This is a genomic window from Acidovorax sp. GW460-11-11-14-LB4 (assembly GCF_059423685.1).
Map to the genome: position 1 here is coordinate 1 of NZ_JBWKYJ010000018.1, position 55,564 is coordinate 55,564.

Annotated in this window: 54 protein-coding genes and 1 riboswitch (1 of these 55 cut by a window edge); of the genes, 12 read left to right on the top strand and 42 right to left on the bottom strand. The window is 66.4% G+C overall.

Going from position 1 to position 55,564, the window contains the following annotated elements; genetic code table 11:
- Window positions 1-609: 3'-5' exonuclease (locus tag AC07X4_RS09225; protein WP_494739905.1), on the top strand; the 609-nt coding region annotated here is incomplete at its 5' end.
- A gap of 169 nt (window positions 610-778) precedes the next feature.
- Here the strand turns inward: AC07X4_RS09225 and AC07X4_RS09230 are convergent.
- On the bottom strand, window positions 779-2,842 hold the full coding sequence (locus tag AC07X4_RS09230; RefSeq protein ID WP_494739935.1) for an oxidoreductase: 2,064 nt from the start codon (window positions 2,840-2,842) through the stop codon (window positions 779-781).
- Window positions 2,843-2,942: 100 nt separating this feature from the next.
- Here AC07X4_RS09230 and AC07X4_RS09235 point away from each other — a divergent pair, with 100 nt between their 5' ends.
- On the top strand, window positions 2,943-3,575 hold the full coding sequence (locus AC07X4_RS09235) for a TetR/AcrR family transcriptional regulator (RefSeq protein ID WP_494739906.1): 633 nt from the start codon (window positions 2,943-2,945) through the stop codon (window positions 3,573-3,575).
- Window positions 3,576-3,584: 9 nt separating this feature from the next.
- On the opposite strand, the gene AC07X4_RS09240 is transcribed toward AC07X4_RS09235, so the two are convergent.
- The gene (locus tag AC07X4_RS09240) at window positions 3,585-3,812 is read right to left on the bottom strand and encodes a SlyX family protein (RefSeq protein ID WP_008906148.1); all 228 of its coding nucleotides are present in this window, start codon (window positions 3,810-3,812) and stop codon (window positions 3,585-3,587) included.
- Between the two features lie 7 nt (window positions 3,813-3,819).
- Window positions 3,820-5,010 carry an aminotransferase-like domain-containing protein gene (locus AC07X4_RS09245; RefSeq protein WP_494739907.1) on the bottom strand — a complete coding sequence of 397 codons (1,191 nt, stop codon included), beginning with the start codon at window positions 5,008-5,010 and terminating at the stop codon, window positions 3,820-3,822.
- Window positions 5,011-5,135: 125 nt separating this feature from the next.
- Here AC07X4_RS09245 and AC07X4_RS09250 point away from each other — a divergent pair, with 125 nt between their 5' ends.
- On the top strand, window positions 5,136-5,615 hold the full coding sequence (locus AC07X4_RS09250; RefSeq protein WP_099730632.1) for an AraC family transcriptional regulator: 480 nt from the start codon (window positions 5,136-5,138) through the stop codon (window positions 5,613-5,615).
- A gap of 51 nt (window positions 5,616-5,666) precedes the next feature.
- Here AC07X4_RS09250 and AC07X4_RS09255 read toward each other — a convergent pair whose 3' ends face one another.
- Entirely contained in the window at window positions 5,667-6,644 is a 978-nt protein-coding gene (locus AC07X4_RS09255; RefSeq protein ID WP_494739908.1) for a Bug family tripartite tricarboxylate transporter substrate binding protein, read from the bottom strand.
- 89 nt (window positions 6,645-6,733) lie between these two features.
- Window positions 6,734-8,206 carry an amidase gene (locus AC07X4_RS09260; RefSeq protein ID WP_494739909.1) on the bottom strand — a complete coding sequence of 491 codons (1,473 nt, stop codon included), beginning with the start codon at window positions 8,204-8,206 and terminating at the stop codon, window positions 6,734-6,736.
- Between the two features lie 123 nt (window positions 8,207-8,329).
- Here AC07X4_RS09260 and AC07X4_RS09265 point away from each other — a divergent pair, with 123 nt between their 5' ends.
- Together AC07X4_RS09265 and nth are read left to right on the top strand one after the other, a co-directional pair.
- Window positions 8,330-9,295: a LysR family transcriptional regulator gene (locus AC07X4_RS09265; protein WP_494739910.1), complete on the top strand. Its 966-nt coding sequence runs from the start codon at window positions 8,330-8,332 to the stop codon at window positions 9,293-9,295.
- A gap of 2 nt (window positions 9,296-9,297) precedes the next feature.
- Window positions 9,298-9,936 (top strand): endonuclease III, encoded by a 639-nt coding sequence (gene nth / locus AC07X4_RS09270; protein ID WP_108627047.1) that lies wholly within the window; start codon window positions 9,298-9,300, stop codon window positions 9,934-9,936.
- Between the two features lie 137 nt (window positions 9,937-10,073).
- On the opposite strand, the gene AC07X4_RS09275 is transcribed toward nth, so the two are convergent.
- The 6 genes from AC07X4_RS09275 to AC07X4_RS09300 all read right to left on the bottom strand — a co-directional run bounded on the left by AC07X4_RS09275 (window position 10,074) and on the right by AC07X4_RS09300 (window position 16,055).
- The gene (locus AC07X4_RS09275) at window positions 10,074-10,820 is read right to left on the bottom strand and encodes an aspartate/glutamate racemase family protein (RefSeq protein ID WP_288851425.1); all 747 of its coding nucleotides are present in this window, start codon (window positions 10,818-10,820) and stop codon (window positions 10,074-10,076) included.
- Window positions 10,821-10,842: 22 nt separating this feature from the next.
- Entirely contained in the window at window positions 10,843-11,607 is a 765-nt protein-coding gene (locus AC07X4_RS09280; RefSeq protein WP_494739911.1) for a GntR family transcriptional regulator, read from the bottom strand.
- 13 nt (window positions 11,608-11,620) lie between these two features.
- Complete coding sequence (locus tag AC07X4_RS09285; protein ID WP_146871346.1) at window positions 11,621-12,508, bottom strand: ABC transporter permease; 888 nt, start codon at window positions 12,506-12,508, stop codon at window positions 11,621-11,623.
- A gap of 1 nt (window position 12,509) precedes the next feature.
- Window positions 12,510-13,421: an ABC transporter permease gene (locus AC07X4_RS09290; protein WP_228894621.1), complete on the bottom strand. Its 912-nt coding sequence runs from the start codon at window positions 13,419-13,421 to the stop codon at window positions 12,510-12,512.
- Between the two features lie 185 nt (window positions 13,422-13,606).
- Window positions 13,607-14,899 carry an ABC transporter substrate-binding protein gene (locus AC07X4_RS09295; protein ID WP_494739912.1) on the bottom strand — a complete coding sequence of 431 codons (1,293 nt, stop codon included), beginning with the start codon at window positions 14,897-14,899 and terminating at the stop codon, window positions 13,607-13,609.
- A gap of 61 nt (window positions 14,900-14,960) precedes the next feature.
- Window positions 14,961-16,055 (bottom strand): ABC transporter ATP-binding protein, encoded by a 1,095-nt coding sequence (locus AC07X4_RS09300; protein ID WP_494739913.1) that lies wholly within the window; start codon window positions 16,053-16,055, stop codon window positions 14,961-14,963.
- Between the two features lie 249 nt (window positions 16,056-16,304).
- On the opposite strand from AC07X4_RS09300, the gene AC07X4_RS09305 reads away from it, so the two are divergent.
- The gene (locus AC07X4_RS09305) at window positions 16,305-17,438 is read left to right on the top strand and encodes a GGDEF domain-containing protein (protein ID WP_233584229.1); all 1,134 of its coding nucleotides are present in this window, start codon (window positions 16,305-16,307) and stop codon (window positions 17,436-17,438) included.
- Between the two features lie 21 nt (window positions 17,439-17,459).
- Here AC07X4_RS09305 and cobT read toward each other — a convergent pair whose 3' ends face one another.
- Window positions 17,460-18,524 (bottom strand): nicotinate-nucleotide--dimethylbenzimidazole phosphoribosyltransferase, encoded by a 1,065-nt coding sequence (gene cobT / locus AC07X4_RS09310; RefSeq protein WP_494739914.1) that lies wholly within the window; start codon window positions 18,522-18,524, stop codon window positions 17,460-17,462.
- Between cobT and AC07X4_RS09315 the strand changes: the two genes are divergently transcribed.
- Complete coding sequence (locus AC07X4_RS09315; RefSeq protein WP_494739915.1) at window positions 18,523-19,311, top strand: class I SAM-dependent methyltransferase; 789 nt, start codon at window positions 18,523-18,525, stop codon at window positions 19,309-19,311. The genes cobT and AC07X4_RS09315 overlap by 2 nt on opposite strands.
- 31 nt (window positions 19,312-19,342) lie before the next feature.
- Here the strand turns inward: AC07X4_RS09315 and AC07X4_RS09320 are convergent, their stop codons facing one another.
- The 15 genes from AC07X4_RS09320 to AC07X4_RS09390 all read right to left on the bottom strand — a co-directional run bounded on the left by AC07X4_RS09320 (window position 19,343) and on the right by AC07X4_RS09390 (window position 36,460).
- Window positions 19,343-20,797, bottom strand: a complete 1,455-nt coding sequence (locus tag AC07X4_RS09320) for a cobyric acid synthase (protein ID WP_494739936.1) — start codon at window positions 20,795-20,797, stop codon at window positions 19,343-19,345.
- Between the two features lie 35 nt (window positions 20,798-20,832).
- The gene (locus tag AC07X4_RS09325; RefSeq protein ID WP_116747423.1) at window positions 20,833-21,225 is read right to left on the bottom strand and encodes a DUF3037 domain-containing protein; all 393 of its coding nucleotides are present in this window, start codon (window positions 21,223-21,225) and stop codon (window positions 20,833-20,835) included.
- Window positions 21,212-22,006 (bottom strand): HipA family kinase, encoded by a 795-nt coding sequence (locus tag AC07X4_RS09330; protein ID WP_494739916.1) that lies wholly within the window; start codon window positions 22,004-22,006, stop codon window positions 21,212-21,214. The genes AC07X4_RS09325 and AC07X4_RS09330 overlap by 14 nt, the downstream gene beginning before the upstream one ends.
- Window positions 22,003-23,082, bottom strand: coding sequence for an aminotransferase class I/II-fold pyridoxal phosphate-dependent enzyme (locus tag AC07X4_RS09335; RefSeq protein ID WP_494739917.1), 1,080 nt, complete (start codon window positions 23,080-23,082; stop codon window positions 22,003-22,005). The genes AC07X4_RS09330 and AC07X4_RS09335 overlap by 4 nt, the downstream gene beginning before the upstream one ends.
- Window positions 23,079-24,020: an adenosylcobinamide-phosphate synthase CbiB gene (cbiB, locus tag AC07X4_RS09340; protein ID WP_494739937.1), complete on the bottom strand. Its 942-nt coding sequence runs from the start codon at window positions 24,018-24,020 to the stop codon at window positions 23,079-23,081. The genes AC07X4_RS09335 and cbiB overlap by 4 nt, the downstream gene beginning before the upstream one ends.
- A gap of 69 nt (window positions 24,021-24,089) precedes the next feature.
- Window positions 24,090-24,659, bottom strand: a complete 570-nt coding sequence (gene cobO, locus AC07X4_RS09345) for a cob(I)yrinic acid a,c-diamide adenosyltransferase (RefSeq protein WP_056747164.1) — start codon at window positions 24,657-24,659, stop codon at window positions 24,090-24,092.
- A gap of 29 nt (window positions 24,660-24,688) precedes the next feature.
- Window positions 24,689-28,891, bottom strand: a complete 4,203-nt coding sequence (gene cobN, locus AC07X4_RS09350) for a cobaltochelatase subunit CobN (RefSeq protein ID WP_494739918.1) — start codon at window positions 28,889-28,891, stop codon at window positions 24,689-24,691.
- Complete coding sequence (locus tag AC07X4_RS09355; protein ID WP_494739919.1) at window positions 28,888-29,274, bottom strand: DUF2149 domain-containing protein; 387 nt, start codon at window positions 29,272-29,274, stop codon at window positions 28,888-28,890. Before AC07X4_RS09355 ends, cobN begins: the two co-directional genes overlap by 4 nt.
- Entirely contained in the window at window positions 29,271-29,738 is a 468-nt protein-coding gene (locus AC07X4_RS09360; protein WP_008906167.1) for a hypothetical protein, read from the bottom strand. The genes AC07X4_RS09355 and AC07X4_RS09360 overlap by 4 nt, the downstream gene beginning before the upstream one ends.
- A gap of 29 nt (window positions 29,739-29,767) precedes the next feature.
- The gene (locus AC07X4_RS09365; RefSeq protein WP_494739920.1) at window positions 29,768-30,562 is read right to left on the bottom strand and encodes an ABC transporter ATP-binding protein; all 795 of its coding nucleotides are present in this window, start codon (window positions 30,560-30,562) and stop codon (window positions 29,768-29,770) included.
- Window positions 30,559-31,593 (bottom strand): FecCD family ABC transporter permease, encoded by a 1,035-nt coding sequence (locus AC07X4_RS09370; RefSeq protein WP_121942570.1) that lies wholly within the window; start codon window positions 31,591-31,593, stop codon window positions 30,559-30,561. Before AC07X4_RS09370 ends, AC07X4_RS09365 begins: the two co-directional genes overlap by 4 nt.
- Window positions 31,590-32,492 (bottom strand): ABC transporter substrate-binding protein, encoded by a 903-nt coding sequence (locus AC07X4_RS09375; protein WP_116747430.1) that lies wholly within the window; start codon window positions 32,490-32,492, stop codon window positions 31,590-31,592. Before AC07X4_RS09375 ends, AC07X4_RS09370 begins: the two co-directional genes overlap by 4 nt.
- Window positions 32,492-33,079: a bifunctional adenosylcobinamide kinase/adenosylcobinamide-phosphate guanylyltransferase gene (locus AC07X4_RS09380; protein ID WP_494739921.1), complete on the bottom strand. Its 588-nt coding sequence runs from the start codon at window positions 33,077-33,079 to the stop codon at window positions 32,492-32,494. The genes AC07X4_RS09375 and AC07X4_RS09380 overlap by 1 nt, the downstream gene beginning before the upstream one ends.
- Complete coding sequence (locus AC07X4_RS09385; protein ID WP_494739922.1) at window positions 33,076-34,434, bottom strand: cobyrinic acid a,c-diamide synthase CobB; 1,359 nt, start codon at window positions 34,432-34,434, stop codon at window positions 33,076-33,078. Before AC07X4_RS09385 ends, AC07X4_RS09380 begins: the two co-directional genes overlap by 4 nt.
- 142 nt (window positions 34,435-34,576) lie before the next feature.
- Window positions 34,577-36,460 (bottom strand): TonB-dependent receptor domain-containing protein, encoded by a 1,884-nt coding sequence (locus tag AC07X4_RS09390; RefSeq protein WP_099730646.1) that lies wholly within the window; start codon window positions 36,458-36,460, stop codon window positions 34,577-34,579.
- Window positions 36,461-36,542: 82 nt separating this feature from the next.
- Window positions 36,543-36,781: riboswitch (cobalamin riboswitch) on the bottom strand.
- Between the two features lie 157 nt (window positions 36,782-36,938).
- Here AC07X4_RS09390 and AC07X4_RS09395 point away from each other — a divergent pair.
- The 3 genes from AC07X4_RS09395 (at window position 36,939) to AC07X4_RS09405 (ending at window position 38,739) form a co-directional block, all read left to right on the top strand.
- Window positions 36,939-37,163: a hypothetical protein gene (locus AC07X4_RS09395; protein WP_015014799.1), complete on the top strand. Its 225-nt coding sequence runs from the start codon at window positions 36,939-36,941 to the stop codon at window positions 37,161-37,163.
- Window positions 37,160-37,531 carry a cell division protein ZapA gene (locus AC07X4_RS09400; RefSeq protein WP_056064363.1) on the top strand — a complete coding sequence of 124 codons (372 nt, stop codon included), beginning with the start codon at window positions 37,160-37,162 and terminating at the stop codon, window positions 37,529-37,531. Before AC07X4_RS09395 ends, AC07X4_RS09400 begins: the two co-directional genes overlap by 4 nt.
- 392 nt (window positions 37,532-37,923) lie before the next feature.
- Complete coding sequence (locus tag AC07X4_RS09405; RefSeq protein ID WP_494739923.1) at window positions 37,924-38,739, top strand: sulfite exporter TauE/SafE family protein; 816 nt, start codon at window positions 37,924-37,926, stop codon at window positions 38,737-38,739.
- A gap of 68 nt (window positions 38,740-38,807) precedes the next feature.
- Here AC07X4_RS09405 and AC07X4_RS09410 read toward each other — a convergent pair whose 3' ends face one another.
- The 4 genes from AC07X4_RS09410 to hemN all read right to left on the bottom strand — a co-directional run bounded on the left by AC07X4_RS09410 (window position 38,808) and on the right by hemN (window position 44,888).
- Window positions 38,808-41,252, bottom strand: coding sequence for a putative bifunctional diguanylate cyclase/phosphodiesterase (locus AC07X4_RS09410; protein WP_494739924.1), 2,445 nt, complete (start codon window positions 41,250-41,252; stop codon window positions 38,808-38,810).
- A complete protein-coding gene (locus AC07X4_RS09415) occupies window positions 41,249-42,553 on the bottom strand; it encodes a cyclic di-GMP phosphodiesterase (RefSeq protein WP_494739925.1) in 1,305 nt (434 codons plus the stop codon). Before AC07X4_RS09415 ends, AC07X4_RS09410 begins: the two co-directional genes overlap by 4 nt.
- A gap of 221 nt (window positions 42,554-42,774) precedes the next feature.
- On the bottom strand, window positions 42,775-43,500 hold the full coding sequence (locus tag AC07X4_RS09420) for a sulfite exporter TauE/SafE family protein (RefSeq protein ID WP_192421562.1): 726 nt from the start codon (window positions 43,498-43,500) through the stop codon (window positions 42,775-42,777).
- A gap of 5 nt (window positions 43,501-43,505) precedes the next feature.
- A complete protein-coding gene (gene hemN / locus AC07X4_RS09425) occupies window positions 43,506-44,888 on the bottom strand; it encodes an oxygen-independent coproporphyrinogen III oxidase (RefSeq protein WP_056064378.1) in 1,383 nt (460 codons plus the stop codon).
- A 189-nt stretch (window positions 44,889-45,077) separates the two neighbouring features.
- Here hemN and fnr point away from each other — a divergent pair, with 189 nt between their 5' ends.
- Window positions 45,078-45,800, top strand: coding sequence for a fumarate/nitrate reduction transcriptional regulator Fnr (gene fnr, locus AC07X4_RS09430; RefSeq protein WP_015014806.1), 723 nt, complete (start codon window positions 45,078-45,080; stop codon window positions 45,798-45,800).
- Between the two features lie 110 nt (window positions 45,801-45,910).
- On the opposite strand, the gene AC07X4_RS09435 is transcribed toward fnr, so the two are convergent.
- The 9 genes from AC07X4_RS09435 to AC07X4_RS09475 form a co-directional block, all read right to left on the bottom strand.
- A complete protein-coding gene (locus tag AC07X4_RS09435) occupies window positions 45,911-46,204 on the bottom strand; it encodes a hypothetical protein (RefSeq protein ID WP_056064380.1) in 294 nt (97 codons plus the stop codon).
- Between the two features lie 57 nt (window positions 46,205-46,261).
- On the bottom strand, window positions 46,262-46,540 hold the full coding sequence (locus AC07X4_RS09440; protein ID WP_494739926.1) for a FixH family protein: 279 nt from the start codon (window positions 46,538-46,540) through the stop codon (window positions 46,262-46,264).
- Window positions 46,541-46,604: 64 nt separating this feature from the next.
- Entirely contained in the window at window positions 46,605-48,050 is a 1,446-nt protein-coding gene (gene ccoG, locus AC07X4_RS09445) for a cytochrome c oxidase accessory protein CcoG (protein WP_494739927.1), read from the bottom strand.
- Between the two features lie 81 nt (window positions 48,051-48,131).
- Complete coding sequence (gene ccoP, locus AC07X4_RS09450) at window positions 48,132-49,046, bottom strand: cytochrome-c oxidase, cbb3-type subunit III (RefSeq protein ID WP_056064389.1); 915 nt, start codon at window positions 49,044-49,046, stop codon at window positions 48,132-48,134.
- Between the two features lie 24 nt (window positions 49,047-49,070).
- Window positions 49,071-49,208, bottom strand: coding sequence for a CcoQ/FixQ family Cbb3-type cytochrome c oxidase assembly chaperone (locus tag AC07X4_RS09455; RefSeq protein ID WP_015014811.1), 138 nt, complete (start codon window positions 49,206-49,208; stop codon window positions 49,071-49,073).
- Between the two features lie 16 nt (window positions 49,209-49,224).
- Window positions 49,225-49,857, bottom strand: coding sequence for a cytochrome-c oxidase, cbb3-type subunit II (gene ccoO, locus AC07X4_RS09460; RefSeq protein WP_056747154.1), 633 nt, complete (start codon window positions 49,855-49,857; stop codon window positions 49,225-49,227).
- Between the two features lie 18 nt (window positions 49,858-49,875).
- Entirely contained in the window at window positions 49,876-51,315 is a 1,440-nt protein-coding gene (ccoN, locus tag AC07X4_RS09465; RefSeq protein ID WP_056747153.1) for a cytochrome-c oxidase, cbb3-type subunit I, read from the bottom strand.
- Between the two features lie 64 nt (window positions 51,316-51,379).
- Window positions 51,380-51,517, bottom strand: coding sequence for a cbb3-type cytochrome oxidase assembly protein CcoS (gene ccoS, locus AC07X4_RS09470; protein ID WP_010460651.1), 138 nt, complete (start codon window positions 51,515-51,517; stop codon window positions 51,380-51,382).
- Window positions 51,517-54,024: a heavy metal translocating P-type ATPase gene (locus AC07X4_RS09475; RefSeq protein WP_494739938.1), complete on the bottom strand. Its 2,508-nt coding sequence runs from the start codon at window positions 54,022-54,024 to the stop codon at window positions 51,517-51,519. The genes ccoS and AC07X4_RS09475 overlap by 1 nt, the downstream gene beginning before the upstream one ends.
- A gap of 108 nt (window positions 54,025-54,132) precedes the next feature.
- On the opposite strand from AC07X4_RS09475, the gene AC07X4_RS09480 reads away from it, so the two are divergent.
- Window positions 54,133-54,576 (top strand): universal stress protein, encoded by a 444-nt coding sequence (locus tag AC07X4_RS09480; protein WP_056747152.1) that lies wholly within the window; start codon window positions 54,133-54,135, stop codon window positions 54,574-54,576.
- Window positions 54,577-54,698: 122 nt separating this feature from the next.
- On the opposite strand, the gene AC07X4_RS09485 is transcribed toward AC07X4_RS09480, so the two are convergent.
- Both AC07X4_RS09485 and AC07X4_RS09490 read right to left on the bottom strand, forming a co-directional pair.
- Window positions 54,699-55,412 (bottom strand): ABC transporter ATP-binding protein, encoded by a 714-nt coding sequence (locus AC07X4_RS09485; RefSeq protein WP_494739928.1) that lies wholly within the window; start codon window positions 55,410-55,412, stop codon window positions 54,699-54,701.
- A protein-coding gene (locus tag AC07X4_RS09490) for an ABC transporter ATP-binding protein (RefSeq protein ID WP_494739929.1) crosses the window boundary here: on the bottom strand, window positions 55,409-55,564 show its end. The gene runs 615 nt beyond the window's last position; only the last 156 of its 771 coding nucleotides appear in the window; its start codon lies beyond the right edge, outside the window — the gene reads right to left on this strand; it ends in the stop codon at window positions 55,409-55,411. The genes AC07X4_RS09485 and AC07X4_RS09490 overlap by 4 nt, the downstream gene beginning before the upstream one ends.

Sequence of the window (55,564 nt, forward strand, 5' to 3'; positions counted from 1 at the left end):
CCGTCGGCGCGCACCACCCAGCGCCCCACGCCAGACAAAGACCAGATCGCGCTGCTGGAACCCTTTGAACGCCTGGGCATGGACCGCATTGCGCTGGTCACCACGCCTGCACAAGCCGACCAGGCTTGCCAGGCGCTGGCCAGCGCCAGTGCCTGGGGTTTTGACACCGAATCCAAGCCCACCTTTGTGCGTGATGAGCCGTCGGACGGGCCGCACATCGTGCAACTGGCTACGCTGGAGCGGGCCTGGGTGTTCCAGCTGCACGACCCCGGCTGCCGAGCGCGCGTGTCCGAGCTGCTGGCCCTGCAGGGTGTGACCAAGGCGGGCTTTGGGCTGGGTGACGACACCAAGCGCATCCAGCACAAGCTGGGCGTGCAACCAGCCGATGTGCTGGAGCTGAACACCGTGTTCCGCCAACGCGGCTACCGCAAGGACATGGGCGTGAAAGGGGCTGTGGCGGTGCTGTTCAACCGGCGCTTCATCAAGTCCAAAAAAGCCGCCACCTCCAACTGGGCCAACGCCCGGCTGAGCGAGGCCCAGCTGGTCTACGCGGCCAACGACGCGTGGGCAGCGCTGCGGGTGTTCAACGCCCTGAATCTGTCCGCCTGAGGGATAAGGACGGCACAGCCGCCGTGACCCATCACGGCAGTCGCCATCCTGTATTCACTATCAAAAATATAGCTACCCAAGCATATTCCACTAGCGCTACCAGCCAAAAAGACCTCAACAACACGCCTGACAGGCCCTGTGAGCCCCTGCAGGCGATGTACGCGCCGACCTACAGCCGGGCCGCCAGCCGCGCCGCCTGGTCGATGGCGCGCTTGGCGTCCAGCTCGCCGGCCTCCAGCGCACCACCGATGAGGTGGGGCTTGCGGCCCTGGGCCTCCAGGTCCTGCGCCAGGCTGCGCAACGGCACCTGGCCCGCGCACAGGACCACGGTGTCGCACGGGATCCAGGTCGGGTCTTCGCGCTTTTCGCCGTACGAGACCAGCAGCCCTTCGTCGGCAATGCGCTCGTAGTTCACGCCACCCACCATCTCCACCGCTTTCATCTTCAGCACCGTGCGGTGGATCCAGCCCGTGGTCTTGCCCAGGCCGCCGCCCAGCTTGCCCTTCTTGCGCTGCAGCAGCGTCACCTGCCGAGCAGGGGGCGTCACGCGCGGGCCGCTGGCGGCCAGGCCACCGCGCGCCTCGGCCGGGTCGGTGATGCCCCATTCGGCCTTCCACGCGGCCAAATCGAGCGTGGTGGAGGGGTGCTCACCATGCGTGAGGAACTCGGCCACATCAAAGCCGATGCCGCCCGCGCCGATGATGGCCACGCGCTCACCCACCGGCTTGCCGTGGCGCAGCACGTCGATGTAGCTCAGCACCTTGGGGTGGTCCTGGCCGGGGATCTTCGGGTCGCGCGGCTCCACACCGGTAGCGACGATGACCTCGTCAAAGCCCGCCAGGTCGGCGGCCAACACGCGCTCGTTCAGGTGCAGTTGCACGCCTGTGTCCTCCACGCGTGTGGCCAGGTAGCGCAGCATTTCGTGGAACTCTTCCTTGCCCGGAATCACCTTGGCCATGTTGAGCTGGCCGCCGATGGCGGGCGCCGCGTCAAACAGGTGGACCTCGTGGCCACGCTCGGCAGCCACCGTGGCGGCGGTGAGGCCTGCAGGCCCCGCGCCCACCACGGCGATGCGCTTGCGCGATGCGGGCGTGGCAATCGGGCGATAGACCAGCTCCGTCTCATGGCAAGCACGCGGGTTGACGAGGCAGCTGCTGGTCTTGTTCTGGAACACATGGTCCAGGCAGGCCTGGTTGCAGGCAATGCAGGTGTTGATGCGGTCGGCCCGGCCTTGCGCAGCCTTCTTCACAAACGCCGCATCGGCCAGCAGGGGCCGCGCCATGGACACCATGTCGGCGCAGCCATCGGCCAGCACCTGCTCGGCCACCTCGGGCGTGTTGATGCGGTTGGATGTGACCAGCGGCGTGGTGATGCCTGCCGCCGCAAACTCGGCCTTCATCTTTTGCGTGACCCAGGCAAACGCTGCGCGCGGCACGCTGGTGGCAATGGTGGGCACCCGCGCCTCGTGCCAGCCAATGCCGGTGTTGACGATGTTCGCCCCGCCCGTGGCCACGGCCTTGCCCAGGGTGACGATCTCGTCCCACGCGCTGCCGCCGGGCACCAGGTCGATCATCGACAGGCGGTAAATGATGATGAAGTCCGGCCCCACGGCCTCGCGCATGCGGGCCAGAATCTCTACCGGCAGCCGCATGCGGTGGCTGTAGTCGCCGCCCCAGGCATCGCGCCGCAGGTTGGTGGCTTGCGACAGAAACTGGTTGATGAAATAGCCCTCCGAGCCCATCACCTCCACGCCGTCGTAGCCCGCCTCGCGCGCCTTCACTGCACAGCGCACGAAGGCACGGATCTGGCGCTCCACCCCGCTCGCCGACAGCGCGAACGGCGTGAACGGCGAAATCGGCGACTGCAGCCGCGACGGCGCCACCGCCAGCGGGTGGTAGGCATAGCGGCCCGTGTGCAGGATTTGCAGGGCGATCTTGCCGCCCGCCTCGTGCACGGCCTCGGTCACCACGCGGTGGCGCTTGGCCGCGCCCGAGGTCGCCAGCGTGCCCGCAAACGGTTTGGCCCAGCCCGCGATGTTGGGAGCGAACCCGCCCGTCACGATCAGGCCCACATCTCCCTCGGCCCGCTCGCGGAAGTACGCCGCCATGCGAGACAGGTCGCGCCCGTCCTCCAGCCCGGTGTGCATGGAGCCCATGAGCACACGGTTCTTGAGGGTGGTGAAGCCCAGATCGAGCGGGGCAAGCAGGTGCGGGTACAACGCGGCACCAGGCATGGAGGCAGCGGCGGCAGGAGCGGCCATGGGAGGAGAGGAATGCATGGAAGGATCGTGAACTAGAAGTATTTTCTAGAACTTTATTCTAGAATCCCGTTCCATGGCAAGCCGCAATTCCCCGCCCCCCACCTCATCCCCTGCCGACGCAACCACCGACCGCCGCCAGGACATCCTGAACGCCGCCCTGGCCTGCGCGGCCGAAGGCGGCGTGGATGCAGTCACCATCGACGGAGTGCGGGCGCGCTGCGGGGCCAGCGTGGGCAGCATCTATCACCACTTTGGCAACCGCGACGGCATCGTGGCAGCGCTGTTCTTCGAGATCTTTCACGACCAGTCGCGCAGCGTGCAGGCGCACCTCGATGCCGCCCAGGGCGTGGAAGCGGGCGTGTTGGCCCTGGTCACGGGCTACCTGGACTGGGTGGTGGCGCAGCCCGAACGGGCGCGGTTCATGTTCCAGGCGCGCAGCGCAGTGGCAGCGGGCCCGCGCACGCCCGACCTGGCCGAGGCCGCACGGCGCCGCAACCAGGCGCTGGTGGCCTGGTTCGAGCCGCACCACCGATCCGGCGCGCTGCGCGACCTGCCATGCGAGCTGATGCCATCGCTGGTGATGGGGCCGGTGCAGAGCTATTGCAGGGCCTGGCTGTCGGGCAACGCAGCCCAGGGCGGCCTGCCGTCACCCACCACCTACCGCACAGAACTGGCGGACGCAGCCTGGCGGTCCGTGAAAGCCTAGATCTCTAGATCAGTAATGCGGCGGCAGCTCGTCGCGCAGGTTCCGCGGGCCGTTCGAGCCGCCTTCGGGCGCCTGCTGGCGCAGCTGGATGACCTCGTGCGTCAACCGATCGATCAGTTGCTGCTGCTGATAGATGGTCATGTTCAGCTGGTCCAGCAGGTCTTCGGTAAAGCTGGCCTTGATCTCCAGGCTTTCGAGGCGCTGGAGAACGTTGGCGAGATCGTTGGTGTCGGACATGGAGGCGTCAGATCGCCTGGCCCAGGCGCGCTACGCCTTCGCGGATCTTGTCCACATCGGCCGTGGCAAACGACAGGCGGAAGGTGGCGTGGTCCGGGTTGGCGCAGAAGAACGGCGTGCCGGGCACAAAGGCCACACCCTTTTCAATCGCACGCTTGGCCAGCACGTTGCCATCGGCCACCTTGCCGCCTGCCCCCGTGAGGCGCGCCCACACAAACAAGCCCCCCTGGGGCTGCACAAATTCGATGGCGTCGCCCAGCTCCTTGCGCAGCGCATCGCCCATGGCCTGGGCGCGCTCGGCATACACCTTGCGCACATGGGCCAGGGTGCCAGGCATGCGGCCGGCCTTGAGGTACTGCGCGGCCGTGGCCTGCGCAAAGGTGCTGGTGTGTGCATCGCTGAACTGCTTGCACATGGTGGCCTTGCCCAGCAGCTCGGCCGGGGCAATCATCCAGCCCACGCGCAGGCCGGGCGACAGCACTTTGCTCAAGCTGCCGCAGTGCACCAGCAGATCGCGGCTGCCGGGCACGGTGGCCGACAGGTTGAGCAGGCTGGGCGGTGGCGCATCGCCAAAGTACAGGTCGCCGTAGGGGTCGTCCTCGACGATCAGCGTGTTGTGCTTCACCGCCATCTCCAGCACGGCCTTGCGGCGCTCCAGGCTCAACATGGCGCCGCTGGGGTTGCCGAAGGTGGGGATCAGGTAAACGAATTTCGGCTTGTGTTCTGCAATGAGCTTTTCCAGCTCGTCGGTCTTCACGCCGTTGCCATCGATGGGCGCGCTGATGAGTTCGGCGCCGTACAGGCGAAAGCACTGGATGGTGGCGAGGAAGGTCGGGCCTTCCACAATCACCTTGTCGCCGGGGCTGATGAGGGTCCTGCCCAGCAGATCCAGCGCCTGCTGGCTGCCGGTGGTGACGATGAGGTTGTCGGCCGCCAAATCCTTGGCGCCCTTGCTGGTCATGAAGGCGGCCAGTTGCTCGCGCAGCGGGTTGTAGCCCTCGGTGGCGCCATATTGCAATGCTGCGCCGGGCTCTTCGGCCAGGGCGGCGTTGCTGGCTGCGCGGATGCCTTCCACGTCAAACATCGCGCTGTCCGGAAAGCCACCCGCAAAGCTGATGATGCCGGGCTTGCCCAGCAGCTTGAAAAGCTCGCGGATGGCGGAGGTTTCTACGTTGTTCAGGCGGTCGGCAAATTGCATGGCGTGGACAGAAGTGGTTGGCAACAAACTCTGCATTGTCGCCAATTGCGACGCAGGATTCATGCGGTGTCTTTCCAGGAGGCTCTAAACTGGGTTTTCCCTCCATCGCCACTGCCCTGCCCGCCATGACCCTGACCCTCCGCACCCTGCCCCGCATGCGCCTTGCCACCATGCGCCACACCGGCGCCTACGGCCACCCGGGCCTGACCGAGTTGTGGGAGCGTTTTGGCAGCTGGTGTGCCGCCCACCGGCTGGATGATCCGCGCCCCAAGTTCTATGGCTTCAGCCACGACGACCCGGGCTGCACGCCGCCCGAGCAGTGCCGCTATGACGCAGCGGTGCAGATTGGCGTGGGCCTGCGCACCGGGCCCGATGTGCAGGTGATGGACTACGAAGGCGGCGACTACGCCTGCATGCACTTTGTGGGCACGGGGCCCGAGATTGCCGCCGCCTGGGCGCAGATGGGCACGCCGGGCCAGATCCCCGACGGCTGGGAATGGGAGCCCCGCGCTGCGCTGGAGATCTACGACGAGGACTTTGCGGTGGACCCGGCCACGGGGCGCTTTCCGTGCTGGCTGTGTATTCCGGTCAAGCGGACGCGCTGAATCCCATGGGGTTGCGCTGACGGGCCGGGTAGCCCTTTTCAGCGCGGACCGTCAATCCACCCGGATATCCGCCCGTGCCGCCACGGCACGCATCAGTGGCAGCTCGCGCTCAATGCGCGCGCGCAGCGCGTCGCCATTGCCACCCAGCGGCGTCAGGCCGATGTCCACCATCTTCTTCTTGAACTCCGCCGAGGCCATGGTCTCGGCCAGGGCCTTTTCCAGCTTTTTCTGCACGGGTGCGGGCAGCCCTGCGGGCCCCACAAAGGCAAACCAGGAACCCATGTCAAAGCCGGGGTAGCCGCTTTCGGCCACCGTGGGCACGTTGGGCTGCAAGGCCAGGCGCTGCGGGCTGAGCGCCGCAATCGCCTTGATCTTTCCGGACTTGATGAGCGGGGTGGATGCCACCACGGTGTCCACCGCCAGTTGCACCTGCCCGCCCATCAGCGCCGTGAGACTGGGCGAGCTGCCGTTGAAAGGCACATGCATCATCGGAAAACCTGCGGTGGTCTTGAGCATCTCGGCGCCAAAGTGCACCGACGAGCCCGTGCCATAGGAGCCGTACGAGAACTTGTCCGGCGCGGCCTTGGCCTGGGCCACGATGTCCTTGAGCGACTGCCCCGGGGTGTCGTTGTGGGCCACCAGCAGCAGCCCCATGTCGGCCACCAGGGCCAGGGGCGTGAAGCTCTTGATGGGGTCGTACGGCAGGTTGGTGCGGATGGCCGGGTTCATGGTGAGCGTGGTGTTGGACCCGAGCAGCAGCGTGTACCCGTCAGCGGGCGCCTTGGCCACCATGGACGCCGCCACCACGGTGCCCGCGCCGGGCCGGTTCTCGACCACCATGGGCTGCCCCAGACGCGCCCCCAGGGCTGTGGCCAGCAGCCGTCCCAGGATGTCGGTCGCGCCGCCTGGGGCAAAAGGCACGACCAGCTTGATGGGTCGGTCGGGGTAAGTCTGTGCCTGCGCCAGGCCGGGCGCGCCCAGCACCAGGGCGCTGAGCAGAAGACTCGATACGAAGCGGGAACGCAGCATGGTGAAGCTCTCCAGAAAGCACGTTGACAAAAGCGGGGGGTAGCGGGGGTTCACGGTGGGAGACGGAATGGCGAGCAGCGAGGCCCACGTCACCCCAGCAAAGGGCTGCGCTGGCGCGCGTACCCACTGGCCTGGTCGTAGGCATGGCCAATCTGCAGCACGGCGGCGTCAGACTGTGCCGGGCCGATGATCTGCAGCCCCGCAGGCAGGCCGCCGGGGCCAAAACCTGCAGGGGCTGCCAGCGCGGGCAGGCCGGCCATGGTGGCGGGCACCACGGTCTCCATCCAGCGGTGGTAGGTATCCATGGTGCGGCCACCGACCTCGTGGGGCCAGTCCAGCCCGGCATCGAACGGAAAGACCTGGGCAGCGGGCAACACCAGAAAATCGAATTGTTCGAACAGGCCGCGCAGCACCTGGTACCACGCGCTGCGCACGCGGGCCGCGTCGTACACCTGCAGGGCCGTCAGGCGCATGCCACGCTCGATCTCCCACACTGCCTCGGACTTCAGCAGTGCATGCGTGGCCGGGTTGCGATACAGGGCCGCATTGGCCCCTGCCACGCTGAAGCTGCGCAGGTCGATCCAGGCGTTCCACAGCTGCTTCAGGTCGAACGCGGGCACCACGGCCTCCACCGTGCAGCCCACGGTGCGAAAGTGCTCCAGCGCCTGCTCGCAGGTGGCCAGCACGCCAGGCTCGGTGGGCAAATGGCCGCCCAGATCACCCAGCCAGCCGATGCGGGCACCGCGCCAGTCGCGCTCCAGCGGCTGGCCCAACAGGGCCACGTCCTCATGGCGCCGCGTGAGCGGCAGGCGCGCATCAAAACCCGCCTGCACCGACAGCAGCAGCGCCAGGTCCGGGATGTTGCGTGCCATGGGCCCGGCCACGCTGAACTGCTGGAAGAACACTTCCTCCGTCGGCCCATGCGGCACCAGGCCGAACGAGGTGCGCAGGCCGTATATGTTGTTGAACGCCGCTGGCGTGCGCAGCGATCCCATCATGTCCGAGCCATCGGCCAAGGGCAGCATGTGCAGCGCCACCGCCACCGCTGCGCCGCCACTGCTGCCCCCCGCCGACACAGCCGGGTTGTGGGCGTTGCGCGTGGTGCCATACACCGGGTTGTAGGTGTGGCCGCCCAGGCCAAACTCCGGAGAGTTGGTGCGGCCGATGAACAGTGCACCGCCTGCGCGCATCCGCTCGAACACCACCGCATCCGTGGCCGAGACCTGTCCCGCAAAGATGGGCGAGCCCCGCGTGGTGACCATGCCTGCGGCGGACATGATGTCCTTGGGCGCCTGCGGAAACCCATGCAGCGGGCCCAGGCTCTCGCCGCGCGCCAGTTGCGCATCGCGCTCTGACGCCTGCGTGCGCAGGGCGTTGCGGTCCACCATCGCTACCAGTGCGTTCACCACGGGGTTGAGCCGGTCCACCTGGGCCAAGTAGGCGTCCAACACCTCGGTGCAGGAGACCTCCCGTGCATGGATGGCGCGCGACAGTTCGGTGGCCGTGTAGTCCACGATGTGGCTGGAGGTACCAGCCGGGGTGACGCTGTTTGCAGAAGGCATGGGGGCTGGGGTCGGTGAATGTGTCATTGGTGAGTCAGCATAAGCAGCCCGCTGCGTTTCGACAATCAACGATTTCTGGGGTTATCTTTGCGTTTTACGCAATCCACATCCCGAAAGGCCCCCATGCTTTCCAGCCGCTTGCAGGACACGGCGCTGCGCTACTTTCTGGAGGTGGTGCGCAGCGGCTCGGTCAGCGAGGCCGCCGCGCGCCTCAATGTGTCGCCCTCGGCCGTGAGCCGCCAAGTCGCCGCCCTCGAAGACCTGCTGGGCGTGCCGCTGTTTGACCGGCGCCCACGCGGCATGGCGCCCAGCGCGGCGGGCGAGCTGCTGGCCGCCCATGCGCGGCGCGGCGCGCTGGAGGCCGACCGCGTGGTCTCCGACATCCAGGCGCTGCAGGGCCTGCGCACGGGGCTGGTGCGCATCTGCAGCTCTGCGGGTTTTGCCATCGAGTTCCTGCCCCGCGTGATGGCGCAGTTCCGCCTGCAGTACCCCGGCATCCAGTTCCACCTGCGCGTGGCCAGCCCCGCAGCTGTGACCGTGGCGGTGCTCAACGGCGATGCAGACATTGGCCTGACCTACAGCCGCTCGGCCGAGCGGGACATCACCGTGCAGCACCGCCAGGCCGCGCCCGTCATCGCCATCATGCGGCCTGACCACGCGCTCGCACGCGCCCACTCCGTCACGCTGGCGCAGATGCACGCCTACCCCATCGCCCTGCCCGAGCGCGACAACACCGTGCGCCAGCTGTTCGACATCGGCTGCAGCCAGCGGGGCCTAGTCTTCGAGCCCGCCCTGGTGTGCAACCACTTCGAGACGCTGATGCACTTTGTGCTGCATGGCGGGGGCCTGTCCATCTCGGGCGAGGTGACGGTGCGCGACCGGGTGCAGCGCGGCGAGCTGCACGCCGCCCAGATCCGAGAGCCCGGCATGAGCGCCCGCGCTGCCGAGCTGCAGACCCTGAGCGGCCGCACCCTGCCCGCTGCCGTGCGCATGTTCCTGGAGTTTTTGCAGGCGCAGCTGCGGGACAATGCGCCACCGGCCACGCCCGCCAAAAAAAGCAAGCCCTCCGCCCCACCCCGCCAACGATGATGATGAAAACCGCCCAGATCGAGCCCTTCTTCGCCACCCTCAAGGCGGCCAACCCCCTGCCCAACACGGAGCTGGAATACACCACCCCCTTCGAGCTGCTGGCCGCCGTGCTGCTGTCGGCCCAGGCCACCGACGTGGGCGTGAACAAGGCCACGCGCAAGCTGTTCCCGGTGGCGGGCACGCCCCAGGCCATCCTGGACCTGGGTCTGGAAGGGCTGGAGGGTTACATCAAGACCATCGGCCTGTACCGCACCAAGGCCAAGAACCTGATGGAGACCTGCCGCATCCTGGTGGAGCAGCACGGCAGTGTGGTGCCCCGCACGCGCGAAGCGCTGGAGGCCCTGCCCGGCGTGGGCCGCAAAACGGCGAACGTGGTGCTGAACGTGGCCTTTGGCCAGCCCACCATGGCGGTGGACACGCACATCTTTCGGGTGAGCAACCGCACCGGTCTGGCGCCAGGCAAAAACCCGCTGGCGGTGGAGCTGCAGCTGATGAAGCGCGTGCCTGCGGCCTACGCAGTGGACTCGCACCACTGGCTCATCCTGCTGGGCCGCTATGTGTGCCAGGCGCGCAAGCCGCGCTGCTGGGAATGTGTGGTGAGCGAGTATTGCGACTACCGGCCGAAGACGCTGGCGCCCTAACGCGCTGAAAGCACAGCGCTTCAAATTTCATAGCAACCAGCGCATATTCTTCTAGCGCATCCAGCCAAAAACACTCAAAACCTGCGCTCTGGCAGAGATTTCGAGCCCTTGCGCAACCGCCAGCCCAAAAGGCCGGGTCAGACAACGCAACGGGTGCCCAGGGCCGCCATCTCTTGCGACACCCCCACCCAGGCCACATCAAACCCAGCCACCTTGCGCTCCGGCGGCACGGGGTGCGCGCGCAGCGCCCAGGTGGCACCGGCCACCACGCTGTCGATCACGGGCACCGACACCTGCGGCTGCACGGCGGCAGCCATGCCTGCCAGCCCCGCCCCACCCAAAATGACGGCCTGCACCCCCATCTGCCGCACCACGTCCCTGCAGGCCTGGGCCAGCAATGCGCGGGCCGCCTCGGGGTCTGCGGCCAGTTGGGCACCGGTGGGCGCCACGGTGTGGATGCCTGCCAGTGCGTGGGCGTGGCCCAGCGCCTGGGCCAGCCGCTGCAGCATGGGGCCCCAGCGCTCGCCACCGGTGACGATGGCAAAGCGGCCATGGCGCGCAGCCTCGATGAATGACGCTTCGGCCAGGCCAGTGACAGGCACCGGACTGCTCTCGCGCAGCGCCATCAGGCCGGGGTCGCCAAAGCAGCCGATCAGCACCGCGTCGGGCGCGGTCTGCGGCTGTGCGATCTCATGCGCCCACACATCGAGCGCGGCGTGGGCCGCCACGGCGTAGCTCGCCTCGCACGCGATGTACGGTGCGCCAAAGCGGGCCGTGGCCGTGCGCACCGCCACATGCGAACCTGCAGCCCCCTGCACATGCCGCTGCAGCAAGGCACTGACATGGGCCGACATGTTGGGGTTGATGACGAGCAGTTGACGCATGGGCAAGCGTGTGAAAAAACCGTCAGAGCCCGCCCAGCAACCGCGCCAGATCAGGCGCCTCTGCCGCAGGCGGCGTGAACTCCAGCTGCGACTCGATCCGCGCCAGGTGGGCCAGCATCAGCCGGGGCGCCTCGCGCGCATCGCGCAGGCGAATGGCGTCGATCAGCGCGCGGTGCTCGCGGCAGCCGCAGGCCGTGGCCTCTTCGCGGGTTTGGGCGTGGCTGGGGCTGTACGTCATCAGGATGAGCGAGGTGCGCGACACCAGCTCGCGCAGGATGCGCCCGAGCGTCTGGTGCCCTACTGCCTGCGCGATGTGCAGGTGAAAGTCGCCCGACAGGCGGATGGCGCGGCGCATGTCGCCGCTGGCGCGGGCGGCCTCTTCGTCATCGATGCAGGTGCGCAGCGCGGCAATGTCGGCGTCGGTGGCGTTGGCGATGAACAGCTCCACCAGGCGCGGCTCCAGCAGGCGGCGGGCCTCGAACACTTCCAGCGCCTCCTGCGGCGTGGGCTGGGCAATGGATGCGCCCCGGTTGGGCGTGAGCGTGACGACCTGCTCGTTGGCCAGCCGCACCAGCACAGGCCGCACCCGTGTGCGCGACACGCCAAAGGCCGCCGCCAGCTTGTCCTCCACCAGCTTGGTGCCGGGTGGTAGCCGGTGGTCGAGGATGGCCGACACCATGCGGTCGTACATGTCGTTGTCGCTGAGCTGGCCGGTCGTGTCGGGCTGCACGGGCGGTTCGGTGACCGCAGCGCGCGCGCGCCGGGGCTTGGGGAGGGTGGTCGTCATAAGGGTGCCGTTTTTACCCCGAACGGCCCTTGCGCCTGCGGCCCAAAGCCCACACCAGCGCCAGCGTGATGCCCATGACCACAAAAGACACCACCGTGGTCAGCGTGCCCAGCGCGTAGATGGACGGCGTGGTCACCGTGCTGGTCAGGCCCTGCAGCTCCAGCGGCAGCGTGTTCACGTCGCCAATGGCCTGCGAGGTGCGGGCGATCTCGTCCCAGCTGAGCGTGAAGCCGAACATGCCAATGCCCACGACCGAGGGCGCGATCAGCGGCAGCACCACATGCGCAAAGCCCTGCCAGGGCGTGGCGCCCAGGTCGCGTGCGGCTTCTTCGTACGCAGGGTTGAAGCGGTTGAACACCGCAAACATGATGAGCAGGCCGAACGGCAGCGTCCAGGTCAGGTGCGCGCCCAGGGCCGAGGTGAACAGGCCCAGCGACGTGCCGTAGCCCTCCAGCGCACTCTCCATGCCCAGCCATTCCAGCGCGGCCTTGATGCCGTTGTCGATGAGCCGGAACTCCAGCCCGATGCCCAACGACACGATGATGGACGGCATGATGAGGCTGGCCACCACGATGAAAAACAGCGTGTTGCCGCCCGCCAGACGCTTGCGAAACGCCAGGCCCGCCAGCACCGACAGCACCACCGTGCACAGCATCACCGCCACGCCCAGGCCCAGCGAGCGCCACAGCGCCGCGCCAATGTCCACCACACCCAGCCCTTCGGCCAGCTTGGCGAACCAGTGCAGCGACACGCCGCGCATGGGGAAGGTGAGCCCGCCCTCGGGGCCCTGGAAGCTCAGGATGAAGATGACGAACATCGGCCCGTACATGAACAGCACGAACAGCGCAAAGAAGATGGCCAGGGGCCAGAAGCTGGCGGGACGAGATTCACGGACTTTCATCTCACAGCTCCTTGCGAATGTCGACGAGGCGCGTGAGGCCCCAGATAATCATCAGCACCACGGCCAGCAGAATCACGGCATTGGCCGCCGCCAGCGGGAACTGCAGGTAAGACGTCTGCACCTGGATGATCTTGCCAATCGATGCGATCTGCTGCCCGCCCATCACGCCGATGGTCACGAAGTCGCCCATGACGATGGTGATCACAAAGATTGAGCCGATGATGATGCCGGTGCGCGACAGCGGCACGATCACGTTCCACAGCGTCTGCCAGCCACTCGCGCCGCTGTCGCTGGCCGCCTCGATGAGGCTGCGGTCGATGCGCATCATGCTGTTGAAGATGGGCACGATCATGAACATGGTGTACAGGTGCACGAAGGCCAGCACCACCGAGAAGTCCGAGAACAGCAGCCACTCCACGGGCGTCTCGATCAGGTTCATGCCCATCAGCGTCTGGTTGACCAGCCCATTGCGCCCCAGCAGCGGCACCCACGAGATCATGCGGATCACGTTCGACGTCCAGAACGGGATGGTGCACAGCACGAACAGCAGGGTCTGCATGCCCGAAGAGCGCACATGGAAGGCCAAAAAATAGGCCACGGTGAAGCCGATCACCAGCGTGATCAGCCACACCAGAAAGCTGAACTTGAGAGTGGAGTAATACGTCTTGAGCGTGACACACAGGCCCTCCGACGCATCGCCACAGCCCGCGAAGATCGACACGTAGTTCTTGAACGTGAAGCCGGGCAACAGCTCGTACTCATTGAAGTCCCAGAAGCTGACCATCACGATCAGCGCCAGCGGAATCAGAAAAAACAGCGCGAACACCAGCGTGAACGGCGCGGCCTGCCACCAGGCGGCAATGCTACGACCGGGGACGGCTGCAGCAGGTAAGGACGGGGTGGTGGTGCTCATGGTGTTTGCAATCAATGAATCCAAAGGTCTACCGTTCGGCGCTTGCTCTTGAGACTGGCGCTACCCAAGGCCAGTGCCCCCGTGCAAGGGCCGCCCCGCCGCACCGGGGGCGTCCCCCCTCCCGACCCGCGCAGCGGGTCGAGAGAGGGGGAAGGCGCGCAGCGCCTCAGGGGGTGAAACCTCTACTACGCCGCGACGAACTCATTCCACTTCTGCACCATGTAGTTGTTCTCGTCCATCAGCGCGTTCCAGCAAGCGATGCCGCCCATGCGCGACTCGTAGCTGCCGCCGTCGCGCACTGCACCGGCCTTGGCCAGCACATCGCCATTCGGGCTCTTGATGTCCTGCGTGGCGGGCTTGCCTTCCATCCAGTAGGCCCACTCGTAGGCTTCCATCTTGGACTTGGCGGTCTCCAGCACGGCGCTGTAGTAGCCCTGGCGGTTCAGGTAAGCACCAGCCCAGCCGTCGAGGAACCAGTTGATGAACTCGTAGGCGCCATCGAGCTTGCGGCCGCTCAGCGTGGCGGGCAGGCCAAAGCCTGCGGCCCAGGCGCGGTAGCCTTCCTTCAGGGGCTGGAAGTTGCAGGCGATGCCCTTGGTGCGCACGGCGGTGACGGCGGGGCTCCACATCGACTGGATCACCACCTCGCCCGATGCCATCAGGTTCACCGACTCGTTGAAGTCCTTCCACAGCGCGCGGAACTGGCCCTGCTTCTTGGCCTCGATCAGGGTCTTGATCGTGAGATCAATCTCCTTCTTGGTCATGTTGCCCTTGTCGGGGTACTTGTAGATGCCCATGGCCTCGACCACCATGGCGGCGTCCATGATGCCGATGGAGGGGATGTTCAGGATGGCGGTCTTGCCCTTGAACTCGGGGTTGAGCAGCTCGGCCCAGGAGTTGATGGGGCGCTTGATCAGGTCGGGGCGGATGCCCAGCGTGTCGGCGTTGTACACGGTGGGGATCAGGCTCATGAACTGCGTGGGCGCGGTCGCGAACTTCTTGGACTTTTCACCTTCCAGGTAGATCACCTTCTTGGGTGCGGTGCCCTGGTCACCCACGGCTTTGCCGGCCACCTGGCCGGTAGTGAACAGCGTGGTGATCTTGTCGGCGTTCTTGATGCGCTTGGTATCGATGCCCTTCAGGTTGCCCGTGGGTACGATCTTTTTCAGCGAGAAGTACTCGGTGTCGATCAGGTCGAAACTGTTGGGCGCGGTCACGGCGCGCTTGGTCACGTCGTCCGTGGTCACGGCCACGTACTGGATCTCGATGCCGGTGTCGGCCTTGAACTTCTCGGCAATCGCCTTGTCCTGGTTCACCGCCGTGCCCAGGTAGCGCAGCACGATCTTTTCCTGCGAATGCACGGCCGGGAACATGCCAGCGGCCAGGATGCCCGCCGTGCCCTTGAGCAGCGAGCGGCGAGCCACACAAGTGGCATCGGAGACAACAACAGGGGAATCAGCACGGGAAGCATCGGACATGGGAAAACTCCTTGGGTTGCGGAAGGGGACGGGTGAAAAAAGAGGGGGTGTGGCGGCGCGGTCAGGCGGCGACGGCCACTGCGGGAGCGGCCACCGCCAGTGATGCGACAGCAGGCTGGGAGAGCGGATGTGCCTGGTCGGGCGTCCAGTGCAATTGCACGCCCTGCCCCACCTGGTAGGGCTGCGCGGCAAAGGTGGCCTCGGACACCATCACCGAATACGCCGCCGTGGCGTTGGCCGACAGAACTGCGCCGTGCTTTTGCAGGCCCACCAGCACATAGGTGCCTTGGTATTCCACGTCGGTCACCACGGCCTGCATGCGCTGGGCACCCCAGGGCAATTCGGCACTGGCGGGGGCAATCTGCAGATGGTCGGTGCGCACGCCCACCTTGCCTTCGGGCGTGTCGATCACGTTGTGCCCGCCCATGAAGCGGGCCACGAATTCGCTGGCGGGCCGGTTGTAGACCTCGTGCGGGCTGCCCACCTGCTCAATCACGCCGTGGTTCATCACCACCATGGTGTCGGCCAGGGCCATGGCCTCTTCCTGGCTGTGGGTCACATGGATAAACGTCAGGCCCAGCTCTTTTTGCCAGCGGCGCAACTCGGCACGCATCTGGATGCGCAGGAAGGGGTCGAGCGCGGACAGCGGCTCGTCGAGCAGCAGCACACGCGGCTGGGTGATCAGGGCCCGCGCCAGCGCCACACGCTGCTGCTGCCCGCCGGAGAGTTCTGCGGGCTTGCGCTCGGCCAAGTGCCCCAGGGCCACGCGCTCCAGCAGGTCGCGCGCCTTGGCCTGGCGTTCGGCCTTGGCCACGCCTTTCATCTTCAGGCTGAAGGCCACGTTATCGAGCGCCGAGAGGTGCGGAAACAGCGCAAAGCTCTGGAACATCATGGCCGTGCCGCGTGCGGCGGCGGGCAGGTCGGTGATGTTGCGGTTCTCCAGCAGGATGTCACCACTGGTCACCGACTCGTGCCCAGCAATCATGCGCAGCGTGGTGCTCTTCCCGCAGCCCGAAGGCCCCAGCAGGCAGCAGTAGCTGCCGCTGGCAATGCGCAGGTTGATCGCATCCACGGCGGGCTTGCCTTGGGCGTAGCGTTTGGTCAGCGCCACGATTTCAATGGCGGCGGAGGTGGGCGCAGGGTGGGTGCTTTGCATGGCGTATGCCCTACGCAAGGCCCATGCCAACTTTGTACACAATGTTTTATGAACTTTGCATACAAAATGCACCAACACGGCGCACATTACCGCCCCATACCGGTCCACGCCCGCGCTGCGCCTGGTCCAACCTCGGGCAAACCATGCACCGAAACAGCGCTGAGCACTGCGGGTGCGTGGCTATACTGGCTTCGCCTTTGAAACAATTTATTACGTAGGCACGTCCCTCCCCCTCCTCCTGCCTGCCGCATGACGAACCTCGACCCGCGCTCCATGATCGCCCTGGCGGGCTTCATGTCTGCCGTCATGGCCCTGGTGCTGCTGTTCATGCGGCGGCACTACCCGCCCAGCATCCGGGGCGTGGGCGGATGGGCGGCGGCGCCATTGCTGTGGCTGCTGTCCACCGTGCTGTTTGGCGCGCGTGGCGCCATCCCCGACTGGCTGGGCCTGGTGCTGGCCAACCAGTTGCTGGTGCTGGGCTCGGTCACTTATTACATGGGCACCCGCCAGTTCATGGGCCAGCCCGCCACCTGGCGCACCTGGAACTGGGTGATGGCCGGCACCACGGTGGTGTTTGCCTGGCTGACCTACGGGTGGCCCAACTATGCCGTGCGGGTGGGGTTTTTCACCGTGGTGATGGGGGCGCTGTACGCCGCGCAACTGCGCTTCATGCTGCGCCACGGGGGGCGCAACTTCCCGGTGCGGCTGGTGGAGGTGATGCTGGGCCTGCACATGCTGGTACTGGGAGTCAGGCTGGGTTCCATCCTGGCTGGGCACGCGGGCAACGACCTGATGGAGCCCTCGCTGTTCCAGACCCTGTACATCGGTGCCTATGCGCTCACCGTGCTCATGTTGTCCATCGGCGCGGTGCTGATGGCCACAGACCGCTTGCGCACCGAGCTGGAGCACCTGGCCACCTATGACTCGCTGACCCAAACCCTCAACCGCCGTGCCTTGCTGCAGCGCTGCGAGGACGAGCTGGAGCGCGCGCAGCGCTACGGCGGCGGTCCGTCCATCATGATGGTGGACCTGGACAACTTCAAGGCGGTGAACGACACGCGCGGCCACCAGCACGGCGATGCAGTGCTGGTGCACTTTGCCGAGCGCACCCGCCAGGTGCTGCGCCGCGCCGACCGCCTGGGTCGCTACGGGGGCGAGGAATTTCTGGTGCTGCTGCCGGGAGCCGACGCGCAAGCGGCCCTGGCCGTGGCCCAGCGCATCCACGCCACGCTGGCCTCGGGGCACCCGCTGGACTGCGAGGTGAGCATCGGGCTGACCAGCTGGAGCGGGTCACACGAGACCCTGGACGCGATGCTCTCCCGCGCCGACGCCGCGCTGTACCGCGCCAAGGAAGAAGGCCGCAACCAGACCGTGGTGGGCTAGAGCCTGCCCAAGCAGGGCGGCTCAGGCCGTCTGCGTCGCCACGCCAGCCGATTCAAAACTCGCCATCTCGCGCAGCACGGCGCAGGCCGATTGCAGCAACGGCCAGGCCAGCGCCGCGCCCGAACCCTCGCCCAGGCGCAAGCCCAGGTCCAGCAGAGGCTCTGCCTGCATCTGCGCCAACATCAGGCTGTGGCCCCGTTCGCCCGAACGGTGGGCAAACACGCAGCGCTGCAGCACCTGCGGCGCGATGCGGCTGGCCACCAGCACGGCCGCGCTGGTAATGAAGCCGTCCACCACAATCACGCGCCGCTCGGCCCCTGCCTGCAGCACTGCGCCCACCAGCGTGGCCACCTCGTAGCCACCCAGGGCAGCCAGAGCCTCCAACGGGCTGGTGGCGCCCGCATTGGCGTCCAGCGCCTGCTGCAGCACCAAGCGCTTGCGTTCGATGCCCGCAGCATCCAGCCCCGTGCCCGCGCCCGTCACCTCGACCAGCGGCAGCCCCGCCAGGCGCGCCAGCAGCAGCGACGCCACCGAAGTGTTGGCAATCCCCATCTCGCCCAGCAGCAAGGCGTTGCCTGGCAGGGCACGCACCACCTCCACCCCGTTGGCCAGCGCCTGGGCGCATTGCTCGGCACTCATGGCTGGGCCGACGGAGGCATCCTGCGTGCCGGGTGCCACCTTGCGCAGCAACAAGCGCGGCTGACCGGGTGCCGCATCGCGCGCAGCAATGGGCTTGGCCACGCCACAGTCCACCACCGTGAGGCCCAGGCCATGCTGGCGCGCAAGCACGCTCACGGCCGCGCCACCCGCCAGAAAATTCTCCACCATCTGCCAGGTCACATCGCTCGGGAACGCCGAGACACCCCGCGCGGCCAGGCCGTGGTCGCCCGCGCACACCAGCATCTGGGGGGCATGCAGCACGGGGGATTCGGTGCCCAGAATCACGCCCAGGCGCAACGCCAGGCGCTCCAGCAGGCCCAGCGAGCCCAGGGGCTTGGTCTTGTGGTCAATGACGTGCTGCAGGCGGCTGGCCAACGCGGCATCATGCAGGTCAGCAACGGACGGAAGTACGAAAGGTGAGGTCATGGTGATGGAGAACACAAAGAACGCCGTGCACAAAGCGGCACAGCAGGGTTTTGAAAAAGAAGCGCAGGCCTACGCGCGCGGCAGGCCGGACTACCCGGCGGCGCTGTCGGCCTGGCTGGCACAGACGTTGGGACTGGGCCCCGGTCGTGAGGTGGCCGATGTGGGCGCGGGCACCGGCAAATTCACCGCGCTGCTCGCAACCACCGGGGCCACGGTGGTGGGCGTGGAGCCCGTGGACGCTATGCGCGCCAAGATCGAAGCGTTGCAACTGCCCACGGTGCGCGCCGTGGCGGGCACGGCACAGGCCATTCCGCTGCCGTCCGGCACGCTGGATGCCGTGGTCTGTGCACAGGCCTTCCACTGGTTTGCCACCCGCGAAGCCCTCGACGAATTCCACCGCGTGCTGCGGCCGGGCGGCAAGCTGGGCCTGGTGTGGAATGTGCGCGATGAGTCGGTGGACTGGGTGGCCGAGCTCACCACCATCATCACGCCCTACGAGGGCGATGCCCCGCGCTTCTACAAGGGCGACTGGCGCAAACCCTTTCCACACCCCGGTTTCGGCCCATTGGTCGAGACCCGGCTGACCCACGAGCATGTGGGGCCACCCCAGCAGGTCATCGTGGACCGTTTCATGTCGATCAGTTTTATCGCGGCCCTGCCGGATGCTGAACGCGCCAAGGTGCGCGCCCAGATCGAGGCTTTGATAGCCCGACACCCCGCGCTGCGCGGGCAGGACACCGTGCGCTTTCCGTACACCACCCTCGCCTGCCACTGCGAACGGGTGTGAGGGGCTGAATGGCGCCACGGTATCCGGCACGCTAAGGCGCTACCAGCGCATCCAGCACGCCCGGTGTGAAGCTGTTGCCCAGGAAGCCTGCGAGTCCGTCAAACACACTGTCCAGCGTGGGCACCTGCGCGCCAAACAGCGCGTGCAGCACCGCAGCATCCTCAAACAAGCCGTGCAGGTACACGCCCAGCACATTGCCCGCCGGGTTCTGCCAGGCGATGCCGGGGATGACCTCGCGCGCCACATCGCCCTTGGCAGCCATGGCCGGGTGCTGGGCGGTCTGGCCGTGGTGGATTTCGTAGCCCATGACGGACACGCCTGCGAGTGCAGCCCAGGCGCCCTGCACCACACCACACTGCGCCTGCGTGCGCTGCACGGTCTTGGCGACCTCGAAGGTGGTGACCAGGGGCAGCAGGCCCAGGCCCGGCGCATTGCCGTCGATGCCTGCGGTATCGATCAATGCCTCGCCCAGCATCTGCAGGCCACCACACACGCCCAGCACCGTGCCACCCTGCCCCGCGTGATGGGCAATGGCCTGGTCCAGCCCTTGCGCGCGCAGCCAGGCCAGGTCGGCAGCGGTGGCCTTGGAGCCCGGCAGCACCACCCAGTCGGTGGGCTTGAGGCCCGCCAGGTCGGCCGGGCTGCGCGCCCAGAGCAGGCGCACGCCGGGCACGTTCTTGAGTGGCTGGAACTCGTCGAGGTTGCTGATGCGCGGGTAGGCGATGACGGCCACGGTGGTGTGCACCGCGCCCGCTGACAACGTGCGGTCATCAAACACGCCGTCCTCCTCGGGCAGGCCATGGCGCCATTGCATGGGGATGGTGGCCACGGTGGGCACACCCGTGAGGTCTTGCAGCATCTGCGGCGCAGGCGCCAGCAGGCTGGCATCGCCGCGAAACTTGTTGAGCACAAAGCCTTGGATCAGCGCGCGCTCGTCCTCGGGCAGCAGCGCCCAGGTGCCGTACAGGTGGGCGAACGCGCCGCCCCGGTCGATGTCGGTCACCAGCAGGCAGCGAGCATCGGCATGGCGGGCCACGCGCATGTTGACGATGTCGCTGGCGTGCAGGTTGATTTCGGCGGGCGAGCCTGCGCCCTCGACCACGACCACGTCGTTCTCGGCACGCAGTGCATCCAGCGCTGCGGCGATCTGCGGCCACACCTTTTCGCTGCGGCCGCGCCAGGGCATGGCGGTGAGCTCGGCGCTCACCTGCCCCATCAGCACGATCTGGCTGTGCGTGTCGGCCTCGGGCTTGAGCAGCAGCGGGTTCATGCGCACCTCAGGCTCGGCACGCGCAGCCAGGGCCTGGAAATACTGGGCGCTGCCGATTTCTCCCATCACACCCGCAGGGCCCGACACCACACGTGCGTTGTTGCTCATGTTCTGCGCCTTGAACGGCGCAACCTTCAGACCCTGGTTGCTATAGTAGCGGCACAGCGCCGTGGTGAGCCAGCTTTTGCCGGCGCCGCTGGTGGTGCCCAGCACCATCACGCAACGGGCCAATTGGGGAGCAGAGTTTTCAGTCAAGGCAATGGGCGGACCATGCGGTCCATGATGTGTTCAAGTGCTGCGGCCGCATCGGTGCAACGGCCCGTGTGCACGGGAGAGGTCTGGATGATGGCGCTGCGTTTGGCGGTGAGCCAGTGAAAGCGCTGGCGGTACGGCAGGCGGGCGATGGGGCCACAGCCTTCGTCGCCCGCACAGATGGCCACGATGGCGGCCAGGTGGCGGCGCACGGTGTCGATGTCGGCGTGCGGGTCCATGGCCAGCAGGCGCGCTTCATCGAGCGCGATGGCAGCCTGCAAAAAGCCGGTGCGCTGGCACGACAGGATCACGCCCGCGTTGATGAACTCTTCGCGCTCCACGCGCGGCACCACGCGCACGATGGCGTAGTCATACACCTCAGGCACGTGCATCGGCGGCCTCCTTCAGTGCATTCACCCAGGTGGCGCGCCCGGCCAGGCGGGCGCAGAAGTAGTCCACATAGGCCTGGCGGTGGGTAGGGGCAGCGGTCAGCAGGCCTTCTTCGTGGTCGGCACCGGCCAGCACCAAAAACTCGTCGGGCACCTCGGCCAGGATGCCCGCCACCACCTCGGGCGTGAGGCGCGCGGCCAGCTCGGCATCCACCTGCGCGAGCAGCGTGGCCCGGGCCAGCAGCACATGGTCGGCAATGGGCGCAAAGGGTTTGGCGGGCAGGGCCACCGTGCCGTTCCATGCGTGGTGGAAGGTCAGCGCCGCACCGTGGTCGATGAGCCAGGGCTGGCGGTGCCACATCAGCAGATTGGTGTTGCGCGCAGTGCGGTCCACATTGCCCACCAAGGCATCGAACCACACGAGGCGCGAGGCAAAATCATCCGACACCGTATCCACAGCCGGGTCGAAATTGAGCGCGCCCGACAGGTAATCCAGCCCCACGTTCAGGCCACCGCTGGCGCGCACCAGGTCCTGGATTTCGGGATCGGGCTCGGTCTGCGCCAGGGCGGGGTCGAGCTGGGCCAGCACGATCTCGGGCACGGGCAGGCCCAGCGCACGGGCGATGCCACCCGCAATGATCTCGGCCAGGAGTGCGCGCACGCCCTGCCCTGCGCCACGGAACTTGAGCACGTAGGTGCCCAGGTCGTCACCCTCGACGATGGCAGGCATGGAGCCACCTTCACGCAGCGGCGTGACGTAGCGATTGACGGTGATGGTTCTCACAATGTCTCCCTCGATCCGATGGAATGCGGGATGGTACGGCCCGCAGGGCCCAAGACGGCCAGCCATGCGGCCCGCAGCGCATCTTGTGCGGCGGGCGCCAGCACCCCCAGGCGCACGGTGCCGGGCAGGCCGAACGACGCCGCATCGCGCAGCTTGATGCCGCCGGCGCGCAGCGCAGCCAGATCGCTCTGCAACGTGTGGGTAGCGGGCTGCGCGCAGAAATAGTTGGCCAGGCTGCCTGCGTGCACAGCCCAGCCCAGATCGGTGCACAGCGTCTGCTGGCGCGCCTTCCAATCGCCCAGAGTGCGCAGGCTGTGCACCAGCCATTGCTGCACGGTGGCCCGGGTCCACGTCTGCAGCAGCGCCACGCCGTGGGCGCCCACGGGCCAGGAAGACGCCAGGGCCGTCAGCCCCAGCGCCTGCTCTTCACAGTCTGGCGGCGCAATCGCATAGGCGGCACGTACACCCGTCAGCCCCAGGGCCTTGTTGGGGGTCCAGAGCTGCCAGCAGGCCGAGGGCATGAGCGGCGACGGCGCGCCAGCCCATGCGCCCTCCGCGCCGAGCCGCAGGGGGACATACGCGCAGTCGAGCACACGCCAGGCAACGTCGGCATCGCTTTGTCGCCAACCGCGCAACGAGGGATCTTCCACACCCCGAGGGCTGGAGGGCTCGCACGCCCATTGCAGGCCCGCTGCGGCGCCGCCGCCCCGCAGCACCTCCAGCCCGCGCACCTGCGCGGCCTGGGCGTAGTCGCCATAGCTGTGTGGCGGCACGGCCACCTGCACCGCGCCCTGCTGTGCGGCCAGCGCGGTGATGCGGTGGATGAACTCGCTGGCACTCGCGGCCAGCACGATGCGCCCCGGCACCACGCCATGGAAGGCGCCGAGGGCCTCGCGCAGCGCCGTGTAGGCCGGGTCGGGGTAGCGCGTGGCGTCGGCCGCCTGCACGGCGTGCAGCGCCTCGGGGCATGGCCCGCAGGCGTTGCTGTTGGTCGAGAAATCAAACACCGGAACGCCCGCGGCGTCCGGGCCACCGTGCAACGGCGTGGGCGCAGAGAAACGACGCGGCGAGCTCATGCATGCGCCCAAGCAAACACCACCAGCACCAGCAACTGCAGGCCCGCCACCACGGGCACCATGGCCAGCACCACCTGCGTGCCCAGGCGTGCAGCGCGCCGCGTATCGAGCGGCCCCGCCCGGCGGCCCTTGCTGTGGAGTGTGTACACCCCAGGCTTGGCCAGGCGCACGTTCAACGCCAGTGCCATGGCCGCCATGGGCCAGCCGCTGTTGGGCGATGGCGTCTTGCGCGCCTGGCGGGTCAGTGCAGCGAACGGCAGTCCCCTGGCGACCATCGCCAGCAACAAGGCGGTGATGCGGGCCGGCACCCAAGACAGCACATCGTCCGCCCGCGCCGCCCACTTGCCCGCCCATTGCCAGTAGCGCCCGCTGCGCATGCCGGGGTAACCCCACATGGCATCGGCCGTGTTGGCCAGGCGGTACAGCGCAGCCCCTGGCAGGCCCAGCAGCGCAAACCAGAACAGCGGCGCCACCACGGAATCGTTGAGGTTCTCGGCCAGCGACTCGATGGCCGACTCGCGCACCTGCACGGCGGTGAGAGCGCTCACGTCCCGGCTCACCAAGCGAGCCAGCTGCGCGCGCCCGGCGGGCAGCGACTGGCCCAGCGCCACCTCCACTGCCAGCACCTCGTCGTGCAGCATGCGCCAGGCCAGCAGGGGCTTGAGCAGCAGCGCCAGCATGCCGAGGGCAAGCCAACCCATCAGCGTCAACGCCAGGTGCTGCAACCACCAGGAAACTATCAAAACAATAGCAGCCAAGGCAATCCACACTAGCGCCCCCAGCCAAAAACGCCGAAAGTCCTGTGCCACAGGCGTCAGCGGGGCCACCCGCTCGCCCCCCCAGTGCAAGGCCGTGCCCATCCACACCACCGGGTGCCAGCGGGCGGGCGGCTCCCCCAACCACCAGTCAATGACCAATACCAGCAACGGCACGCCCATCCACACCGCTGCCGCAGGCCAGCCCAGGCCAGGGAGCAGTAGCAAGGACCAGTGCTCGGACACAGTGGCTCAGTCTTCGATGCCGCGCTGCGCGGGAATGCCCGCCTTGAACGCGTGCTTGATCAACTGCATCTCGGTCACGGTGTCGGCCAGCTCAATGATCTCGGGCGGGCAGCGACGGCCGGTGAGGCACACGTGCACGTCCTTGGGCCGATCGCGCAGGGTCTGCAACACGCCGTCGAGCGGCAGCCAGCCGTAGATCAGCGGGTAGGTGATCTCGTCCAGCACCACCAGAAAATGCTCGCCCGACAGGATGGCGGCGCGCGCCTTTTCCCAGCCGTCGCGCGCGAGCTGGGCCGAGTGCTCCAGGTCCTTGCTCTTCCAGCTGAAGCCGTCGCCCAGGCCTTCGATGGGCAGGCCGATCTGCTCGAACATGCGGTGCTCGCCAAAGCGCGCGGTGGGCACCTTCATGAACTGGAAGATCTTCACGGCCTTGCCCCGACCATGGGCGCGCAGCGCCAGGCCAAAGGCGGCCGTGCTTTTGCCCTTGCCGTCGCCGGTGTTGACGATGACAAGGCCCCGGCGTTCGCCCTCGGGTTTTTCGTAGCGTTTTTCGGTGGGCGGGGTTTCGATCTGCATGGTGTCGATTCTTTCAGAGAGACCGGGCATCAAACGCCGGCCGGTTGCAACGGGGAAGACAGCGAGGACGGACGGCGCGCCTGCCACGCGGCACCCGCCATCGCCACCAAGGCCATGACCAGCAGGGCCACTATGCCGGCCATGCGCTCCACGGGGCTGGGCTCTTTGACGGCGTCGGGGGCTTTGCGCTCGGGCTGGCGCTCCAGCAATACGCCCATGGTAGGCACGGCGGGCGCGGAAGGTGGTGCTTCTGCCTGGGCGGGCGGCGCGGGCAGGTCAGCGGCGGGGGGCGCAGGCTGTGGCGCGGCCAGGGCTGGCGACTGCGGCGCGGCAATGGCCATGCCTGCAGGCGGGGTCAGCTCTACGGACTCACCACGCGCCGCTCGCTCCACCCAGCGGCGCACGCTGGGCAGCTCGGCCGCCAGCGGCGCGGCACGCGTCAGCTCCTGGTACATCTGCGCCAGTTGTTTTTGCGTGTCGGCATCGGCCTGCCAATAGCCCTGGCGCTGCGCCTGCACCAGGCGCTCCAGCGACTGGGCATAGGCCTGCGGATGCTCTTTGAGCCACTCGGGCAGGCCCAGCTGGTGCTTGTCGCGCACCAGCACGTCGTAGAAGCTCTGCCAATGGTCGCTGCGCACCGTGTCGGGCGCGACGGCCTGCCAGCCCCAGGCGAACTGCACGGCCTTGAGCACCTGCAGCGTGCCCGAATAGCCCTCGGCCTTCTGCGCCTGGAGCCAGCCCGGGTGCAGGTAGCGCGACTGCATCTCCAGCGCAATGGCGCGCTGCGCGGTCTCGGTGGTGGGCTCGCCTGCATCCTGCAGCTGGGCCACATGCAGCTCCAGCCCCTGCGCTCGCCCAGCCACGCGGGCGGCCGCCGACAGGCCGCCCAGGTACTGGAAAGGGTCGTCCGAGCTGACCATGGCATACAGGTGCGAGCTGCGCGACAGGATGGCGGCATCGGTGCGGCGCAGGTGGGCACCCAATGCCTGGGCCGCCACACCGCCCGGAACGCCCGTCACCGGCTCGCCCTCCAGATAAGGCTGGCTCATGCGTTCGAGGAACATCTGGCCCAGGCGCGCATCGTTGGTTTGCAGGCCGTCGCTTTGCACCGCGTCCGACAGGCCGGTGCCATAGTCGCCCACCGCATTGCCGAACGATCGCACGCGCGCCAGTTGCTCGGCCTGTGCGCGGGGCACGCCCTGCTTGCGCAGCTCCTGGCCGATCTGCGCAGTATTGCGAGCGATCACGTTGCCGGGCTCGGCCGTGGCGGCCTGGGCCACCGCACGGTCGAGCAGCGCCATCAGCGCGGGGAACTGGTCACGGTACGAGCCGGTGATGCTCATGAGCACATCGACGCGCGGGCGTTTGAGCTCTTCGGCGGCAATGGTCTCGACGCGCACCGGGCGGCCCGAGTCATCCCACACCGGGCGCATACCCAGCGCCACCAGCGCCTGGGCTTCCATGATGCCCTGATGGCGCAACGTTTCACCCGCCCACAGCGACAGCGCCATACGCTCTGGCGCCTGGCCGCCATGGCGCGCCTGGTAGTCCTTGAACCAGTCGTTGAACAGCGTCTGCGCCACGGCATAGGCCTGGCGCGTGGGCAGGCGGCTCGGGTCCAGCCCCGTGAGGTTGCGGCCTGTGGGCAGGCTGTCGGGGTTTCGGATGGGGTCGCCACCGTACGCAGCGGGCAGGTAGCGCCCTTCCAGCGCAGCCAGCAAGCCGGGCAGCTCGCCCTCCGTGGCCAGCAGGCGCTCCAGCTCTTGCGCGCGCTGTGCCAGTTGCAGCAGTGCGGGCGTGTCGATGGGTTGGCGCGCGGCGCGGTTGGGCACATGGTCTTCGGCGCGCACCACGTCGGATGCACCCGCTGCACCCGGCGTTGCAGCCTGCGCTGGCAGCACGGGGCGCAGGTCCAGCACGCTGGCGGCCTGCGCATCGGTCAGCGCCACTTCCAGCCAGCGCGCGGGGCGTGCGGCCAGCACCGCGTCGTGCTTGATGAGGAAGGCTTCGTCGATGTCCTCGCCCAGCGCCTCGATCAGTGGCTTGCGCAGCGCCTGCAGGATGGTCTCGCGCCGCTGCTCGGGCGCGGGCACGCGGCCGAACACGGCCAGGCCCTTGGGCTGCGAGCTTTGCGCGAGCTGGTCCAGGTAGGGGTGCAGGATTTCAAGAAAACGGTGGAAGTCGGCCGCGATGCGGTCGGCGCTCCAGCCCAGGTCGCGGTGCAACTTGTGCTCCACAAACTGCGCCACCAGCTGCTTTTCGAGCGCGCGGCGCGTGGGGCCTTCGTCCACGGTTTCCCATTCGTGCATCACCTCGTGCATGTGGGCCATGCGCGCCTCGAAACCTGCCGGGGCGAACACGGGCGTGCGGTGGCTCACCAGCACGGCGCGGCCCCGGCGCTTGGCCGTGAGGGCCTCGCCCAGGTTGTCCACGATGTAGGGATAGACCACGGGCAGGTCACCGAGCGGCAGCAGCGCGTCATCGTGCACATCCAGCGCACGCGCCTTGCCACCGGCCCATTCCTGCGTGCCGTGGGTGCCAAAGTGGATCAGCGCATCGGCCTCCAGCTGCGCCCACAGGTACACCGCCAGGTAATGGTGCGACAGCGGCGACTTGCTCTTGTGCATGAACGGGTTCTGGCCCAGGCGCAGTGTTTCTTCGCGCGGGGGTTGGGGCAATACCGAGAGTTTGCCCACCTGCAGGCGCGGGATGGCGAACACCTTTTCGCCCTGCCACTCGACCACGTAGCGGCTCTTTTCGGGCGCGCCCCAGTGCACGTTCATGCGCTCGCGCACGGCCTTCGGCAGCGTGGCCAAGTGCTGCTCATAACGCGCCAGCGGCAGCGCTGCGGCCTGTCCGTTTTGCAGCAGCGCGCGCACATCGGCGCCGGGGTAGTAGGCGGCCAGCAGCGGCTTGAGCCCATCGATCCAGCCCTGCTCGGGCACCTGCTGCGTGCGGTAGCCCGCCTGGGCCAGGCCGCCCGACACCTGCTCCAGGCTGCGCGGCACGTTGAGGAACGAGGCGCCGAAGTTGGTGCCGCCCGGCGGGTAGTTGTAGACCATGGCCACCAGGCGCTTGTCGGCAGCGGGTTTAGTCTGCAGTGCGATCAGCCGCCGCGCCTTCGCGGCCACAGCCTGGGCTTGGCGCTCGATGAGGCGAAAGTCTCGCCCCTCGGCGCCGTGGGCGGCGACCAGGACCGGGTCGATGGCACCCGCCGCCTCGGGCTGCGCCAGGTAAAACGGCACATCGGACAGCGACAGGCCCGTGTCGCTGGCCTCCCACGCTGCGGCATCGCCCGCGCGGTAAGGCTGCGTGCCCAGCAGGGGCACGCCCCAGCGGGCCAGCAAGGGCTGCAGCGCGGCGGCCTGAGGCACGAGCTGGTGCAGCACCAGGGCAGAAGCATGCAGGCGGCCCGGGCCGGTGCCAGAGCCTCCTTCAGCGGGCAGCTCCAGCACCTCGGCCAGGTTCTGCGCCGTGACCTGCTGACCAAAGGCCGCATAAGCGAACAGACCCTGCTGGCGGAAGGTGCGCAACCAGGCATCGAGCCACTCCGTGCTGCCGTCGATGAAGTGGTGGCGGTGCACCAACACGGCCACGGCGGGCAGGCCGCGCAGCGCGGGCTGGCCCTGGCGCCAGGCCTCCAGCGCGGCGGCATGGGGCAGCAGGCGGGGAGCATCGGGGTGGTAGATGCCCCGGGGGGGCAGGATGTCGGGCGCGGGCAAGACGGGCATGGCAGCACCCGCCACGGTGGCACGCGCCAGGGCGATGGCGCTCTTCAGGTTGCGCGGGCCGCCGGCCTGCAGGTAGGCCACCATGTGGCCGGACGCATCGAGCGCGGTCAGGTCGGCGGCGGGGGTGCCCGCAGGCACCCAGACCACGCGGCCAGGGGTGCGCACCGCACGCGCATCGAGCTGCGCCCCCGCCATGCGGCGCAAGCGTGCCTCCACGCTGGCATGGGGCGCATCCACCCACACCAGCGCAGCGCCCGCCAGCGCGCGCTCCAGCTTCTGGGCCTGTGCCGCGTCCAGCACCGCTGGGCCACCCAACGGGTAGTCGATATGCACAAAGCCCAGACCCGCCTCGCCAGCCAGGCGCTGCACCATGGCCGTGCGCGGGGCGGTGGTGATGTCGGAGGTGAGCCAGAGCAACACGGGCGCAGACTGCGCGGCCTGCACCAGCGGCGCAGCCAGCAGCAGGCACCACAGTGCCATGCGCAGAATCAGCGCCTTCATGGCTTGGCGGGTGCCGGCGTGGCGGCGCCACCCGCGCCACCGGCCGAAGCGCTGGCAGGAGCAGCGCCCGTTTCAGGGATGTAGACGATATTGCCGTCTTCCAGCTTGTAGGCCACGCCCGCACGCACGCCCTGCCCTTGCGCTGCGCTGCCAGCGCCCTTGAAGCGCACTTCCTTGCCCTGCTCGCGCACGACCACTTCCATGTCGGGCTGGCCCGCGTTGCGGATGATGGTGACGCTCTCATGAGCGCTGGTCTGGGTCTGCACGGCCACGGCCGTCAGCAGCGCCACCACCAGCACCAGGAACACATCCACCAGGTTCACGGCCGACAGCATCGGGTCGTCGTCGTCCTCGGCCAGCACATTCAGGTGCTTCAAGCTCATTGCGCCACCCCGCGCTCCTTGCGCACCACCAGCAGCTCGGCCAGCAGCCAGCGGCGGCGCACCGAGTACACCACCAGGCCCACCGACGCGGCGGCCAGCGCCAGCACCACACCCGCAAAGGCGCCGCTGAAAACGGCCAGCGCCTGCTGGCCGTTGCCCGCCGCCACGCTCTGCAGCGCGGGGCCCAGCGGGATCATCGTGGCGATCAGCCCCAGCATGGGCGACAGGCGGCTGAGCAGGCGCACGGGCTCCACCTGGCGCACCAGTTGCAGCTCCAGCTCTTCCATCGACAAACCCGGCGCCACGCGCAGCGAGCGGTATTGCGGCTGGCGCCAGCGCTGCCACGCCTCCATGAGCGTGGCGCCGCCCGACCACAGCGCGTAGACAAACGCCAGCCCCACCAGCACCAGCACCGGCCACAGCAACGACTGCGCGACCTGCGAAAAACCCGATTCGATGTTCATGCTTCCACTCCCTCAATCCATGTGTTGTTTCATTGGCTGTGCTTGCGCTGCATCGATGGCAGCGCCATCCACATGCCATCCAGATGCCGCACGTGGATGCGGTGGTCAAACACGCTCTCCAGCGCCGCGTGCGTGGCGGGTGCATCGCAGGCGCCCTGGTGCAGCACGCGGCCTTGTGCCATCACCACCATGTCGTCGGACTGCAGTGCCAGCGACACCTCGTGCAGCACGCTGACCACCGTGCCCCCCGCATCGACCAGTGCACGCATGGTGTGCAGCCAGTCGGTCTGGTGCGGCGGGTCGAGGTTGGCCAGGGGCTCGTCCATCAGCAGCACCTGCGCCTGCACCGCCAGAGCGCGGGCCAGCAGCACGCGCTGGCGTTCGCCGCCCGACAGCTGCGACAGCGGGCGGTGGCGCCAGTCCCAGGCCTGCGTGGTGCGCAGCGCCTGCTCCACCGCTGCGTGGTCGGCCGCACCCGGCGGTGCCAGCCAGGCCTGGTGCGGCAGCCGGCCGAGCATGGCCACGTCATAACTGGTCAGGTCGTCGGCCGAGCCTTCGTTCTGCCCCAGCCAGGCGAGCTGGCGGGCGCGTTCGCGCGCAGGAATCTGCACCAGCGGGCGGCCGAGCAACAACACGTCGCCCTGCACCGCCACACGCGGCAGCAGGCCCGCCAGCACCTTTAGCAGGGTGGACTTGCCCGCGCCGTTGGGGCCGACAATGCTGGTCCAGCGCCCGGCGGGCAATTGCAGGTCAATGCCCTGCAATATCGAGCGATTCCCGATGCTTGCGCTTATTACATTTGCACTGATAGCTATTGATTTCATAGTGCGCCCCCCTGCGAGGTGCGCCGGTGCATGAGCCACAGCAGATAGGTGCCGCCCAGGGCCGCCGTGAGGACGCCCACGGGCAGCTCCTGCGGCGCCAGCAGCCAGCGCGCCAGGATGTCGGCCGCCATGAGCAGCACCGCGCCCATCAGGCTGGAGAGCACGATATGCCGTTCGTGTGTCACGCGTACGATGGAACGCACCAGGTGCGGGGCCGCCAGCCCCACAAAGGCGATGAGCCCCGTCTGCGCCACCGCCGTGCCCGTGGCCAGCGCCATGGCAGCCACCAGCCCCACACGCATGGGCATGAGTGGCAGGCCCAGGCTGGCGGCCGTGGCCTCGCCCAGCGTGAGGCCGTCCAGCGCACGTGCCAGCATCCAGGCAACCACCGAGCACAGCGCCCAGGCCACGGCCATGAGCAAGCAGGCCGCCCAGCCCACAAAAGCCGTGCTGCCCAGCGTAAAGGCCTGCATGGCCTGCAGGATGTCGGGCGAGGCCAGTTCCACCAGGTCACGCAGCGCACCCAGCACCACGCCCACAATCACCCCCGCCAGCAACAAGCGCAGCGTGTGCTGCACGCCCTTGGCGAGCAGCAGCGTGAGCACCACCGCCCCCGCCGCGCCCAAAAATGCCATGCCCGTGATGCCGATGCGGGCCATCCACTGCGCCGCCACCGGCGACACCCCGAAGAGCGCCATGGCGACAGCCCCGCCCAGCGCTGCGCCCGAGGCGCTGCCCAGCAGGTACGGGTCGGCCAGTGGATTGCGAAACAACCCTTGCGCCACCGCGCCCGACAGGCCCAGCAGCGCCCCCGCCAGCCACGCACCCGCCGTGCGCGGCAGGCGGATGTCCCACACGATCTGCCATGCCACAGGGTCACCGTGCATGCGCAGCACGCTGTCAAAGCCCGTGCTGCCCACGCTGGCGCCACACACCGCCAGCAACGCGCTGGCGAGCAACAGCCAGGCGGCACACCATGCGGCGCGGCGGCTGGCGGAACCCGTGGGCAAGTCGATCGCAATGCTGGTCATGACGCTTTGTCCACCAGACACCGCGCCATGATGCGGGCCGCCTCGGCCATGCGCGGCCCAGGGCGCACCACCACATCGGAATCGCCGGGGCCAAACACGCACAGCCGGTTCTCGCGGATGGCACGCATGGAAGCCCAGCCGGGGTACGGCACCATGGCCTGCATGCTGCGGTTGCCGATCATGATGATGTCGGGGTTGGCGCGCACCACGAACTCGGGGTTCAGGCGCGGAAACGGCCCGAGCGATGCTGGCACCACGTTGCGCACGCCCAGCCGGGTGAGTGATTCGCCAATGAACGACGCCTCGCCCGCTGCATAGGGCCCACGGCTCACCTCGAAGTACACACGCACATTTTTGGCCTTGGGCGGCAGGGACTGTGCAGCCGCCAGCACGCCCGCGTCGATCACACGCCAGAGGCGGTCGGAGCCTTGCGCGCGGGGCACGCCCAGCAGGTCGCTGACAGTGCCCAGCACGCGGCGCACGTCGGCATGCGTCTTGGGCTCCAGCTGCACCACGGTGAGGCCCAGCGCCTCCAGCCGATCACTGGCGCGCGAGCTGACGGACATCAGCACCACATCGGGCTTGAGTGCCACGACGGCCTCGATGCTCGGGTCCAGCCCGCCCCCCACCTTGGGCAGCTTGGCAATCACGGCCTCCGGCCAGTTGGAGTAGCGGTCCACACCCACCAACCGGTGGCATTGCTCCAGTTCGCACACGCTTTCGGTCAGCGAGGGCAACAGGCTGACGATGCGCTGGGGGGGCCGGGGCAGCGAGACCTCGCGGCCCCGGTCGTCCCGGATGTGCACCGGCTGCGCACGGGCGAGGCCGGCCATCAGCAGGCCCAACAGCACCAGGATGGCGATGACCCACAGGATGCGGCGCACGGGGGTTGGTTTCATCAGCAGGGCTCCTTCAAAGTGAGAGGCAGACCGGCTGCCATCAACGTGACCCGTGGACACACCTGCGCCACCTGCTGGTTGAGCATGCCCAGCGCATCGACAAAGGCGCGCACCTCGCGCCCCATCGGGATGACCCCCAGGCCAATTTCGTTGCCCACGAGAACAACGGGCCCGGGGGACTGCCGAATTGCTTCCAAAAACATAGCGGCCTGGGCATTCCACTCTATCGCTTGCGCCTGTTTTTGCTCCAAATCCATGGTTTCGAACCCCAGGGGCATGGTCCAGTGGGTGAGCCACAGCGTGAGGCAGTCCACCACCACCAGGGTTTGCGGCGCGCTGTGCCGCACAACGGCAGCGGCCACATCGCGCGGCTCTTCCACCGTCTGCAGGCCGGGCACGCGCTCGGCACGGTCGCGCTGGTGGCGGGCAATGCGCTCACGCATTTCGTCGTCCCAGGCCTGGCCCGTGGCGATCAGCACGGCGCGGTGGTCGCTGGATTGCGCCAGCCAGTCGCGCGCCAGCAGCTCGGCGCGGCGGGACTTGCCGCTTTTCTGGCCGCCCAGAATCAGTTCGGTGGTGATGGTCATACCGATGCGCCCCCCAGCAGGTGGGCCACGGCTTCGGGGCTGGACGGAAACCATGCGTGGAAATAGCTCGCGTGGATGCTGCCCTGCTGGTACAGCGCCTCGCCCGCATCCCGCGCAACCACCTCGTTCGGGCGCGCCGTGCGGGCCACCACGGGGGCGCTGCTGTCGCTGGTCGAATAGTGGAAGGTGTGGCCGCGCAACGTGTGTCCTGCCACGGTCAGTTGCTGCGGCCCCAGCGCTGCCAGGCGCTTTTGCATGGTCACGCGGCCCGGCAACAGGCCCCACAGCGGAGCCGCGCTGCCATCGGCCAGCGTGATGGAATCGAACAGCGCCATCATGCCGCCGCACTCGGCCCACAGGGGTTTGCCTGCGGCCACATGGGCACGCAGGCTGGCCAACATGCCGGTGTTGGCCGCGATCTGCGCGGTGTGCAGCTCGGGGTAACCGCCGGGCAGCCACACGGCATCGCAGTCCGGCAACGCCGTGTCTTGCAGGGGCGAGAAGAACGCCACGCGGGCGCCCATCTGTTCCAGGCATTGCACATTGGCGGCGTAGGTAAAACAGAACGCCGCGTCACGCCCCACGGCCACGGTGCGGCCCGCGAGCAGCGCTGGCGCAGCAATCTTCGAGGCGGGCGCCGGAAAGTCCACGGCCCAGCGCTGCATGTCCTCCAGCGTCATCTGGCCCAGGGGGGTAGCGGCCAGGGCATCGGCCGCTGCGTCCAGCCGCTGTTGGCTGTCGTGCAGCTCGTGCGCGGCCACCAGGCCCAGATGGCGCTCGGGCAGCAGCGCGGCGCCAGCCTTGCCCGCAGCAGAGGCAGCACCAGGCTGCACCCGCATCAGCGCCCCCATCCAGTCATCCACATCGTGCAAGCCATCACGCAACATGTCGGCATGGCGGGCACTGCCGACGCGGTTGGCCAGCACACCGGCCCAGGGCAGGCCCGGACGGTAGTGGCGCAGGCCATAGGCCAGCGCGCCAAACGTGCCCGCCATGGCGGAGGCATCGACCACCGCCAGCACCGGCACCGCAAAGTACCGGGCCAGGTCGGCTGCGCTGGGGTTGCCGTCAAACAGACCCATCACGCCTTCGATCAGGATCAGGTCCGACTCGCGCGCAGCGTCGTGTAGACGCTGCGCGCAGTCGGCCTCACCGTTCATCCACAAATCGAGCTGGTGCACCGGCGCACCACTGGCCAGCTGGTGCCAGTGCGGGTCCAGGAAATCCGGCCCGCACTTGAACACCCGCACCCGCCGGCCCTGGCGCGCATGCAGGCGCGCCAGGGCGGCAGTGACGGTGGTCTTGCCCTGCCCGGAAGCCGGGGCTGCAATCAGCAGCGCGGGACAGCGTGTCACACCCCACCCCCAGTGCGGTACTCACCCAGCGGCCGACGAAACTGGCGCGCCCCAAGCCAGTGCCACCGTGGAACTGGCTCCGCCAGGCCACGGGTGGCGTCCCCCCTCCGGGGGGAAGGCGCGCAGCGACTCAGGGGGGGCTTCATTGAGGCGCCCACTTCACACCGACGTACACCGTGCGGCCTGCGGTGGCGTAGGTGCGGGCCAGCTGGTAGTCCTTGTCGGCCAGGTTGTCGATGCGCGCCAGCAGCGTGTAGTCGCGTGCAAGGCGGGTGCTGGCATACAGGTTGACCAGCGCATAGCCGCCGAGCACATTGGTATTGGCCACGGTGTCGAAGCGGCGGCCCGACGCCTGCACTTCGGCGCCCACGGTCCAGCCCGCCAGACGGGTGTCGGCGCCGAAGGTGGCGTGCTGCTTGGCGCGGCGCGCCAGCTGCTTGCCGGTGTCCAGATCACGCGGGCGTTGCAGGTCAATGGAGCCATGCAATTGCACGTCGCCCACGCGGTGCGAGCCCGCAAACGTCACGCCCTTATATTCGGCGCGGGCCGTGTTGGCGTAGCAGCCAAAGTCCGACAGGCACGTGCCTGGGCCAGAGAACGAAATCAGGTTGCTGACGCGGTTGCGGAACAGCGTGGCAGAGAAGGTGCTGTTGCCCTGGGCGTAGCGCAGCGCCACTTCGGCATTGCGGCTGCTTTCGGGGCGCAGCGTGGCCACGCCATATTCGCTGAAGCGGTGATACAGCGTGGGCGCACGGAAGGCCGTGCCCACCGACGCCGTGGCGCGCCACTGCGGGGTGATGGCGTAGCCGTAGGCCACGCTGCCAGTGCTCTTGCCACCGAACTCGCTGTCCGAGTCGTGGCGCAGATTGAGCTGTACGGTGTGGCCTGCAGCGTTGTAGCCGTAGCCCAGCGCCAGCGCGTCTTGCGAGCGTTTGGCGTCGATGGGCTTGTTCTCCAGCCGATCTTCGCGGCGCTCCAGGGCCGCCGTGACCAGGTGCGCGCCCTGGCGCCATTCGTTCTGGAAGTAGTAGCCGCGCAGGCGCGTGTCGCTCAGGTACGGCGAGGGGCGGGTTTCGTATTCGTCGCGCGAGTCGGTGATGGAAAAGCGCGTCTTGTAGGCACTGCTCCACTGCGCGATCCAGTTGAGGCCCAACGCGTGCATGGTGTGCAGGTTGCGGTCGTCCTTGCCCAGGCCGCTGTCGTAGCCGCTGTTGGTGTCGTTCAGCATGAGGGTGCCTTCGAGGCGATGCACTGCGTTCACCTGCAGGCCTACCCGCGCGTGGCCCGCCGTGCTGCGGTAGCCGTCACGGTCGGGGTTCTGTCCAGCGATGGGGCGCGCGTTGAAGCCCTTGCTGTCATCACGCGCCAGTCCCAGGGCGTAGTCCAGCGTGCCGCTGGCACCACTGATCCCAGCCTCGAGCTTGGTGGTGTTGTGGCTGCCGACGCCCACGCCCACGTAAGGCGCCGTGCCGTTTTCACCGCGCTTGGTAAAGATCTGCACCACGCCGCCCAGGGCGTCCGAGCCATAGACAGCACCCGCTGGACCGCGCAGCACTTCAATGCGGTCGATGAGGCCCAGCGGAATGCTCTCCCAGGGCGCGCCACCGGTGGATTGCGAGTCGATGCGCACCCCATCGATGTACACCGCAGTAAAGCGCGACTCCGCGCCACGCAGAAACACGCCAGTGGTGGTGCCAGGGCCACCGTTGCGCGAGAACTCCACACCGGGGAGACGGGCCAGCAAGTCGGCCAGACCGGTGGCGCCACTGCTTTCGATGGTTTCGCGGTCCACGATGGAGATGTCGGCCACCAGATCAGCCAGCGGCTGCGGGGTGCGCGTGGCTGCCACCACCGTTTCAGACAACGACGGTGCGCGCAGGTTTTGCGCCAGCAGCTCGCCGGTGGCCGGGGCGGTCTGTGCGAAAGCGCCGCAGGCGCTGCCAGCCAACAGCGACAGCAGGGCCAGGCGTGGGGCGGGCAGGCGCAACGACGCCACAGGGCGCGCACGAAGGGTACGGATTTTCATGGGGATCAAGGTCAACAAACAACCCGGGCCGGCCTCCCGCCAGCATGTGGGTGATACAGCCGCGCAGCGCCAAAAAAGGGCGCACGCAGCCACCGTGTTGGCCGGTATCCGGGCTGGCGGAACACCCCCCCAATGCCTTCCCAGGCGCTTGTTCAAGGCGCCCAGTGGCTTATGGATGGAGAGAGAATCGGGTGATTCGTCCGCTGACCGTTGCGGGGGCAGCGCAGGCTGGGCGGGTACCGGTGGTACGGCGCCTCCCTGCTTCCCGTTGAACTGCGGCATGTGAACCACACCGCGAGCACCAACGTCGGGATTTTACGACCGTTTACAAGCTGCTCCCAGCGCGCCAGATCAAGCGGGCAACTCCGCATGGCACCCACGCGGCCGACAATGCACTTGTATCTGTTGCGCATTGCACACCACTGCAGCTTGGGGCCAGGGACCGCTCGGTGTCACACCGCCTACAATCCAAGGCTGTATGGCAATACCGTCCCCCACCGACCAGATCGCCGAGCGCGTGGAGCGCCTGCTGCTGCGACATGCGGAGTTGCAGCGCACCAATGCCCTGCTGGCTGATCAAGTTGCGGCACTGACGCAAGAGCGCGACTCGCTCAAATCCCGCTTGAGCGCAGCACGCGCCCGGGTGGATGCGCTGCTCGAACGCCTGCCCGCCGCCGCGCCGCTCACGAAAGAAGCCGAATGAAGCAAATCGAGGTGCAGATCCTGCAGCAAAGCTATCTGCTGACCTGCCCCGAGGGCCACGAAAGCCGCCTGCTGGACGCCGTGGAGCGCGTGGACACCGCGATGACGCGCATCCGCGATGCGGGCAAGGTCCGGGCGCGGGAACGTATCGCCGTACTGGCCGCGCTGAACCTGGCCTTCGAGATCGCCGACCGCGAAGCCGCAGACCTTGCGGCTGCAGCACAGCCCGTGGCAAGTCCATCTGCCAGTGCCAGCGCTCCCGTGGTGGGGCACCAGGAAAGCCTGCTGCCGGATACCGACCAGCAGCGCCTGCAAAGCTTGGTACAGCGTCTGGACGACGCTCTGGGCGACGACGGACGCCTTCTCTAGTCCTTGGTGTGCTGAGGCACACCGCTCCTCCTGCCCGTCCGTCACAGCCGCTTGCGGGCTTTACATCACCCCGAGCGCGCAGCGCCCGCTGGCAGCACCTACAATTGGCGTGTCTGCGAAGCTGTCGGGCTTTATATTTCCTTGAACCAATGCTCATTGAGCTCGGGCTTGGTACATCGTCCGGTGAGCGTGATCATCTCGCGTCAGATGAACCCAACGCCAGGCTGCCCTCGCCCACCTGAACCCCCGGTTCAGGATGAGAGTTCGGTGGTATTCGCAGACACCCTCTTCCCCATGCCCTGTCATTGCAAGCACCTGCTGCTGCGTCTGTGACAGGGCATTTTCGCGGCTCTCCGCGTGCTCTGTTGTCCTTTGTTGCCTGATATCCCGCCATGCTCGATCCCTTGCTGATTGTTGAACTCGGTGTGCTCGGCCTGGCCACAGGCTTTCTGGCGGGACTCTTGGGCATTGGAGGGGGCATGCTGCTGGTGCCGTTCCTGACCTACATCCTGGGCGCTCGTCAGGTGGCGCCTGACTTGGCGGTGAAGATGGCGATTGCCACCTCCATGGCCACCATCATGTTCACCTCCATCTCCAGCGTGTGTGCCCATCACCGGCGCGGCGCCGTGCGGTGGGACATCGTCCAGCGCCTCGCGCCCGGCATTGTGCTGGGTGGTTTCGTCGCCAGCCTGGGTGTGTTTGCACTGCTCAAGGGCTCGTTTTTGGCGATCTTCTTCGCGCTGTTTGTGAGCTTTTCTGCCACGCAGATGTTTCTGGACAAGAAGCCTGCGCCCACGCGCCAGATGCCGGGTGGCGCAGGCCAGGTGGCGGCAGGCGGCGTGATCGGCTTTCTGTCGGGTCTGGTCGGCGCGGGTGGCGGCTTTGTCAGCGTGCCCTTCATGACCTGGTGCAATGTGCCCATCCACAACGCGGTGGCCACCAGCGCCGCTCTGGGTTTTCCCATCGCGCTGGCCAACGTGATCGGCTACGCCATTGGCGGACAGAACGTGAGCGGCTTGCCACCGGCATCGCTGGGCTATATCTGGCTGCCGGCACTGGGGGTGATTGCCAGCTGCAGCGTGCTGACGGCCCCGCTGGGAGCCAAGGCGGCGCACAATCTTCCCGTCAAGCAGCTCAAGCGCGTGTTTGCCTCGTTGCTGTTTGGCCTGGCGGCCTACATGCTTTGGAAGGGCGTTTCGGCCGTATAAGGCCGATACAGAGGCGGACTCTCGGCCGTCTGCCGAGCCGCAGCCTCCGGTCGCTGAGCGCTGGAGCTTCAGGTGCTCAGCGGTCGGTGACGCCCCTGGGCCTTCAGCGGCAGGGGTTGGCTCAGCATGGCGCGGAACTGGTCTGCCGGCAGCCCCGGCGCACACAAAAAGCCCTGGTAGTGCTCGCACTGCATTTGCTGCAGCACCGCCTGCTGGGTTTCAGTCTCCACCCCTTCGGCCACCACTTCGATGTGCATGGCGCGACCCATGCTGATGATGGCGCTGACAATCGCACGGTCGCCATCGTCGTCGGGCAGGCCGCGCACAAAGGACTGGTCGATCTTCAGCTTGTGAATGGGTAGTTTCTTGAGATAGGCCAGGCTCGAATAGCCGGTGCCGAAATCGTCGATCGCCAGGCCAATGCCCAGGTCGGCCAGCACGCGCAGGCGCTGCTCCATCTCCTGTGCGTCCTGCAGCAGGATGGTTTCTGTCAGTTCCAGCTCCAGCAACGTCGGTGGCAGCTGATGCACCGCCAGCAGGCGCGTGATGCGATCCACAAAATCGGGCTGGCGAAACTCCAGCGCAGACACGTTCACGGAAATCATGATGGGCGTACCGCTGTGCATCCACAGGGCGGCCTCGCGCACCGCTTGCTCCATCACCCAGGCGCCCAGCGTCACGATGTAACCTGATTCTTCGGCCAAGGGAATGAACACTGCGGGCGACACGGCGCCGAACTCTGCATCCGTCCAGCGCAAAAGCGCCTCGGCGCCGGTGATGCGCCCAGTCGCCATATTGACCTGAGGCTGGTAGTGCACGGCCATGCGCTGCAGACCCAGCGCCTGGCGCATCGCATGTTCCATCTGCATGCGCGCAAGCAGGTTGGCGTTCATCTGCGGCTGGTAGAAGCCATAACTGCCGCGCCCACGCTCCTTGACGCGGTACATCGCGGTGTCGGACTGCTTGATGAGGTCGTCCAGCGTAGCGCCATCTTGCGGGTACAGCGCAATACCGATGCTGCACTGGATCGAAAAGCCCATGCTGTCGAGCATGAAGGGCTTGAGCATGTCGTCCAGAATCCGGCGCGCCACGCTCTCCGCAACGGATGCGTCGCCACCGTGCAGGTAGATGACAAATTCATCCCCCCCCAGGCGGCACAGCATGTCGGTTTGCCGCAAACAGGTCTGCAGACGCTCGGCCACCAATTGCAGCACCCGGTCCCCAAAGGGGTGCCCCAGAGAGTCATTGATGATCTTGAATCGGTCCATGTCCAAAAACAGGATCGCAAAGCCGGTGTCGCTCTGGCGTGCTCCCTGGATGGCGGTATCCACCCGCTGAGACAGCAGCAGGCGGTTGGGCAGACCGGTAAGGGCATCGCTGTAGGCCAGCTCTTCGATTCGCTTTTGTGCGGCGTGCTGCAGTGTGAGGTCGCGCATGAAGCCAATGCTTTGCACCAGCCGCCCTTCATCATCCCGCAGGGCCACCCAGGACAACTGGACAGCACAATACGCGCCGTTGTCACGGGGCAGCCACAACTCGCCTTCCCAGAAGCCATCCTGCGCCCAGCCCTGCAGGACCTGCTCCATGAACGAGGCATCCGAGCCACCGCCAAAGAGCGAGGCCGCCACACAGCCTTCAAAACCCTTGGCCGTGGGCCCCACGAGCCGCTCACACCCCGGGTTCATGCGCATGATGCGGTGCTGGCTGTCTGCGATGAAGATCGCATCCAGACTGGACTCGAACACGCGCGCGGCCAGGCGAAGGCTGGCCTGGATCTCCGTCTGGCGGGTAATGTCCCGGAACGAATACACCCGGCCCACCGCACGGCCCTGGCTGAACTGCGGCACCGTGCGCATCTCCAGCACCACACCATTGCGCAACTCGACGATGTCGGTGCTCTCTTGCGTCGGCTCGCGGTCGATGGCTGCCAAGCGTTCGGCATACAAACGGGCGTCTGCGACCTGGTCCGCCATGAAGGCGTATACCGCAGCATCGTCACGCTCTACCAGCAGCTGGCGCGGCAGGTTCCACAGCTGCGCCAGGCGCTGGTTGAATGCCCGCACACCGCGGTCCAGTCCACACACCAGCATGCCGTCGGCAGCGGAATCCAGCGTGGCACGCAGCTCAGAAAGCAATGTCTCCAACTCGCGCTCGGTGGTCTCCTGGCGGCTGCGGTCCAGCATGGTCAGCAGCAGGACACTGGTGCCACTCGCCCCCCAGGGCACTCGCCGGACGCAACGCTGCACCGGTACCAGACTGCCATCGGCACGCAGCAAACTGGTGTGGGCAGGAACGCCTTGGGCAATCACATCGGCCGGCTCGGACCAGAACGCCAGCTCCTGGGGCGTGCTGGCCAGATCCAGCACAGACCGCCCCCGCATGTCGGCGGCAGACAGCCCTGTCAGACGCTCGGCGCCTGCGTTGGCTTGCAGAATGTGCTGGTTTGTCTCATCCAACAGCCACACGGCCTCCTGCAGGCCATCCAGCCATCCGAGCGATTGCAAGTCGTTCACGCCGAGGCCTCGTCAGGGCCGGGACTGACCGCTCGCTCAAAAAAGTAACAGATCCGCTGTCGAGGCGACAGGTAGTCCAGCGCGTCACGCGGGAGCTGCGCGGGCTTGAGGCTGCGCCGTATGCCCAGTTCAGGTACGGTTTCCAGATCCAGTATCGGCGCTTCATCCTTCGGTACGCGCGGGTCGTGCACGATGACCTTGGGCCGCAGGGGCCGCGACGAATTGACCGATGCCACGATGGCATACCGGTCGTTGACCAACTGCACGATGGAGCCGGGCGGGTACACCCCCATCATGCGAATGAAAGCTCCCAGGACCACCGAATCAAACCGCGCCTTGAGCTGGGCAAAGATGACGGATAGCGCCTCATGCGGGGTCAGCGCCGTCACACCCATGGCCGGGTTGCACATCCGGTCATATTGATTGACCAGGGCCAGGACCTGGCTCATGCGCCCCAGGTCAGGCCCCTTCAAGCGCTGGGGAAACCCGCTGCCGTCACACATCTCGTGGTGCCGGGCCACTGCAGTCAGCACCGCATCGGCAAACCCCATGCGTTTGGCCAAGGCAACGGATTCCGCCACGTGGGTCTCGTAGCGCGTGCGCTCCATGGGGATCATGGACGGGGTGGGCTGGCGCAGATTGGGCGGAAGCTTGAGCTTGCCAATGTCGTGGATCAATGCTGCCACACCCAGATCGTGCAGCTCCTCGCTTTTCATGCCCAGGGACCGACCCAGCAGCAGCGAAATCACCATCACATTGATGGGATGCAATCCGTTGCGCTCGCCCACGCCCTCGGACAGCAGCCGGATGACGGAGTCGCCGTTTTCCAGCAGTTCGGTCACGCATCCAGAGACCAGCGCCTCCCCCTTGGCCCTGGCCTGGTCCGGGTGCTCTGACACCGTGCGCTCCATGGACTGGTACTGCCGCGTGGCTTCCGAGAAACGCTGGTTGCAGGCGGCCAAGGCCCGGTTTTGCGCTTCCAGCAGCTCACGGCGACGCTGTGCCTCGGGGTCCACGACAGTGGTCGTGCCAGGCCCGGGCGCATCCAGGCCGTTGGGCGGCGGCACTGTCATTTCAGGCACGCTCCAGGCGGCCGGCACCAGCTCCTGGAGTTCAGGATCGCTCTTCTTGGGGACGTAACGCACCTCGGTCAGTCCCAGCTCCCGCAAGGTGGTGATCTGCTCCGACGACGCCACCCGGAAACTGCTGGTCGGGAACGGATGATGCATCCAGCCCACGTCGAGCTGGATGTACATGCCGACACGCAGTTGGCTGATGTCGATGAGGATGGATGAGTTCACGTCAGGCGCACGATACATGGCGACATCAATGCCACCAATAGTTACGCAGATTATCACCAGTTCCAGTGACGTGGCGAAGAACCGACAGGCCGCGCAGCGATCCGGCAACACTTGACTGAAAGCGGGCCTGGCTGGACCACCCCGGTCCCCGCGACAAAGGCATCGCCCACCTTCCTGCCGCGGGGCGACTGGGGTGATGTGGACGGATCAACGCCGCGCGCTCAGCGGCACCAGAGCGACGGCTTGTAAATGAGATCCATCCACAGCGCCCAGGCAGCTACCGCGCACAGCATGGCGCCTGCGGCCCTCGTGCCCCACTGCGCCCGCGCGAGATTCAGGCGGTTGCGAAGGCTGCTCCAAGCCCAGGGGCCGCCCACCAGCCACACCCCGCTGCCCACTGCAAACAGAGCCATGGTCAGGGCACCCTCCAGCGCCCCCCCGCTGAGCGCCGCGACCAACAGGGCCGAATAGAGCAGTCCACAAGGCATCAGGGCCCACAGGACCCCGGCCGCCATCACTCCGCCCGGTGCCCCGACCAGCGGACGAACACGCGCCCACACGGAGCGGCCCGCCTGCTCCACCCAGGCAGGCTGCCGCGACTGCACCATCATCATGAGCCCCCAGGCCATCACCGCCACATGCATGAGTGTCCAGGCGGGGCGCAGCGCGCTGGTTTGCTGGGTCAGCCATGCCAGACTGTCCATGGCCAAGGCCGCCAGTGCACCTGCGCTGGCATACCCCACCAGGCGCCCTGCGTGAAAGGCCATGGTGCGCTGCAGCGCACCACCACGCGGCGCCCAGCGCACCTCCTGCTCCGCACCACCGTCCGCCTGTGGTGCGCCGCCCTGCCGCACCAATGCTCCGCACGGCGCGGAACACATGGCCAAGCAATGGGACCCGCCAGCGAGTCCCATGAGCAAAGCAGTCCAGCCAACAGTGGCAAGCATAGGTGTCAGATGATGCGCGAAAACCGGGCGCGGTTGCGGTCCGCCTGCAGATAACGGTCAAAAACCATGGCGATACCGCGCACGAAGAACCACCCGGTGGCGGTCACTTCAATGCCCTCCGGCCCCACCCGTACCAACCCCTGCTCCTGCATACCCTCCAGCTGCGCCAACTCTGCTGCGAAGTACTGGCGGAAATCGATCAACCACGCCTGCTCCATCGGCTCGAACAGCAGCTCGCCCTGGCACATCAGGGCCATGATGGCCGCGCGGCGCACCAGGTCGTCGCGGGTCAGGGCGAGCCCGCGGACCACAGGTAGCCGCCCCTGGTCCAGGAAGTCGTAGTACTCGTCCAGCGTCTTCGAGTTCTGGCTGTAAGTCGCCCCTACCCGGCCGATGGCCGATACGCCCAGCCCAATCAGGTCGCAGTCTGGCTGCGTGCTGTAGCCCTGGAAGTTGCGGTGCAAGCGTCCCTGGCGCTTGGCCACAGCCAGTGCGTCGGTAGGCAGAGCAAAGTGGTCCATGCCCACATAGACATACCCAGCGTCCATGAACGCATCGAGTGAGCGCGAGAGCATGGACAGCTTGCTCGCGCCTGTGGGCAATTCGGCGGAGATGATGCGACGCTGTGGCTTGAAACGCTCCGGCAAGTGTGCATAGGCATACAACGCAATGCGGTCAGGCCGCAGCTGCGCCACCTGCGCCAGCGTGCGGTCAAAAGACTCTGGCGTCTGGCGCGGCAGGCCGTAGATCAGGTCCACGTTCACCGAATCAAATCCCAGCGAGCGGGCGGACTCCACCAGTGCAAAAACCTGCTCTGCAGGCTGAATGCGGTGCACGGCCTTTTGCACTTCGGCATCAAAGTCCTGCACGCCAAAACTCAGGCGGTTAAAGCCCAATTCAGCCAGGAGCGCCAGACGCTCGGAGTTGACCGTGCGCGGATCCACTTCGATCGAGTATTCGCCCCCGGGCGCCAGCGTGAAGCTGCGCTTGAGCATGGCCATCAGCTCCCGCAAGCCCGCATCGGAGAGGAAGGTGGGCGTGCCACCGCCCAGGTGCAATTGGCTCACCACCTGTCCTACGCCACAGTGCGCGGTGTGCAGGTCGATCTCGCGGCTCAGATAGCGCAAGTAGACCTCGGCGCGGTCATGGTGTTTGGTGATGATCTTGTTGCAGGCGCAGTAGTAGCACAGGGATTCGCAAAACGGGATGTGCACGTACAGGGACAGCGGCATGGCCTTGGCCAGCGTGCCCGAACGGCGCTGTTGCAGCGCCAGCACATAATCTTCCTGACCGAAGGCCTCCACAAATCGGTCGGCCGTTGGATAGGACGTATAACGGGGCCCTGGCACGTCAAAGCGGCGCAGAAGATCTGGCGAAACAGCAGTCATGGGGAAATTTCCTTGCGTACACCTTGACTGTGCCGTAGGCTCCGGGACATGTCCTTGACCTGCATCAAGTGAACCAACAAGCGATACGGCGACAATTTGATGAAGGTCAGCCGCTCGCCCGCGCCCTGTATTCAGGTTCGTGTACGGCATGCACGATATGCTCGACCAACAACCCAAGTCCATGTGCCTATGAACCCGCTCACCATCAAAGTCGCCTGCTCCAACTGCAACCTCCGCGAGCTGTGCATGCCCGTGGGCTTGAACGAAGAGCAGCTCCAGCGCATTGACGAGGTGGTTGCCGTCCGTCGCAAAGTCAAACGCGGAGGGACGCTGTTTCGCAATGGCGAGTCCTTCACGTCCCTGTATGCCATCCGCACCGGGTTCTTCAAGACCTGCGTGGCCACAGAAGACGGTCGCGACCAGGTCACGGGCTTTCAGATGGCGGGCGAGATCATCGGGCTTGACGGTATCGTCAATGACCACCATACCTGTGATGCGGTGGCACTTGAAGACGCCGAAGTGTGTGTCATGCCCTTCGACCGCATTGAAGAGCTGTCACGCGAAGTCACAGCCCTGCAGCACCACGTGCACAAGATCATGAGTCGCGAGATCGTGCGCGAGCACGGCGTGATGTTGCTGCTGGGCAGCATGCGTGCCGAAGAACGCCTGGCCGCCTTTTTGCTGAACCTGGTGCAGCGCCTGCATGCACGGGGCTTCTCGCAGTCGGAACTGGTGTTGCGCATGACGCGCGAAGAAATCGGCAGCTACCTCGGCCTCAAACTCGAAACGGTCAGCCGGACCTTCTCCAAGTTTGTGGAAGAAGGGATCGTGGAAGTCAAACAGCGCCATGTGCGCATCCTCGACACCGATGCCCTGCGACGCATCGTGAACAGCCAGCAGACCTGCCACTGACGACACTGACACCGAGCCACTTCCACGCGGAGGGCCGGTTCCGCACCAAGTACAACCATCTCTTGCGAAACGGCATGCATTGCATGCCCAGACAAGCAGGCGAAAAGGGTTCAGGGGCAGGACGATGTCTTGCGGCAATCGTCGGGGCGCTCCCCATCGGGCACCGGGCACCGGTTGACCTCGAACGGAGACATGGACAGCAGTGTCGTCAATGCGCTCGTGGCCATGGTGATGGCCCAAAACACAAAAAATGCGAGGGTGTACACCCCTTGCCGTGACAGCGCCAGGGGCTGGCCGAACCAGTGCAGGTCCTGGGGGTCCACCATGGCAAAAACCAGCATCTCCAGCACGCCCGCCATCAAGAAGGCGGGCCATGCAATCCACATCAGGCGTTGCGTCCACATATCGGTTCTGTCTCCTGGTGCTGCCTGGGGTCGCTGGGGGCAGCGACCGGAGGGTTGTCAGCGTGGTTGGTCTTGCACAGGGGTGGCCGCATGGTTGCGGGCCTTGAGGGCCGGTGCCAGGCTTTTCTCCGGCGCCACCAAGGTCTTATTGATCTCAATGCCCTGGCGGTAGTAATCCTCGGCTACCACCGGGTCAGGCCGAGAAATCGCCAGCCACAGCGTCACAAAGCCAGCCACGATCACGATGGCAGGCCCGGCAATCACCAGCCACACATGGCCGAACTTCCACCAGGGCACGGGAATTGCCGGTGTCGCGATGGCAGGGTTTGAAGACATGGTGCTCTACTCCTCAACAATATCGGTCAAAGTGCGGCCCTGAAAGGCCCCACCGGGATGCCGCTCAACGCGGCACAAGAAACACGGATTTTTCCGTCACATGGGCAGCTGCCCCTACGGCCTGCACGTCAAACTGAACCGCATGCGAGCCCGAAGTGGCAGAACCGTACGGAATCTGCAAACGCACGGCCACCCAGCGCGACTCTGCTGCGCCAATATCCACTTCGGCCTCGGAGGCCACCTCCAGCCCCTCCAGTCCACGCGCGCTGATGCGGTAGCGCTGTTCGCCCTCCGTGGCATTCATGATCTGCAGCCGGTAAATATTCTCCAGTTTGCCCCCCGCCACAATGCGCGAGAGCGCGGCCCGGTCACGCACGACATCCACCTTCAGCGGCGTGCGCACCACCAGGCTGGCCAGCATGGCAACGCACAGTGCTACCAGTACGGCGGTGTAGATCAGCACACGCGGACGCAACACGCGACGCAGCATCTGGGACTGCGTCCAGCGCTTGGCCACGCCGTTCTGGGTGGAATAGCGGATCAGGCCACGCGGGTACTGCATCTTGTCCATCACCGTATTGCAGGCGTCCACACACAACCCGCAACCAATGCACTCATATTGCAAGCCCTTCCGGATATCGATGCCCACCGGACAGACCTGCACACACAGCGAGCAGTCAATGCAGTCGCCAAGCCCCTGGGCCTTGTAGTCAATGTTCTTCTTGCGCGGGCCGCGCTGCTCGCCACGCTCAGGGTCGTAGGTGACGATGAGCGTGTCTTTATCAAACATTGCGCTCTGAAAGCGCGCATAGGGGCACATGTACTTACAGACCTGCTCGCGCATGAAGCCTGCGTTGCCGTAGGTGGCAAAACCGTAGAACAGCACCCAGAAAATCTGCCAGCCGCCTTCAAACGCCAGCAGCTCGCTGCCCAGTTCGCGGATGGGCACGAAGTACCCTACGAAAGTGAACCCAGTCCACAGGGCCACGGCGATCCACACCACCTGCTTGAGAAACTTTTTGCGGATCTTCTCGAACGTCCAGGGACCGTTGTCCAGACGGAGGCGGGCACTGCGATCGCCTTCGATCTTGTGCTCGATCCACATGAACATTTCGGTGTACACCGTCTGCGGACAGGCAAAGCCACACCAAAGGCGCCCTGCCACGGCGGTGAAGAGGAACAGCGACAGCGCCGAAATGATCAGAAGGCCGGTGAGATAGATGAAATCCTGCGGATATAGCACCAAGCCAAAGATGTAGAACCTGCGAGCCCCCAAATCAAACAGCACCATCTGGCGCTGGCCCCATTCAAACCACGGCAGCCCGTAAAACACCAGCTGCGTCAAAAGCACCATGCCCCAACGCCAGCGCGCAAACAATCCGCTGATCGAGCGCGGGTAGATCTTCTTTTGCGCTTCGTACAGCGAGATGATCTCGCCCGCAGAGGACGCATCGGCGGCGACTGGCGTAATCGGGATGACCTTGCGAGCAGGCTCGCTGGGTGTGCTCATGGTGTCGCTTTATGAACGGAGGACAGGCTTACTCTGAAAAGAAAACCCGGGCAGTGCCTCAAGCACCGCCCGGCGGACATATCAACGTGCAGCCACCTGCTTGTTCGACAGGCCCCACACATAGGCAGAGAGTACGCCGATCTGCGCCTCGGTCAACTTCTCGGCCTGTGCAGGCATCTGGTTGACCTTTCCGTTGTTGATCATGGCCGTGATGGCAGCCTCGCCCCAGCCATGCAGCCAGATGTCGTCGGTCAGGTTGGGTGCACCCAGTGCCTGGTTGCCCTTGCCATCCATGCCGTGGCAGGCCGCGCAAGCCGCAAATTTGGACTTGCCCAGCGATGCACGCAGCGAGTCGTGCGGGCTACCCGACAGGCTCAACACGTAATGCGACAGGTTGCGCACGTCTTCTGGGGTTCCCACGGCCGCTGCCATAGGAGGCATGTTGCCGATGCGGCCCTTCTCCAGCGTCTCGCGGATCTTTTCGGGTGTGCCGCCATGCAGCCAGTCGTTGTCCGTCAGGTTCGGGAAGCCCTTGCTGCCGCGTGCATCCGAGCCGTGGCACTGCGCGCAGTTGTTCATGAACAAGCGCTCGCCAATGGCATGGGCCTGCGGGTCCTTGGCCACGTCTTCGGGCTTCATGGATACAAAGCGGGCATACAGGGGCTCCAGCTCCGTCTTGGCCTTGGCCATTTCGGCTTCGTACTCCCCCTTTTGCGTCCAGTTGAGCTTGCCGGTAAAGCTGCCAAGACCTGGGTAGGCAGCCAGGTAGCCCAGGCCAAAGACGATGGTGATGACGAACAGCCACACCCACCAGCGCGGCAGGGGGTTGTTCATTTCGACCAGGTCCTCGTCCCAGACGTGGCCGGTGGTGTTGTCGGAGGTGGCAACCACCTTCTTGCGGCCTGCCATCCAAAGCAGGATGCCGCAGGCGATGATGCCGACCAGGGTCAGCGTGGTCACAAAGACCGACCAGAAGTTGCTGGTGAAGTCACTCATGGGGTGTTCTCGTTCTGGTGAAGGTCAATCTGTCTCGAAAGGCAGCTGGGCTGCCTCGTCGAACCGGGCCTTGTTGCGGCCTCGGTAGGCCCAGACCCAGATGCCAATGAAGCAGGCCATCGATGCCAGAGTGGCGACGATGCGCATGGTGGTGATGTCCATGGGATATCTCCTTTGCTTACTTGAGCGCACGGCCCATGACTTGCAGGTAGGCGATGAGCGCGTCCTGCTCCGTCTTGCCCTTGACCTCGCCCGCCGCAGCAGTGATCTGCTCGTCGGTGTAAGGCACGCCCACGGTGCGCAGGGCCTTCATGCGGGGAGCCATCACTGCAGGGTCCACCTGGTTCTTTTCGAGCCAGGGGTACGCGGGCATGTTGGACTCGGGCACCACATCGCGGGGGTTGTTCAGGTGGATGCGATGCCATTCGTCGCTGTACTTGCCACCCACGCGGTGCAGGTCAGGCCCCGTGCGCTTGCTGCCCCACTGGAAGGGATGGTCATACACAAACTCGCCCGCCACCGAGTAGTGCCCGTAGCGCAGCGTCTCGGCGCGGAAGGGGCGGATCATCTGCGAATGGCAGTTGTAGCAACCCTCGCGGATGTAGATGTCGCGGCCCGCCAGCTGCAGGGCGTTGTAGGGCTCCACGCCCTTGACGGCCTCGGTCGTGGACTTCTGGAAGAACAGGGGCACGATCTCGACCAGACCACCAATGGCGATCACGATCAGGATGAGCACGATCATCAGAAAGTTGTTGGTCTCCACCTTTTCATGGGAGAAACCGGTCGAAGCAGATGTGTTGTTGTTGGACATGAATGATCTCCTTCGGACTCAAGCGTGGGCCGCGTTCACAGCAGGAATGGCCACCTTGACCGAACGGCCCGAGATGGCAGTCAGCCACACGTTCCAGGCCATGACCAGCATGCCGCCCAGGTACAGCAAGCCACCCGCCACACGGATCACATAGAAGGGATAGGTGGCCTTCACGCTTTCCACGAAGGTGTAGGTCAGGGTGCCGTCGGGGTTGACCGCGCGCCACATCAGGCCCTGCATCACGCCGGCAATCCACATCGCTGCGATGTACAGCACGATGCCGATGGTGGCCATCCAGAAGTGCAGCTCGATCGCTTTGACGGAGTGCATCTTGTCCTTGCCGAACAGGCGCGGCACCAGGTAGTACAGCGAACCCATCGAGATCAGACCCACCCAGCCCAGGGCGCCGGAGTGCACGTGGCCAATGGTCCAGTCGGTGTAGTGGCTCAGGGCATTGACGGTCTTGATGGACATCATCGGGCCTTCGAACGTGGACATGCCGTAGAACGACAGCGACACGATCAGGAAGCGCAGGATGGGGTCGTCACGCAGCTTGTGCCATGCGCCCGACAGGGTCATGATGCCGTTGATCATGCCGCCCCAGCTGGGGGCCAGCAGGATGAGCGAGAACACCATGCCCACCGATTGCGTCCAGTCGGGCAGCGCGGTGTAGTGCAGGTGGTGTGGGCCGGCCCACATGTAGGTGAAGATCAGCGCCCAGAAGTGGACGATCGACAGGCGGTAGCTGTACACCGGACGGCCCGCCTGCTTGGGGATGAAGTAGTACATCATGCCCAGGAAGCCAGCGGTCAGGAAGAAGCCCACTGCATTGTGGCCGTACCACCATTGCACCATGGCGTCCTGCACACCGGCATAGGCCGAGTAGCTCTTCATCATGCCCGCAGGGATGGCTGCGCTGTTCACCAGGTGCAGCAGAGCCACGGCCAGGATGAAGGCACCAAAGAACCAGTTGGCCACATAGATGTGCTTGACCTTGCGGGTGCCAATGGTTCCGAAGAACACGATGGCATAGGACACCCAGACCAGCGTGATCAGGATGTCAATGGGCCATTCAAGTTCAGCGTATTCCTTGCCTTGGGTGTAGCCCATTGGCAGGCTGACGACCGCTGCCGCAATGACCAGCACCCAGCCCCAGAAGGTGAATGCAGCCAGGGGACCGGCAAAAAGCCGGACCTGGCAGGTGCGCTGCACCACGTAGTAGCTGGTAGCAAACAGCGCGCTGCCGCCAAAACCAAAGATCACCGCATTGGTGTGCAAAGGTCGCAAGCGGCCATAACTCAGCCACGGAATGCCAAAGTTGAGTTCTGGCCAAGCCAACTGGGCGGCGATGATGACGCCCACCAGCATGCCGACCACCCCCACCACCACGGCCAGGATAGAGAACTGCCGCACGACAGTGTCGTTGTAGTGCGCAGCATTTGTTTTTGGAAAATCCATCGGGCACCTCTTTGTATTGCAGTAAGAGTTTGTTGCAGTCGCGGCTATCGGGCATTGACACAAGTCAACCGTCTCTGAGAATGCGCTCCCCCTCTTGTTCGACGCTCTCGAACTGCCCGTGGTACACCGCCCACCACAGGCCTCCCAGAATCAGGAGCACCAGCATCACGGACAAAGGAATCAGCAAATAAAGGATGTCCATCAGACAGGCTCCAGTGAGGTCTTCGAAAGATCAACGGACGGCTGCGGCGCGCTGCCAGCCATGGGTTCGGGGCGTGCAGGCAACGCCACCGCGGGCAATGGCGCACTGTGCGAGCCATGCAAGGAAGGCAGGTCGCGCGCCAGGCGCGCTGCGTTGAGCACCACCAGCAGCGAACTCAGCGCCATGCCCAGCCCGGCCAGCCAAGCGGGCATCCAGCCCAGCACCGCCAGCGGCACACACAGCGCGTTGTAGGCGGCGGCCCACCACAGGTTCTGGCGCACCACGCGCAGGGTGCGGCGTGCCAGCAGCACCGTCTGCGGCACCAGCACCAGGCTGTCGCCCAGCACCACAAAGTCCGCCCGGGACTGCGCCAGTGGCACTGCGCGGCCGAAGGCAAAAGAGACATGGGCCCCCGCAAGCACCGGGCCGTCATTGAGGCCATCGCCCACCATGGCCACGTGGTGTCCTTGCGACTGCAGTGCCTGCAGCGCGGCCAGCTTGCCCTGCGGAGTGCACTCGCCCTGGGCCTGGGCAATGCCCGCCTGCGCGGCCACCCGCTGCACTGCACCCCGGCGGTCACCCGACAGCAATTGCACGGCCACACCGTCCTGCTGCAAGGCGTGCACCACGGCGGAGGCCTCGGCCCGCAGGTCTTCCACCAGATCAAAGCGGGCCAGTTCGCACAAGGCTCCATCTGCCGATTGCTCAGAGAGCACGACCTGCAGCGCAGCACCGCCTGCATCGTTGGCAACGCCCGCATGGCGGGCAGAGCCCAGGCGGATCGTGCGAGCAACTGCTGCCCCGGTGGTGTCCTCCACGGTAGCAGTCAGCCCCTGCCCTGCATCCTCTTGCAGACCCATCACCTGCCAACGCCCCAACGGCAGCTGCTGTGCAGAAGCCGCCGCAGCCAAGGCCCGCGAAGCCGGGTGCATGGACTGGCGCGCGAGCGCTGCGGCCAAGTCCAGCGCCTCTTCTGCGCTGCAACTGCCCGCAGGATGCACCGCTTGCAGCGCCATGCCGTCGCGGGTCAGCGTACCGGTCTTGTCAAACACCATGGTGTCCACCTGGGCCAACGCCTCCAGCCCCTGCAGATTGCGCACCAGCACGCCGTGGCGCGCCAGCGTGCCTGCCGCCGTGAGCATGGCCACCGGGGTGGCCAGCGACAACGCGCACGGGCAGGTGACGATGAGCACGGCCACCCCCACCATCAGCGCATGCCCGGGGTCCGACGGCCACCAGTAGGCAACCGCCAGCGCCGCCGCCAGCAACACGGCGACCAGGAAAGGCCGCGCAATGCGGTCCGCCAGCTGCGCCAGCCGTGGCTTCTGCAGCGATGCGCTCTCCATCAGTGCCACGATCTGCGCAAAGCGGGTTTGCCCACCCGTGCCTTCCACCAGCACCTCGACCGGCGCCTGCAGGTTGTAGCTGCCCGCCGTCACGGCGCTGCCAACAGGGCGTGCAACGGGTGTGGATTCGCCCGTCAGCAGAGCCTCATCGGCGTGGGTGCTGCCTGCCGTGATGCGGCCGTCGGCGGGAAACGCCTCGCCGGGCAGCACACGGATGGTGTCCCCCACCACAATGCGCCGCGTGGCCACGCGGGTGAAGCTGCCATCCGCTGCGCGCCGCTCCACACTGTCGGGCAGGCGGTTCATCACGGCCTCCAGCGCACCCGCCGTGCGATCCCGCAGGCGCAGCTCCAGCCAGCGGCCGGTGAGCAGGAAGAACACGAACATGGTCAAGGAGTCGTAATACACCTCCTTGCCAAAGATGCCTGCAGGGTCAAAAGTGCCAGCGGTGCTGACCACGAACGTGATGGCCATGCCCAACGCCACGGGCAGGTCCATGCTGACGCGGCGCAGGCGAATGTCGCGCAGCGCGCTGGTAAAAAAAGGACCGCAGGAAAACACCACCATGGGCAGCGTGATGACCCAGGAGGCCCAGCGCAACAGCTGCTCCATCTCGCCCGACAGGTCGCCCGGCTGTGCCACGTAGGCGGGCCACGCATACATCATCACCTGCATCATGCAAAAGCCCGCCACCAGCCAGCGCCACAGCGCACGGCGGCTCTCGCGCAGGCGCTGGTCGCGCGCAAACGCATCCATGGCGGGCATGGCACGGTAACCCGCGTGGCGCACGGCCTCCATCCACTGCGACGGCAATACCCGGCCAGGCTGCCACACCACGCGCGCCCGGCGCGTAGCGGCGCTCACATCGGCTTGCAACACGCCGGGCACGGCCCGCAGGGCGTCTTCGATCGTGAGGGCACAGGCCGCGCAGTGCATGCCCTCCAGCACCACATGGGAGTCCCATGCGGTGGCTGCACCGTCGGCCGTTGCAGGGTCGGTGGCGCCACCTGGCAAGGGGCTACCGGCAGGGGTGCAGGGTCGGCCGAACGCCAGCCATTCCTGGGGGTCATCCAGCAGCTCTACCCGCTGCAGCGGCAACGGATCTGCCACGCTGTCAGAAGGATGCACCGCAGAAGAAGCCGGCGCACCGGGTTGAAACATGGACATGGTTCAAGCCTATCTGTGGGGCATGACAACTACATTGACCTGGATCAAGCCCCGGAACATGATTCATCCTAAGCTTGTTCCATCACTTTGAGGAGCCCTTTTATGTACAAACGCATCCTGATCGCTACAGACGGATCCCCTCTGTCGGACAAAGCGGTGGAACATGGCCTGTCTCTGGCCGCACTGACCGGCGCCACCGTGGTCGCCCTCAAGGTGGTGCCCCGCTACCCCCGCAGCTACTTTGAAGGCGGCATGCCGGTGGACATGAACGACGTCAAACGCATCGAAGCCCAGTGGGGCGATGCCGCACAGGCCATGGTCGATGGAGTGAAAGCCCAGGGCGGCGCACAAGGCGTGACCGTGAAGGCCGTGGTCGCCAAGTCCGACCTGGTGGCCGAAGCCGTGATTGCAGCCGCCAAGAAGCACAAGTGCGACCTGATCGTGATGGCATCGCACGGCCGCAAGGGCCTCAAGCGCCTGCTGTTGGGCAGCGAGACGCAGCATGTGCTGACGCATTCGCACATCCCTGTGCTGGTGCTTCGTTAAGCATCAAAACAGCTGCTGGCGCTAGTACAACATGCGCTAGTAGCTATTGAATATATAGCAGAACACCGAGCAGGCGTGCAGCCTCCTCGGTGTTCTTCATTCAGGGCCGGGTGCCCTGTGGCTCAGTGGTTGCCCAGGTAAAGCTGCACCATGCGCTCATCGGCCAGCAGCCCCTGCGCCGGGCCCTGCAGCACGCAGCGCCCCTGGTCCAGGATGTAGCCCTGCTGGCTGATCTGCAGCGCCTGGCGCGCGCGCTGCTCCACCATCAGCACCGCCACGCCCGCTGCGGGCAGCTTCTGCACCATGTCAAACACCTTGCCGACAAGTGACGGTGCCAGCGCCGCCGTGGGCTCGTCCAGCACCATGATGCGCGGCGATGGCATGAGGGCCCGTGCAAAGGCCAGCTGCTGGCGCTCGCCGCCCGAAAGGTTGCTGGCGGGCTGAGGCAATCGTTCCACCAGCGCCGGAAAGTCGGCCAGCACCTCGTCCATGCGGCGCTTGATGTTTGCCACGCCGCGCACCACCAACAGGTTCTCGCGCACGGTGAGCGACGGGAACACATTGGCCACCTGCGGCACGTAGGCCAGCCCTGCGTCAAAGCGGTCTTCGGCCGACAAGGCCGTGATGTCGCGCCCCCCCAGGTGGATGGTGCCCGCCACCCGTGGCAACAGGCCCAGCAGCGCCTTCACCAGGGTGGACTTGCCTGCGCCGTTGGTGCCCGCAATGGTCACGATCTCGCCCGGCGCCACGGCCAGGTCAATGCCGTGGATGATGTCCACCTCGGAATACCCGCCGCGCAATTGCGCGATCTGCAGCAAGTTGTCTGCGCCGCTCATACCACCCCTCCCATGTAGGCTTCCTGCACACGCGGGTCGTCCAGCACCGTGTGCGGATCACCCTCGGCCAGGATGGAGCCCCGGTCCATCACGATCATGCGGTTGGACAGCGACTTGAGCGCCTGCAGGTGGTGCTCGATCACGATGAACGC

Coding starts and splice junctions, on each gene's coding strand:
- AC07X4_RS09320 (WP_494739936.1), bottom strand. CDS start 20,797: ATGGTGCTGGGCACCACCAGCGGCGCCGGCAAAAGCTGGCTCACCACG.
- AC07X4_RS09480 (WP_056747152.1), top strand. CDS start 54,133: ATGTACAAACGCATCCTGATCGCTACAGACGGATCCCCTCTGTCGGAC.
- AC07X4_RS09440 (WP_494739926.1), bottom strand. CDS start 46,540: ATGTCTTCAAACCCTGCCATCGCGACACCGGCAATTCCCGTGCCCTGG.
- AC07X4_RS09315 (WP_494739915.1), top strand. CDS start 18,523: ATGGTGATGGAGAACACAAAGAACGCCGTGCACAAAGCGGCACAGCAG.
- AC07X4_RS09255 (WP_494739908.1), bottom strand. CDS start 6,644: ATGCTGCGTTCCCGCTTCGTATCGAGTCTTCTGCTCAGCGCCCTGGTG.
- AC07X4_RS09280 (WP_494739911.1), bottom strand. CDS start 11,607: ATGACGACCACCCTCCCCAAGCCCCGGCGCGCGCGCGCTGCGGTCACC.
- AC07X4_RS09355 (WP_494739919.1), bottom strand. CDS start 29,274: ATGAGCTTGAAGCACCTGAATGTGCTGGCCGAGGACGACGACGACCCG.
- AC07X4_RS09265 (WP_494739910.1), top strand. CDS start 8,330: ATGCTTTCCAGCCGCTTGCAGGACACGGCGCTGCGCTACTTTCTGGAG.
- AC07X4_RS09405 (WP_494739923.1), top strand. CDS start 37,924: ATGCTCGATCCCTTGCTGATTGTTGAACTCGGTGTGCTCGGCCTGGCC.
- ccoO (WP_056747154.1), bottom strand. CDS start 49,857: ATGTCCAACAACAACACATCTGCTTCGACCGGTTTCTCCCATGAAAAG.
- AC07X4_RS09245 (WP_494739907.1), bottom strand. CDS start 5,010: ATGCAATTTGCCGACCGCCTGAACAACGTAGAAACCTCCGCCATCCGC.
- cobN (WP_494739918.1), bottom strand. CDS start 28,891: ATGAAGGCGCTGATTCTGCGCATGGCACTGTGGTGCCTGCTGCTGGCT.
- AC07X4_RS09230 (WP_494739935.1), bottom strand. CDS start 2,842: ATGCCTGGTGCCGCGTTGTACCCGCACCTGCTTGCCCCGCTCGATCTG.
- AC07X4_RS09325 (WP_116747423.1), bottom strand. CDS start 21,225: ATGCACGTGCCTGAGGTGTATGACTACGCCATCGTGCGCGTGGTGCCG.
- AC07X4_RS09235 (WP_494739906.1), top strand. CDS start 2,943: ATGGCAAGCCGCAATTCCCCGCCCCCCACCTCATCCCCTGCCGACGCA.
- fnr (WP_015014806.1), top strand. CDS start 45,078: ATGAACCCGCTCACCATCAAAGTCGCCTGCTCCAACTGCAACCTCCGC.
- AC07X4_RS09390 (WP_099730646.1), bottom strand. CDS start 36,460: ATGAAAATCCGTACCCTTCGTGCGCGCCCTGTGGCGTCGTTGCGCCTG.
- AC07X4_RS09305 (WP_233584229.1), top strand. CDS start 16,305: ATGACGAACCTCGACCCGCGCTCCATGATCGCCCTGGCGGGCTTCATG.
- AC07X4_RS09275 (WP_288851425.1), bottom strand. CDS start 10,820: ATGCGTCAACTGCTCGTCATCAACCCCAACATGTCGGCCCATGTCAGT.
- AC07X4_RS09365 (WP_494739920.1), bottom strand. CDS start 30,562: ATGAAATCAATAGCTATCAGTGCAAATGTAATAAGCGCAAGCATCGGG.
- AC07X4_RS09300 (WP_494739913.1), bottom strand. CDS start 16,055: ATGCAAAGCACCCACCCTGCGCCCACCTCCGCCGCCATTGAAATCGTG.
- AC07X4_RS09395 (WP_015014799.1), top strand. CDS start 36,939: ATGGCAATACCGTCCCCCACCGACCAGATCGCCGAGCGCGTGGAGCGC.
- AC07X4_RS09370 (WP_121942570.1), bottom strand. CDS start 31,593: ATGACCAGCATTGCGATCGACTTGCCCACGGGTTCCGCCAGCCGCCGC.
- AC07X4_RS09455 (WP_015014811.1), bottom strand. CDS start 49,208: ATGGACATCACCACCATGCGCATCGTCGCCACTCTGGCATCGATGGCC.
- AC07X4_RS09285 (WP_146871346.1), bottom strand. CDS start 12,508: ATGAAAGTCCGTGAATCTCGTCCCGCCAGCTTCTGGCCCCTGGCCATC.
- hemN (WP_056064378.1), bottom strand. CDS start 44,888: ATGACTGCTGTTTCGCCAGATCTTCTGCGCCGCTTTGACGTGCCAGGG.
- AC07X4_RS09380 (WP_494739921.1), bottom strand. CDS start 33,079: ATGACCATCACCACCGAACTGATTCTGGGCGGCCAGAAAAGCGGCAAG.
- cobT (WP_494739914.1), bottom strand. CDS start 18,524: ATGACCTCACCTTTCGTACTTCCGTCCGTTGCTGACCTGCATGATGCC.
- AC07X4_RS09420 (WP_192421562.1), bottom strand. CDS start 43,500: ATGCTTGCCACTGTTGGCTGGACTGCTTTGCTCATGGGACTCGCTGGC.
- AC07X4_RS09375 (WP_116747430.1), bottom strand. CDS start 32,492: ATGAAACCAACCCCCGTGCGCCGCATCCTGTGGGTCATCGCCATCCTG.
- AC07X4_RS09290 (WP_228894621.1), bottom strand. CDS start 13,421: ATGAGCACCACCACCCCGTCCTTACCTGCTGCAGCCGTCCCCGGTCGT.
- AC07X4_RS09250 (WP_099730632.1), top strand. CDS start 5,136: ATGACCCTGACCCTCCGCACCCTGCCCCGCATGCGCCTTGCCACCATG.
- AC07X4_RS09295 (WP_494739912.1), bottom strand. CDS start 14,899: ATGTCCGATGCTTCCCGTGCTGATTCCCCTGTTGTTGTCTCCGATGCC.
- AC07X4_RS09360 (WP_008906167.1), bottom strand. CDS start 29,738: ATGAACATCGAATCGGGTTTTTCGCAGGTCGCGCAGTCGTTGCTGTGG.
- ccoS (WP_010460651.1), bottom strand. CDS start 51,517: ATGGACATCCTTTATTTGCTGATTCCTTTGTCCGTGATGCTGGTGCTC.
- AC07X4_RS09485 (WP_494739928.1), bottom strand. CDS start 55,412: ATGAGCGGCGCAGACAACTTGCTGCAGATCGCGCAATTGCGCGGCGGG.
- AC07X4_RS09335 (WP_494739917.1), bottom strand. CDS start 23,082: ATGAGCTCGCCGCGTCGTTTCTCTGCGCCCACGCCGTTGCACGGTGGC.
- AC07X4_RS09400 (WP_056064363.1), top strand. CDS start 37,160: ATGAAGCAAATCGAGGTGCAGATCCTGCAGCAAAGCTATCTGCTGACC.
- AC07X4_RS09435 (WP_056064380.1), bottom strand. CDS start 46,204: ATGTGGACGCAACGCCTGATGTGGATTGCATGGCCCGCCTTCTTGATG.
- ccoN (WP_056747153.1), bottom strand. CDS start 51,315: ATGGATTTTCCAAAAACAAATGCTGCGCACTACAACGACACTGTCGTG.
- ccoP (WP_056064389.1), bottom strand. CDS start 49,046: ATGAGTGACTTCACCAGCAACTTCTGGTCGGTCTTTGTGACCACGCTG.
- ccoG (WP_494739927.1), bottom strand. CDS start 48,050: ATGAGCACACCCAGCGAGCCTGCTCGCAAGGTCATCCCGATTACGCCA.
- cbiB (WP_494739937.1), bottom strand. CDS start 24,020: ATGGGCGTGCCGTTGCTGGTATTGGTCATTGACTGGTGGTTGGGGGAG.
- AC07X4_RS09475 (WP_494739938.1), bottom strand. CDS start 54,024: ATGTTTCAACCCGGTGCGCCGGCTTCTTCTGCGGTGCATCCTTCTGAC.
- nth (WP_108627047.1), top strand. CDS start 9,298: ATGAAAACCGCCCAGATCGAGCCCTTCTTCGCCACCCTCAAGGCGGCC.
- AC07X4_RS09240 (WP_008906148.1), bottom strand. CDS start 3,812: ATGTCCGACACCAACGATCTCGCCAACGTTCTCCAGCGCCTCGAAAGC.
- cobO (WP_056747164.1), bottom strand. CDS start 24,659: ATGCAGATCGAAACCCCGCCCACCGAAAAACGCTACGAAAAACCCGAG.
- AC07X4_RS09260 (WP_494739909.1), bottom strand. CDS start 8,206: ATGCCTTCTGCAAACAGCGTCACCCCGGCTGGTACCTCCAGCCACATC.